This window comes from Streptomyces sp. NPDC020983, assembly GCF_044333485.1.
In the GTDB taxonomy this organism is placed as follows: Bacteria; Actinomycetota; Actinomycetes; order Streptomycetales; family Streptomycetaceae; genus Actinacidiphila.
This window is the reverse complement of sequence record NZ_JBIRRA010000025.1, coordinates 1-42818: the sequence shown is the minus strand read 5'-3', so window position 1 is coordinate 42818 and position 42818 is coordinate 1. Positions and strand designations below refer to the sequence as shown.

The 42818-nt window shown below is 69.7% G+C and carries 38 protein-coding genes and 7 pseudogenes; 21 read left to right on the top strand and 24 right to left on the bottom strand.

Features of this window, described 5'->3' with window-relative positions:
• Positions 1–470: 470 nt before the first annotated feature.
• Positions 471–911: a hypothetical protein gene (locus ACH4SE_RS35105; protein WP_398547625.1), complete on the bottom strand. Its 441-nt coding sequence runs from the start codon at positions 909–911 to the stop codon at positions 471–473.
• A 151-nt stretch (positions 912–1062) separates the two neighbouring features.
• On the opposite strand from ACH4SE_RS35105, the gene ACH4SE_RS35100 reads away from it, so the two are divergent.
• The 6 genes and pseudogenes from ACH4SE_RS35100 (at position 1063) to ACH4SE_RS35075 (ending at position 5728) form a co-directional block, all read left to right on the top strand.
• On the top strand, positions 1063–2322 hold the full coding sequence (locus ACH4SE_RS35100; protein ID WP_398547624.1) for a sensor histidine kinase: 1260 nt from the start codon (positions 1063–1065) through the stop codon (positions 2320–2322).
• Positions 2307–2954 (top strand): response regulator, encoded by a 648-nt coding sequence (locus ACH4SE_RS35095; RefSeq protein ID WP_398547623.1) that lies wholly within the window; start codon positions 2307–2309, stop codon positions 2952–2954. Before ACH4SE_RS35100 ends, ACH4SE_RS35095 begins: the two co-directional genes overlap by 16 nt.
• Before the next feature lie 458 nt (positions 2955–3412).
• Positions 3413–4093 (top strand): hypothetical protein, encoded by a 681-nt coding sequence (locus ACH4SE_RS35090; protein WP_398547622.1) that lies wholly within the window; start codon positions 3413–3415, stop codon positions 4091–4093.
• A 69-nt stretch (positions 4094–4162) separates the two neighbouring features.
• A pseudogene (locus ACH4SE_RS35085) lies at positions 4163–4323 on the top strand (IS1380 family transposase); the annotation flags it as partial.
• A gap of 116 nt (positions 4324–4439) precedes the next feature.
• Positions 4440–5099 carry a formylglycine-generating enzyme family protein gene (locus tag ACH4SE_RS35080; protein WP_398547640.1) on the top strand — a complete coding sequence of 220 codons (660 nt, stop codon included), beginning with the start codon at positions 4440–4442 and terminating at the stop codon, positions 5097–5099.
• A 236-nt stretch (positions 5100–5335) separates the two neighbouring features.
• Positions 5336–5728 (top strand): hypothetical protein, encoded by a 393-nt coding sequence (locus tag ACH4SE_RS35075; RefSeq protein ID WP_398547643.1) that lies wholly within the window; start codon positions 5336–5338, stop codon positions 5726–5728.
• Between the two features lie 322 nt (positions 5729–6050).
• Here the strand turns inward: ACH4SE_RS35075 and ACH4SE_RS35070 are convergent.
• Both ACH4SE_RS35070 and ACH4SE_RS35065 read right to left on the bottom strand, forming a co-directional pair.
• Positions 6051–6259 (bottom strand): annotated as a pseudogene (locus ACH4SE_RS35070) (transposase); the annotation flags it as partial.
• 357 nt (positions 6260–6616) lie between these two features.
• Entirely contained in the window at positions 6617–9292 is a 2676-nt protein-coding gene (locus ACH4SE_RS35065) for a tetratricopeptide repeat protein (protein WP_398547621.1), read from the bottom strand.
• A gap of 938 nt (positions 9293–10230) precedes the next feature.
• Between ACH4SE_RS35065 and ACH4SE_RS35060 the strand changes: the two are divergent.
• Together ACH4SE_RS35060 and ACH4SE_RS35055 are read left to right on the top strand one after the other, a co-directional pair.
• Positions 10231–10446, top strand: a pseudogene (locus ACH4SE_RS35060) (IS256 family transposase); the annotation flags it as partial.
• Between the two features lie 51 nt (positions 10447–10497).
• The gene (locus tag ACH4SE_RS35055) at positions 10498–11277 is read left to right on the top strand and encodes an alpha/beta fold hydrolase (RefSeq protein ID WP_398547639.1); all 780 of its coding nucleotides are present in this window, start codon (positions 10498–10500) and stop codon (positions 11275–11277) included.
• A 14-nt stretch (positions 11278–11291) separates the two neighbouring features.
• Here the strand turns inward: ACH4SE_RS35055 and ACH4SE_RS35050 are convergent, their stop codons facing one another.
• Together ACH4SE_RS35050 and ACH4SE_RS35045 are read right to left on the bottom strand one after the other, a co-directional pair.
• Positions 11292–11603 carry a hypothetical protein gene (locus ACH4SE_RS35050; protein ID WP_398547620.1) on the bottom strand — a complete coding sequence of 104 codons (312 nt, stop codon included), beginning with the start codon at positions 11601–11603 and terminating at the stop codon, positions 11292–11294.
• A gap of 73 nt (positions 11604–11676) precedes the next feature.
• Positions 11677–12234, bottom strand: coding sequence for a hypothetical protein (locus ACH4SE_RS35045; RefSeq protein WP_398547619.1), 558 nt, complete (start codon positions 12232–12234; stop codon positions 11677–11679).
• 281 nt (positions 12235–12515) lie between these two features.
• On the opposite strand from ACH4SE_RS35045, the gene ACH4SE_RS35040 reads away from it, so the two are divergent.
• Positions 12516–13175, top strand: a complete 660-nt coding sequence (locus tag ACH4SE_RS35040; RefSeq protein ID WP_398547618.1) for a GNAT family N-acetyltransferase — start codon at positions 12516–12518, stop codon at positions 13173–13175.
• A gap of 163 nt (positions 13176–13338) precedes the next feature.
• On the opposite strand, the gene ACH4SE_RS35035 is transcribed toward ACH4SE_RS35040, so the two are convergent.
• Positions 13339–13986 (bottom strand): Type 1 glutamine amidotransferase-like domain-containing protein, encoded by a 648-nt coding sequence (locus ACH4SE_RS35035; protein WP_398547617.1) that lies wholly within the window; start codon positions 13984–13986, stop codon positions 13339–13341.
• 38 nt (positions 13987–14024) lie between these two features.
• On the opposite strand from ACH4SE_RS35035, the pseudogene ACH4SE_RS35030 reads away from it, so the two are divergent.
• Positions 14025–14452 (top strand): annotated as a pseudogene (locus ACH4SE_RS35030) (transposase family protein); the annotation flags it as partial.
• A 97-nt stretch (positions 14453–14549) separates the two neighbouring features.
• Here ACH4SE_RS35030 and ACH4SE_RS35025 read toward each other — a convergent pair.
• The 5 genes and pseudogenes from ACH4SE_RS35025 to ACH4SE_RS35005 all read right to left on the bottom strand — a co-directional run bounded on the left by ACH4SE_RS35025 (position 14550) and on the right by ACH4SE_RS35005 (position 16974).
• A complete protein-coding gene (locus ACH4SE_RS35025; protein WP_398547642.1) occupies positions 14550–14798 on the bottom strand; it encodes a hypothetical protein in 249 nt (82 codons plus the stop codon).
• Between the two features lie 67 nt (positions 14799–14865).
• Positions 14866–15018: pseudogene (locus ACH4SE_RS35020) on the bottom strand (serine hydrolase); the annotation flags it as partial.
• 150 nt (positions 15019–15168) lie between these two features.
• Entirely contained in the window at positions 15169–15642 is a 474-nt protein-coding gene (locus ACH4SE_RS35015) for a Dps family protein (protein ID WP_398547616.1), read from the bottom strand.
• Between the two features lie 34 nt (positions 15643–15676).
• On the bottom strand, positions 15677–16510 hold the full coding sequence (locus ACH4SE_RS35010) for an alpha/beta fold hydrolase (RefSeq protein WP_398547615.1): 834 nt from the start codon (positions 16508–16510) through the stop codon (positions 15677–15679).
• Between the two features lie 104 nt (positions 16511–16614).
• Positions 16615–16974, bottom strand: a complete 360-nt coding sequence (locus tag ACH4SE_RS35005) for a helix-turn-helix transcriptional regulator (RefSeq protein WP_398547614.1) — start codon at positions 16972–16974, stop codon at positions 16615–16617.
• 115 nt (positions 16975–17089) lie between these two features.
• Between ACH4SE_RS35005 and ACH4SE_RS35000 the strand changes: the two are divergent.
• A pseudogene (locus tag ACH4SE_RS35000) lies at positions 17090–17680 on the top strand (transposase family protein); the annotation flags it as partial.
• A gap of 139 nt (positions 17681–17819) precedes the next feature.
• Here ACH4SE_RS35000 and ACH4SE_RS34995 read toward each other — a convergent pair.
• Positions 17820–20504 (bottom strand): RICIN domain-containing protein, encoded by a 2685-nt coding sequence (locus tag ACH4SE_RS34995; RefSeq protein WP_398547613.1) that lies wholly within the window; start codon positions 20502–20504, stop codon positions 17820–17822.
• Between the two features lie 615 nt (positions 20505–21119).
• Here ACH4SE_RS34995 and ACH4SE_RS34990 point away from each other — a divergent pair.
• From ACH4SE_RS34990 to ACH4SE_RS34980, 3 genes are all read left to right on the top strand, one after another.
• Positions 21120–21872 carry a transposase gene (locus ACH4SE_RS34990; RefSeq protein ID WP_398547638.1) on the top strand — a complete coding sequence of 251 codons (753 nt, stop codon included), beginning with the start codon at positions 21120–21122 and terminating at the stop codon, positions 21870–21872.
• A 313-nt stretch (positions 21873–22185) separates the two neighbouring features.
• Complete coding sequence (locus ACH4SE_RS34985; protein ID WP_398547612.1) at positions 22186–22665, top strand: HIT family protein; 480 nt, start codon at positions 22186–22188, stop codon at positions 22663–22665.
• A 582-nt stretch (positions 22666–23247) separates the two neighbouring features.
• Positions 23248–24129, top strand: coding sequence for a helix-turn-helix domain-containing protein (locus ACH4SE_RS34980; protein ID WP_398547611.1), 882 nt, complete (start codon positions 23248–23250; stop codon positions 24127–24129).
• Between the two features lie 116 nt (positions 24130–24245).
• Here ACH4SE_RS34980 and ACH4SE_RS34975 read toward each other — a convergent pair whose 3' ends face one another.
• Positions 24246–25703, bottom strand: a complete 1458-nt coding sequence (locus tag ACH4SE_RS34975) for a vanadium-dependent haloperoxidase (RefSeq protein ID WP_398547610.1) — start codon at positions 25701–25703, stop codon at positions 24246–24248.
• A gap of 245 nt (positions 25704–25948) precedes the next feature.
• Here ACH4SE_RS34975 and ACH4SE_RS34970 point away from each other — a divergent pair, with 245 nt between their 5' ends.
• On the top strand, positions 25949–26752 hold the full coding sequence (locus ACH4SE_RS34970) for a hypothetical protein (protein ID WP_398547609.1): 804 nt from the start codon (positions 25949–25951) through the stop codon (positions 26750–26752).
• A 579-nt stretch (positions 26753–27331) separates the two neighbouring features.
• On the opposite strand, the gene ACH4SE_RS34965 is transcribed toward ACH4SE_RS34970, so the two are convergent.
• The 4 genes and pseudogenes from ACH4SE_RS34965 to ACH4SE_RS34950 all read right to left on the bottom strand — a co-directional run bounded on the left by ACH4SE_RS34965 (position 27332) and on the right by ACH4SE_RS34950 (position 29577).
• Entirely contained in the window at positions 27332–27985 is a 654-nt protein-coding gene (locus ACH4SE_RS34965; protein WP_398547608.1) for a hypothetical protein, read from the bottom strand.
• Between the two features lie 212 nt (positions 27986–28197).
• Positions 28198–28365, bottom strand: a pseudogene (locus tag ACH4SE_RS34960) (transposase); the annotation flags it as partial.
• A gap of 9 nt (positions 28366–28374) precedes the next feature.
• Positions 28375–28629 carry a hypothetical protein gene (locus ACH4SE_RS34955; RefSeq protein ID WP_398547607.1) on the bottom strand — a complete coding sequence of 85 codons (255 nt, stop codon included), beginning with the start codon at positions 28627–28629 and terminating at the stop codon, positions 28375–28377.
• Between the two features lie 189 nt (positions 28630–28818).
• Complete coding sequence (locus ACH4SE_RS34950; RefSeq protein ID WP_398547606.1) at positions 28819–29577, bottom strand: alpha/beta hydrolase; 759 nt, start codon at positions 29575–29577, stop codon at positions 28819–28821.
• Between the two features lie 246 nt (positions 29578–29823).
• On the opposite strand from ACH4SE_RS34950, the gene ACH4SE_RS34945 reads away from it, so the two are divergent.
• A protein-coding gene (locus tag ACH4SE_RS34945) for an IS5 family transposase (RefSeq protein ID WP_398547605.1) occupies positions 29824–30698 on the top strand; the annotation gives its coding sequence in 2 pieces (ribosomal slippage) (positions 29824–30217 and positions 30217–30698; 876 coding nt in all).
• 146 nt (positions 30699–30844) lie between these two features.
• Here ACH4SE_RS34945 and ACH4SE_RS34940 read toward each other — a convergent pair.
• On the bottom strand, positions 30845–31510 hold the full coding sequence (locus ACH4SE_RS34940) for a hypothetical protein (protein ID WP_398547604.1): 666 nt from the start codon (positions 31508–31510) through the stop codon (positions 30845–30847).
• A 278-nt stretch (positions 31511–31788) separates the two neighbouring features.
• On the opposite strand from ACH4SE_RS34940, the gene ACH4SE_RS34935 reads away from it, so the two are divergent.
• Together ACH4SE_RS34935 and ACH4SE_RS34930 are read left to right on the top strand one after the other, a co-directional pair.
• Positions 31789–32175, top strand: a complete 387-nt coding sequence (locus tag ACH4SE_RS34935; RefSeq protein WP_398547603.1) for a DUF6262 family protein — start codon at positions 31789–31791, stop codon at positions 32173–32175.
• A 98-nt stretch (positions 32176–32273) separates the two neighbouring features.
• Complete coding sequence (locus ACH4SE_RS34930; protein ID WP_398547602.1) at positions 32274–33008, top strand: hypothetical protein; 735 nt, start codon at positions 32274–32276, stop codon at positions 33006–33008.
• Between the two features lie 149 nt (positions 33009–33157).
• Here ACH4SE_RS34930 and ACH4SE_RS34925 read toward each other — a convergent pair whose 3' ends face one another.
• Positions 33158–33613 carry a sigma factor gene (locus ACH4SE_RS34925; protein ID WP_398547601.1) on the bottom strand — a complete coding sequence of 152 codons (456 nt, stop codon included), beginning with the start codon at positions 33611–33613 and terminating at the stop codon, positions 33158–33160.
• Positions 33610–33837 (bottom strand): hypothetical protein, encoded by a 228-nt coding sequence (locus ACH4SE_RS34920; RefSeq protein ID WP_398547600.1) that lies wholly within the window; start codon positions 33835–33837, stop codon positions 33610–33612. Before ACH4SE_RS34920 ends, ACH4SE_RS34925 begins: the two co-directional genes overlap by 4 nt.
• 76 nt (positions 33838–33913) lie before the next feature.
• Here ACH4SE_RS34920 and ACH4SE_RS34915 point away from each other — a divergent pair, with 76 nt between their 5' ends.
• Positions 33914–34078 (top strand): hypothetical protein, encoded by a 165-nt coding sequence (locus ACH4SE_RS34915; protein ID WP_398547599.1) that lies wholly within the window; start codon positions 33914–33916, stop codon positions 34076–34078.
• Positions 34079–34185: 107 nt separating this feature from the next.
• Here ACH4SE_RS34915 and ACH4SE_RS34910 read toward each other — a convergent pair whose 3' ends face one another.
• Positions 34186–34941 (bottom strand): FadR/GntR family transcriptional regulator, encoded by a 756-nt coding sequence (locus ACH4SE_RS34910; protein WP_398547598.1) that lies wholly within the window; start codon positions 34939–34941, stop codon positions 34186–34188.
• Between the two features lie 201 nt (positions 34942–35142).
• Here ACH4SE_RS34910 and ACH4SE_RS34905 point away from each other — a divergent pair, with 201 nt between their 5' ends.
• Together ACH4SE_RS34905 and ACH4SE_RS34900 are read left to right on the top strand one after the other, a co-directional pair.
• Positions 35143–35655, top strand: coding sequence for a gluconokinase (locus ACH4SE_RS34905; RefSeq protein WP_398547597.1), 513 nt, complete (start codon positions 35143–35145; stop codon positions 35653–35655).
• A 117-nt stretch (positions 35656–35772) separates the two neighbouring features.
• Positions 35773–37170, top strand: coding sequence for a GntP family permease (locus ACH4SE_RS34900; RefSeq protein WP_398547596.1), 1398 nt, complete (start codon positions 35773–35775; stop codon positions 37168–37170).
• A 428-nt stretch (positions 37171–37598) separates the two neighbouring features.
• Here ACH4SE_RS34900 and ACH4SE_RS34895 read toward each other — a convergent pair whose 3' ends face one another.
• From ACH4SE_RS34895 to ACH4SE_RS34885, 3 genes are all read right to left on the bottom strand, one after another.
• On the bottom strand, positions 37599–38231 hold the full coding sequence (locus ACH4SE_RS34895; RefSeq protein WP_398547595.1) for a hypothetical protein: 633 nt from the start codon (positions 38229–38231) through the stop codon (positions 37599–37601).
• Between the two features lie 1117 nt (positions 38232–39348).
• Positions 39349–39609: a helicase associated domain-containing protein gene (locus tag ACH4SE_RS34890; RefSeq protein WP_398547594.1), complete on the bottom strand. Its 261-nt coding sequence runs from the start codon at positions 39607–39609 to the stop codon at positions 39349–39351.
• Between the two features lie 608 nt (positions 39610–40217).
• Positions 40218–42491, bottom strand: a complete 2274-nt coding sequence (locus tag ACH4SE_RS34885; RefSeq protein WP_398547593.1) for a tetratricopeptide repeat protein — start codon at positions 42489–42491, stop codon at positions 40218–40220.
• Positions 42492–42818 lie beyond the last annotated feature (327 nt).

Sequence of the window (42818 nt, the reverse complement as noted above, 5' to 3'; positions counted from 1 at the left end):
CCCGTGGCGGCTCCCCCCCGTGTTCAACCCCCCCCGTTGCCCCCCGGGGGCACGTGGGGGGGGTGGGGGCGGTTTGCGGGGGGCGGCGGCCCGGCCCCCCCCCCCGCGCATCCCCTCCAAGGGCCGACCACGCACGCCCAGCCAAAGATCGCCCGACGAGGTAGTCGCACTCGAAGCGATGCTCACCATGATCGATAGAGCCACGACTTCTCAGAACTGCCCACCGCTCAAAGCCTCCGTTCGCGCCATCCCCCGAACGGCTCAGCCTGTGCGGTCCCGGCTGCCACCGTAACTCGGCGCATTGCCGGGGACGCCGTTCCTGTCCTGCCGGCGCCCCCGTCAGCCCGGTCCAGTCACAGCGCAGCGCGGGTGCCGATTCGTCGGTGAAGCCCGACGCGTGAGCGGCCGCCGGCGGCCACGGCCTGCGGGTCCCCTGGGCGAGGCCGCACGGAGCGGCGCCCGACGCCTGATCAGCTCCCGTTGGGGAAGGCGGCGCGCAGTACGGAGCCGCGGGTGATGAACGCGACTCGAATGATGGGCAGCACGCAGATGGCCTGCATCACGGCGTACCACGGCGGACAGACACCCGGGATCAGCTCGATACCGATGATCGCGATCGGCATGATGACGGCGAGAGCCCGTACGCGCTCGAAGGCCCGTCGAGATCCCCGGGAGGCGGATCCGGTCATCCGGTAGATCAGCACGGCGACTACAGGCAGCAGGACTGCCCGGACCCACATGAACGTGTTCACCGTGTGACCGCTGATCGACACTGCGATGACCGCCAGGAGGGCGACGGCGCTCAGTGCGCCGTAAACCTTGATGCTGTTCTTCGCTGTGTCGAAGGCCCCGTGGGAGCGGGGGTTGTCGAGGAGCGACGCGTCGGCCGTGGAGTGTGCGTTGGTTTCCATGCTCACCGACGCTATAAAGCCCTTGACTGACACGGTATCCGCCTGGGCCCACAGGCAGGTGGGGCTAGCCCCACTCGCTGGTTGACCGGGGGAGTGGCGGGCTTGGCGCGGTGCACAGTGGGAGCACCGAACAGCAAGCGAGGGAAGAGTCATGAGACAGCTGGGTTCGTGGGTGGCGCGCGTTGGCGTGGGGTTCGTGCGGGCGTGTGTCGTGGCGGTTGTCAGCATGCTGGTCCCGGCCGTGTGGGCCGCCGCCGTGGCGATGGGGATCTGGTGGGGGGCAGGAAACCCGTGGTCGTGGGTAGCGCCGTTCGTGCTGGTGTGCGGGGGCACGCTCGCGTTGTCCCGTCCGGTCTGCCGGATGGTCCGCTTCCTCGTCGCACGGTGGACCGCCACCGTCGTCGCCGCCGGATACCGGCAGGCCGGGCCAGTGACGCGGATGTCCACCGGGTACTGGTGGAACGGCTTCTCCTACGAGCGCACCCGTCGGGACGCCCTCCTGGATCAGAAGTGGCGGCTCCGGTGGAAAGACCCCGCCAACTGGCGCGACCTGCGGTTCACGGCGATCGTGCCGCTCACTGCGGGCGTGGCCGCCGCCCTCCCGCCGGCCGGGGTGGCCGCAGCGGTCCTCGAGCTCAGCCGGCCGGAGCTCGCCGGGCATTTCGTCGGGGCACTCGGCCTGGTCATAGCCGTCGCCTCCGCCCCGTACGCCTGGCGGCTCGTCGAGCCGGTGGCCGTCCGCTTCCTGCGTCCGTCGCCTGCGATGGTGCTGGCGGACCGGGTGGATGAGCTGACCGCCCAGCGCGCGGACTCGACGGTCACGCAGGCTGCCGAGATCCGCCGGATCGAAAGGGACCTGCACGACGGGGCACAGGCCCGCCTGGTTGCGCTCGGGCTCTCTCTGGCGACCGCGGAGAAGCTGATGGAGACCGACCCGGAGCGGGCCAAGTCACTGATGCAGGACGCGCGGGCCGGCGCCACCGCCTCGCTGGCCGAGCTCCGCGAGCTGATCCGTGGGATCAGTCCACCCGTGCTGAACGAGCGGGGGCTCGTCGACGCAGTGCGCGCCCTCGCCCTGGACATCCCGCTCGACGTGGCCGTCAATGCTGACGCCCGGCTGACCCTGGACCCGCCGATCGAGTCGGCCGTCTACTTCGGCGTCGCCGAGTTGCTGACCAACGCGGTCCGGCATGCCCACGCGTCGCGGGCCCGCGTCTACCTCGCCCGCGACAAGGCCCACCTCGTTGTCGAGGTCGAGGACGACGGCCGGGGCGGGGCCGACGAGCGAGTCGGCAGCGGGCTCTCAGGCCTGCGCCGCCGCCTCGCGGTCTTCGACGGCACCCTGGAGATCACCAGCCCACCGGGCGGCCCGACCTGTGCCAGGATGGCGCTGCCATGCGAATCCTTGTAGCCGAAGACCTCTACCTCCTGCGCGACGGGATGGTCCGCCTGATCGAGGCGTACGGGCACCAGGTGGTGGCGACAGCGACCACCGGACCTGAAACGCTCGACGCGCTGCGGACATGGCGCCCGGATGTGTCCGTCATCGACGTCCGCATGCCCCCGGACCAGTCGGACGAGGGCCTGCGAGCGGCCCTCGCCGCCCGCAGCGAGATGCCCGGACTGCCGGTCCTCATCCTCTCCCAGCACGTCGAGCAGCTGTACGCCCGCGAGCTCCTGGCCGACTCCGCCGGCGGCGTCGGCTACCTCCTCAAGGAGAGCGTGTTCGACGCCGACCAGTTCATCAACGCCCTGGAGCGCGTCGCGGGCGGCGGGACCGCCATGGACCCGGCCGTCATCGCGAAACTGCTGTCCAGCAGTTCCCCGAACCGGGGACTCGAACGGCTCGCCGAACGCGAGTACTCCGTGCTGGCCCTCATGGCGGAGGGACTGTCCAACCAGGCCATCGGCCGCCGCCTCTTTCTCAGCGAGAGCGCCATCAGCAAGTACACCACCTCCATGTTCGGCAAGCTCGGCATCTCCGACGATGACGACACCAACCGCCGTGTCCGCGCTGTCCTCACCTACCTGAACAAGCCTTAGCTTGGTCCGGCCGCCGGCGCGTTCGTCGCACGCACTCGTACTCGCCGTCCGCGTCGACGGTGCGCCAGTACTCCGTGCGGATACTGCCGGCGGGCGGGGCGGGTTGCACAGGCCCACCCGTTCCTGCATCCCGCAGCTCAGGTCCCGGCCACGGAGCAGCCAGAAGCGTGAACGGATACTGCGGGTCGTCTTGACCGGCTGGCGGTCGATGTCGGCGGCCGGCGATGCGGCCATGGCGTGGTGCGCCGCCCCTGGTGAAGCTCCGCGAGGGGGACGGTCGAGCGGGTCGGGGCGATCCCGGTGCCCGATTGTCGGCGGAGGAGCTGACGGTGGACGCCGTACAAGCAGTTGCCGACGCGTTGTGAGAGCTGTCGAGCCACCACGCGTGACGGGTCGTTGATCAGTAGGCTGTTCAACCGACCATCAGGTCATGTTGCTGTGGCGAGGGCGGGGGCTCCGTGTCGGATGCAGTGCTGAATGTCGTGATCGGGCTGATCACGAGCGTCGTCAGCGGCGGGTCCGTCTGGGCCTGGAAGCGTGTCAGCGCCGCTCGCGTCATGCACCAGAAGCAGGCACTGCTTGGTCTGCGGTCCGGTGTCCCGTGCGTCATCATCCTGAACAGCCACTGGCAGATGGCCGACGTCACCGAGCACGGTGACGTCTACGCGATCATCGAACTAGCGATGCTCGCGGAGGAGTCAGGGTGTGCGTTCTCTCTCGTTGCGGCCGACGCACCGGAGCTGAACGGGGACCGTACCGAACTCAGCATTGGTGGCCTGGGATCCAACCGACGCAACGTCGAGTACTTGGCCAGGCACCTGCCCGGGGTGAAGGTCAACCAACGTGGTGACTTCAGCGTCGGTGGTGAGCGTTTCCCCCACAAGTACGGTCGAACGGACCATGCGCTGGTCGCGAAGTTCACCCCACCACGGTCCGCACAGCCGGTCCTCATGATCATGGGGCAGTCGGCGATCGCCAACCGTGCGGCGGTGCACCTGCTCAAACACGACTACAAGCGCCTCGTCCGGGAGATCGAGTCCCTCGACCGATTCTGTCTCATGCTGCGCGTCGACGCGGCTGACACCTACGGCTACCAGGCTGTCGAGGTCGCCGCCGACCTGTCGGCCGTTGCGTTCTGACCCAGCCACGCTCCCGCAGCGACCGGCTTCGGTCACCGATCGCCCACCGGGGGGCCGACCGCCTCGACTTCACGGGACTGGGAGCCCCGCCGCCTGCGGCTGCGCCTGTTCACCACTGCGGGACAACTCGCCACCACCGGCCGCCGGAGGATTCTCCGCCTCGCCCGTACCGGCCCTGGAACAGCCACATCACCGCCGCCCTCGACCGGCTCGCCCAACTCCCGAACCCGAAGTGGCTCCACGGTGTACGAAGTGACCTGGCTCCACCGCCGATCGGAAAGTTCGGTAGAGCGGTGGGCAGACGTCGGTAAGGTGGCCTGTTGTGGACGCGGTGGCAGGAAGCGAGATGGTTGCGGTCCCGTCGGGACAGGTGACGCTGTCGGACCGGCGGACGCAGAGCAGTTGGCCGGTCGAGGTTGCGCCGTTTCAGATGTCGGCGTTCCCGGTCACCCAGTCCTGGTACGCACGAGTCACGGGCCGACGGCCGAGTAGCGCCCAGGGTGAGCGGCTGCCGGTTGAGGGCGTTTCGTGGTGGGACGCGGTCCAGTTCTGTAACGCCTTGTCCCGGCATGACGGGCTGACGCCGGCGTATCGCTTGTGCGTCGACGCCGAGAGGGCCGAGTGGGACATCTCCGCAGACGGGTACCGGTTGCCGACCGAGGCCGAATGGGAGCACGCGTGCCGTGCGGGCACTACTGGCCCGCGGTACGGACAGCTCAACGAGGTCGCCTGGTACCAGGGCAACTCCGATGGGCGGATTCACTCTGTCGGCGGCAAGCAACCTAATGCGTTGGGCCTGTACGACATGCTGGGCAATGTGTGGGACTGGTGCTGGGACGTCTACGACGCTGAGGTGTATGGGGCCTACCGAGTGCTCCGAGGCGGAGGATGGGCCGACGAGCACTGGAGCTGCCGGGCGTCAGTGCGGCGGCGCAGCCACCCGACGTTTCGGATCGACGACGTGGGATTTCGCATCGTGCGCTCCACACCTCCGCCTCAGACGTAACAGCTTTCTCGTCCAGCCGCCGCGGCCGCCGGGGGGTCCACGGCTTGAACCGAGCCCGGTCGGCAACCCTTCACGCACCTGTCGGGGAAGCGCTGACGGAGGTCCACCAAGGCTCCAGAACTACCGCTACTCAGGTTGCACGCATGATGTCGGGGGCGGCCTGCCAAGCCACGGATCTGCCCAGTTGGTCAATTCCGTCATCGGCCGGGCCAGGAGGTTGCGGCATGATGCCCGCTGTGAATTCGTTCGAGCGACTTCTCCACGACCTGGAGAGGGCCGGCCTGTGGCGGGGCGTCTCACACGCTCAGGCGTTAGCTCTCCGAACCAGGCTCCAGTCCGGTCAGGATGCGACATGGTCGTTCGGTGGCGCATGGCGGGTTGACGGTGAAGACCTCGCCGAGGGTGACGTCGAGGAATGGCTTCGCGGCATGACGGAGCCGCTCAGCGGCTGCGGGGTCCAATTGGTGGTGACGACTTGCTCAAGCCCGCACGATGATCGCCTTGGCAGCTACGCGGTGAAGGTGAACGGCGAAACGCTCGGTCTTTACTCCGTTGACCCGTCCGATCTGAGACAGCCGCTCGCTGCGACCCGTGGCTGGAGTGCACCATCAGGCCTGCTGCTGAAGTGAACCGTCTCCTGCTTGCGGCCGGAAGTGACTGCCGGATTGCGGTGTTCTGGCCAGGTAGTAATGACGGTTTCTCCGTGCTCGGCCCCGAAAGCGTTCTCCGCGAGGCTGCTGTCCCAATCCAGACAGTCGACGGTGTGTCCGCCTTCGTAGTCCCACGACCGACACGCTGAGGCTGGTCAGGTTGTAAAGCCAAGCCGGTGCCGGCGCCGGTGAGGCAGCCGTCGATGAGGTCGTTGCGGTATTGGACTTCGCGTAGGCCTCGGCGGAGGGCGCGCATGAGGTGTTCGGGGTCGGTGAACGCGGCGTTGGCCTGGCAGCGGCGGCGGAGCAAGGAGGCGTCGATCCGACCCCGGTTGATCCCGGCATACAGGGCCCCGTGACCGCGCCGGTGTTCCGGGGCGAGCGCCAGGTCCACGAGGGTGCGAACCGGACCCTCGTCGCACACCAAAGCGTCGCACAGCTCGAAGACGCGTCGCCACGAGAAGCCAGGCACCCGTACGGCTCTGACCGGAACTCCGCCACCACTGTCAGCGCGTCTCGTTGAGCCCCGTGCTGAACCAGTCCCACGATCCAGGCCTCCGTACTGCGCTGTCGCTGAGCACAGGATCGGGCCGCGTCCCCTCACCCGTCCGATGAACTGGGGAAACGCCGACCAAGGAGTCTCGTTCGACGTCCAGTGTTAAACGTCAAGGCCAGCACCGTATGTGCTTCTCGCGCTGTTGGGCGGCAGGCGTAACGCTCTGAGCGGTGGGGCAGCATGTCGGCGGCCTGTTCCTTCCGGTAAGCCCACACCCACGTGAAACCGGCAATGCACGCGGGCGGCAACCACTAGGATCCGTCGCCGAGCAGCCCCTCAAGCCGGTTCATCGCCCCGGTACGCCAGTGGGGTCAGCCGGACGTACCCCGGGCCTCACCGCTCAGTTCCCGCCAGTGGGCGAGGTCGCTGCGGGTGGCCAGGGTGCCGGGGTGATCGGGGCCGAGCACCCGCACGTAGTCCTCCAGCAGTTCCGCGAAGGCTGCCGCGGCCCCGGGCGCTTGCCCTGCCTCTCCTCGCCAGTGCGCGAGGTTGCCGCGCGTGGTGAGGGTGTCCAGGTGGTCGGGTCCAAGGACGCGCACCACGTCGTCCAGCAGTGCGGTGAGTGCGGTGGCGGCGCCCGCCGCGTCTCCCGCCTTTCCCCGCCACCAGGCGGCGTTGTGTCGGGTGGCCAGGGTGCCGGGATTGTCGGGCCCGAGGACGCGTGCCATGTCCTCCTGCAGTGCGGTGAGTGCTGTGGCGGCACGGCCCGCGTCCCCGGCCTGCCCCCACCATCGGGCGGCGTTGTGGCGGGTGATGAGGGTGTCGCGGTGATCGGGCCCGAGGACGCGTGCCATGTCCTCCAGAACGCCGGTGAGTGCGGTGGCGGCGCCGGCCGCATCCCCCGAGTGACCCCGCCAGCCGGCGACCTCACAGCGCACGCTGAGTGTTTTGGGGTGGTTGGGTCTAAGGACCCGTGCCATGTCCTCCAGCAGGCTGGTGAGTGCGGTGGCGGCGCCGGCGGGGTCTCCTGCGTGCCCTTGCCAGTAGGCCAGGGTGTGGCGGGTGGTGAGGATGTCGGGGTGGTCGGGTCCGAGGACGCGTGCCATGTCGTCCAGGAGTGCGGTGAGTGCGGTGGCGGCGCCGGCTGCATCGCCTGCCTGTCCTCGCCAGTGGGCGAGGTCGCGGCGGGTGGCCAGGGTGTCGGGATGGTGCGGGCCCAGTACCCGGATCCGGTCTTGGAGCAGGTCGGCAAGGGCGGTGGTGGCATCGTGCCGGTCTCCTGCCAGCCTTCGTGACTGAGCCAGGGCGTGGCGGGTGATGAGGGTTGCCGGGTGGTCCGGGCCGAGGACGCGTACGTCGTCGTCCAGCACGCTGGTCAGCGCGGTGACGGCGGCGGCCGGATCTGCTGACCTGCGCCAGGTGGCGAGGTTGGCCCGGGTCGCCAGGGCGTACACAGTGTCGGCGCCCAGCACCCGTATCTGGTCGTGGAGCAGGTCGGTGAAGGCCGCTGCGGCACCGGCCGGGTCGCCTGCTTGTCCCCGCCATCGGGCGAGGTCGGCGCGGATGGCCAGCGTGTCGAGGTGGTCCGGGCCGAGGCGGCGGGTGACGGTGTCGGCCAGGTGCTGGAAGTGGTCGCGGGCGGCGGCGCTCTGGCTGGCTTCGCCGAGACTGTTGCCGGCACGCAGCAGCACATCGTGGGTGTCGGGCTGGTAAAGGCACCCGGCGGGCTCGTCATGGTCGGCCAGGGCGGTGGTGTTGGCGCGCAGGGCTTGGGCGAGGTCGGTGTCGCGCTCGATCTCAGGCCACGCGGCGATCAGGGCGTCGGCGGCTGTCCGGGTGCAGGCACTGTGCTGGCGGGGGGTGAGGGTGCCGCGCGTGGTGCGCTGGACCATGGCGTGGACCCGGACGGCCCGGTGCGCGGTGGCGGGGGTGTGGTCGATCAGGCTCAGACCGTCAAGGACCCGCAGCGCCTGGTACACCTGCTCGGCTGTCACCGCGCGGCGCAGCCACCTCCAGGGGACTGATCCGCTCTTGCTGCCGGCGGCGCACCACATGCGGGCCGGATGGGAGGTGAGGACCGGGGTGGGGATGCCGTTGGGGTCCAGGAGCGCGGTGAGTTCGAGCAGGCGGCGGGCAAGCCGGGGCGGGCCCTGGGCGTCGGCGAGGTCGACCGACAGCGACCAGGCCGCGGTCACCCGGTGGTGCTGGCCGTCGGGCAAGCCGCCCGGCGTCGGCAGGGCACGGTCCAGGGTGCGGGTGCGGTCGGCCAGCAGTGCGCGGTACTCGGCGAGGGGCATGGCCTGGTCGACCAGGTAGGCGGCTGCCTGGGATAGCGCCAGCGGCAGGCATCCCAGGTTCTCGGCGAGGGCGGTGAGCTGCCCGGCGGGTTCGGTGTGGCCGTGCGCGGTCAGCACACCGGTCAGGTAGGCGGCGGCTTCGGCGGGGGAGAAGACGCCGACGTCGATGCGGTGCCGGCCCTGGCCGGTGAGGGCGGCGTCCCTACGCCGGGTGGTGGCAAGGGTGCGGCCTGTCGGGCTGTCCGGCGGCCACAGGCTGGTCACGTCGGCGGGGTCGGCGATGTCGTCGAGAACCACCAGCCACCGGTGCTGCTTGGCCCGCAGCCAGGCCAGGAACACCGCCGCGGCGTGCTCGGGGTCGGCCGGGTCCGCCCCGCACAGCTCCTCACCCGCCTGCGCGTACGCGGCGATGATCGCGGCGCGGGATGCCGCGGTCACCCACACCAGCACCTCCACTTGGCGGCTGTCCCAGGAGCGGTGCGCGAGGTCCGCGGCGAGTTGGGTCTTGCCGACCCCGCCCATCCCGGTCAGCACCTGGCACAGCACCGCGGTGCCGCCACCGTCGACCGCCGCGGCCAATCGGGCCGCCTCTGCACGGACCTGGAAGGACAGCGCGCGGGAGGGCACCACCCCTACCTGGTGCGGCAACTGCGCCGGTTGCCGCCCGGCGGCATGGAGGTGGACATCCCCCTCGATCCAGCCGGCCGCCACCGCACTACCGGCCGCGCGGATGTCCATGCCTGTGCCCACGGCCAACCCGTGGTCACCGGCCTGCGGCGGTAACCGCCCATCACGTCGACGTCGCCCACCCACCCCGTTCCCCTTCCACGCACGCACCATCCGGTGCCCCACCTGCCGGGCCCCGGGTTACCAGCCCAGCACACACCGGGCATCCCGTCACCCGAACACCCGGATTCGGTTGGTGTCCCGCCCCTGGCGAGGGTGCGCCTGCGGTGCCAGGCGCACCGCGGCTGGGCCAGCGTGCGGTGGTGACGGTGCTGGGGGAGTTGAGGCAGTTGGCGAGGTCTTGTTCGAGACTCGCGGCGGCTGTACGCGCACGTGGTGGCGGTCCGCGGCTCTACAACCAGCGGATCACGGAAGAGGTCAGCGACCGGCTCGGGCTGGCGACCGAGCCGCGCACCCCGACGCCGGGCCTGCAGCCGGTCATCGAGATCGCCGGGTTGCCGCCGGAGCTGATCGCCTGGACAACCACCCGGCACCGCGACACCGCCGTGCTGCTGAAGCAGGCGGTGTCGCAGTACACCGCCGACCACGGGTACTCGCCCACGGAGCGGGTGCGCAGCCGGCTGATGAAGCGCTCCGAGGACGACAGCCGCCCGGCGATGAAGACACCACTGCCGCTTGCCGAGCTTCGCCGCCGCTGGCGGGCAGACGCGCTCGCCCGCTTCGGTGCGGCCGTGGTCGACGGGCTGTTCGAGCTGTGCCGCCGCGCCGCGGCCGCCATCCGCGCCGCCTGGACCGCCGCCCCACCGGCCGGTGACGGCGCGGCCGCGGCCGGGGCGGTCGTCGACGTGCACCTGGCGGCCGTCGACGCCGCGACCGTCTACATCCACCACGGGCAGTTTCGCCACCGGCACCTGCTCGCCGAAGCCCGCCGCCACCTCGCCCGCGAGCTCCGGGGCCGCCGAGCTGCTCCCGGCCTGGAGAGCCGGATCGCGAACGCGGCGATCGGCGCGCACTTCTCCACCGTCCGCCTGCGGACCAAGGCCACCCGCGCGGCCGGCTCCCGCACCGCTGCCCTGGCCATGGTCTTCAAACTCGTCGAGTCCGCCCAGCAGCGGTGGCGGGCGGTGAACGCACCCCACCTCGTCGCTCTCGTCCGCGCCGGAGCCCACTTCGAACGCGGCCAGCTCGTCGAACGCGCCGAGGGAGTTGCGGCATGATCAAGGCCAGCCGATTCCTTGGGGGCCAATGTGGCATGGTCTGAACATGTGCTGGTGCGGGACGGGGTCCAGCTTGCCTGCCGGGACTGGGGCGGGCCCGGTCAGCCGATCGTGTTGCTGCACGGCCTGGCCGGTCACGCAGGTGAATGGGACGTGCTCGCATCGAGCTTGAGCTCCAGCTATCGGGTCGTTGCGGTCGACCAGCGCGGGCACGGCGCCAGCGAGCGCCACCCGCAGGACGTCTCCCGCGCCGCCTACGTCGCCGACGTCACCGCCGTTGTTGACCAGCTGGCCCTGCAGCGGCCCGTCCTGGTCGGCCAGTCCCTGGGCGGGCACACAGCCATGCTCACCGCCGCCGCGCACCCCGGACTCATCCGCGCGCTCGTGCTCGTCGAGGCCGGCCCAGGCGGTCCGAACCCGAACGTCCCCGCGGACATCGGCGCATGGCTCGACTCGTGGCCGACACCGTTCCCCTCACGCGAAGCGGCAGCCGCGTTCCTCGGCGGCGGACCGGTCGGCGCAGGCTGGGCGGCCGGCCTGGAAGAACGCGACGGCGGATGGTGGCCTCGCTTCGACCGGGACGTGATGGTCCGCTCGCTGGCCGAGAACGCCCGGCGTTCCTTCTGGCACGAGTGGGGCCAGGTCACGTGCCCCACGCTGGTCGTTCTGGCCCAATCCAGCTTCATCCCTGCACAGGAAGCCGACGAAATGCTCCGCCAGCGGCCCGCCACCATGGCCATGAGCATCCCCGGCACCGGCCACGATCTGCACCTGGAACAGCCTGAAGCCCTGCAGACCGCGCTCTCGCACTTCCTCGATGGCCTCGCCTGAGAAACCCAGCGCAGTCACAGCGACACCAAGGTCAAACCCCGCGGATAGCCATCGATCCCCAGGTCTTGACGATTACTCAGCTCGATGCGCTCCGAGCCGCTGTAGGTCAAAGGAGCGGGAAAGTACGCCTCGCAGTGCCGCTGGACGGCCTCGAGGTCGGACAGGTACAGCAGGAGACGCTCGACCGCCTCCAGATCCTCTTGGCTACTGCTGGCTGGCAGGGTCCCGGACCCGGCGCTTGCACCCTCGACGGTCAGCCGGAAGTGGCCGCCGCGCCGCAACCGCTGGTGCAGCCGTAGGACGGTTATGGCTTCCGCCGGGTTCAAGCCGTCCAGGTCGAAGGTGTACTCACGGCTATCGGGCTGGCCTCATGTGCTCGGGGGTGCTTGCCCCGCAGGGCTACGGCGACCCTGTCGCCCTCGCGCTGGAAATCCAATTTCCAGTGCGGATCGACACCGTCGCTGCGTGCGCCCAGGGCACGAACGCGCTCCACAAGATCGTCGCCACCCAGCAGTAGGGCTTTCTCCACATTGAAGTCCCGAGCCGCCTCGCGCAGTTGGTCGCGCGTGAAACTGTCTTCCAGATCCTTGTAAGAGGCGAAACCGTTGTCCAGGGCTGGGCCGGTCCATCGTGGACACCGTCACCGACCTGTCGTCGGCGAGCCTTTTCGATGAAGGCACGCTCAGATGGGCTGAGCGTGCACGGCACCACCAGCGTCCACTCCACCGGGTCATGCTTCAGGGCCCGCGTAAACGACTTCTTGATCGCGGTGCGGCGCCCCTTGAGCGAGCCGGGAAAACCGTCGGGGTAGTACTTCAACTGGAAGAGCCCAGCCTCGGCGGTGACCTTCACGTCGATGCCGTCGTCCGGAGTTGGGCGAGGCCGAGGCACGAGATGGTCGTTCGTCGTGGGGGACCCACCAGCCGGGGCGGGGCGTGTGGTCGGAGTGTTGATCATGCCGGTCAAGGTGGTCAGGGCCGCGTGCAGCCCCGGCTCGGCGGCCGTGGCGTGTCCGGTGGCGGTGGCAGCGAGCAGGATCCGCCCGATGCCGGCCGGCGCCCGCAATGGTGTCGTAGACGGCCCACAGTGTTCCCTGCCGTCCCTGCCGCAGGCGCTCGCCTTGGTGGCGGGCTGGTCAGCTCGGTTCCGGACCAGTCGACGGCTCCGCGCCGTCGACGGCTCCGGGTAAACGGAGAAAACCGGGTGACCTCCTTCGTGACCGGACCAGACAATGGCTCATGCTGATGGATCACTGGCCCCTCCTGGGGCTGCGTGTGAACACTCCCCGTCTGGAGTTGCGGCTGCCTTCTGAGGAGGAACTGGCTCAACTGGCCGACCTGGCGGCCGAGGGCGTACATGAAGCGGACCGGATGCCGTTCATCGTGCCGTGGACGGACCTGCCGCCTGCCGAGAGGGCGCGTTCGGTGGTGCAACACCATTGGCTGCGGCGGGGAAACTGGGCGCCGGACGACTGGGCGCTGAACCTCTGTGTCTTCAAGGATGGCCGTGTTGTCGGCTTGCAGACGATTACCGCTCGTGACTTCGCCGTGTTGCGGCAAGTCAGTACGGCCTCGTGGCTCGGCGTGCGGCATCAGCGACAGGGAATCGGAACCGAGATGCGTGCTGCGTTCCTGCACCTGGCCTTCGCCGGGCTGGGCGCGGTCGACGCGCTATCGGGCGCCTTCGAGGACAACCCTTCGTCCTTCGCCGTGTCCGAGAAGCTGGGTTACGAACTCGACGGTGTCGATCAGTGGAACGTCCGTGGCCGACGCGCGACGATGCGGCGCTTGCGGTTGGCTCGGGCCAGTTGGGAGACACACCATCGCGTGCCCGCCACGATCAGCGGTCTGACGCCATGCTTGCCGCTCTTCGGTCTCCCGGGCGTGGCGGCGCACTGAGCTACCGGCACAAGCACTGCCGGTCAAAGTTCAGTGGCAAACGGTCAAGGTGCGCGCCTGGCGGGATGCGGGCATGAAGCGGGCGTTCACGATGCCGACGATGCGGGGCAGAAACGCCCCGCCGAGGGTGTGTTCGGCGGGGCGTTCGTCGGCGAGGTGCCGGTCAGATGATTCCCGCCTCGTCACCGTCGATCACGAGGACCTGTCCGTCGCTCAGGGTGCGGTGCGGGGTCCCGTTCGCCCGGTAGTGCTCCGCGACCCGCCCGCAGGCCTCGGTCTCGTGGTGTCCAGGGGAATCGACATGTGGGACGAAGGCGTGGTCGAGTATGCCCAGCCCGTCCCAGACCGGCTTGTCGCCCCAGGTCTTCGTGACGTCCTGGGGGGAGTCGCAGAGTTCCAGGCCCTGGAGGCTGGGAGCCAGCACGCAGGGGCCGGCGCTGTAGCCCGCATAGACGATCGTGTCCTCGCGAAGCCTCGAGGACAGCGCGGTGTCCGCTCCGCTGCGGGCCATCGCGTAACGAAGCATGAACGCGTTGCCGCCGCGGACCCAGACGGCAGGGAAGCCTTCGAGCGCGACCTCGACCTCGCCGCTGGGGCGGTCGAAGAACTCCCGCAGATCAACCTCCCTGGGGTCGAAACCGAGCTCGGCCAGAGCATCGGTCTCGCGTTCGACTCCGGCTCGGCGGACATCGTCCGGAGCGGAGTCCATGGCATTGGCGACGACAGCGATCCGGCCGGGTTGCGACCTGAGGAGCTTGAGCAGCCGGTCGGGGTGATCGCCGATGCGGAAGGACGACAGGTAGAGGCGCATCCACGGACCCTAGCGTGGTCCTGGGGTTCTGAACTCGGATTATCCCCGCGGAGCCGTCCTGGACAGCCCCGTTCGCCGGGCTGAGCCCGCGACAGTTCGGGAAGCTGGTGACAGTTCTGCGGCGCGAGGGTGCGGACGCGATCCCCAGGGGCCGGCCATGGAGCCTGCCGCTGGAGGACCGGGCACTGCTGGTCGCTGCTTACTGGCGAACGAACTTGACTATGCGCCAGCTCGCTCCGCTGTTCGGGGTGTCGAAGTCGGCGGCGGACCGCATCATCGACAACCTCGGGCCCATGCTCGCACTGCGGCCCCGCAAGCGGTTCGCCAAGGACACGGTGCTCATCGTGGACGGCACCCTGGTCCCCGCCCGCGACCGCACCATCGCCGCTCAGTCGAAGAACTACCGCTACCCCACACCAACCAGGTCGTCATCGACGCCGAGACCTCACCGCGCATCGTCGTCGGCTGCGGCTCACTGCCGAAGGGAAACGCCGTCGTGCAGGAGCAGTACTGGCAGCGCGTTTCGGACTCGTACAGCGTCGGACCCGGGGAGCAGAAGACGGTCAGCAGTACCGTGACGTCGGGCATGCAGCAGACCACGTCGCCTTGTCCTTCGGCACGTCTGCGGCGAACTGGCTGCGGAACTTCTCCGGCTTGATGTATACGTCCGTGCCCTGATCACCGTCAGGCAGGACGTAGTGGACGGACTCGACGGCTTGGCCGAGGGTGCTGCCGGGGAACTGGTCCGTCAGTCCGATCGAGCTCTCGCCCTCGTCCGGCAGGAACGCCGCGATGTAGACCAGTGCCTTCACCTTTGTGCTCCTTTCCCTGGGCGGCGAACTCGGGCCAGTAGTGCGCGACCGGGCGGTGCAGATCCAGCGCGCTCCGGTCCATGAGGATCAGAGCCGCGAGATTGGTGAGGGTTTTCGTGGTCGACCGCATGCTCACCAACGTGTCCCGGTGCCACGGAACGGTCCGTGCTTCGTCCGCGTGGCCACCCCGCAGGTCGATTTTCCATAACCCCGTCCACATCGACGGCGATCGACGCCCCCAACTCCTCGCCGGCTTCGAGGTGCGCCCCAGCACCGCCCGTACCGGTTCGAATCGGTCTGTGCTCGTTCCCTCGACACACCCGTGCTCTTCTCCACTTCGGACGACAGCTGTGAGGCTCCGGCCCCCTGATCAGGCCCGGTTCGCCGCCTGGAACATCCAGTTCTGCTTCTCGAGGTCGGCCGTCAGCCCGACGAGGAGATCCTCGGTGACGACATCCGCCGGGCCCATCGCGACGATGCGCTCACGCAGCCTTTCGGTCACGGCGGAGAGCGCGTGCACCAAGGCCTCGACGGCGTCACCGTCCTTGGTCCAGCCCGGGGGAAGGGCGGGCACGCCACTGGCTCCCGCAATGGTCCCGGCCCGTCCGTCCGGACTGACCCCCAGGGCGGCCGCGCGTTCGGCCACCGTGTCGGCGTGGTTCCGGGCGACGGTGGCGACCTCGTCGAGCTGGACGTGGACCGAGCGGAAGCGCGGGCCGTACACATTCCAGTGGGCCTGCTTGGCCACCAGGGACAGGCCGAGAAGGTCGGCCAGGGTCGCCTGCAGCGCTGCACCCGCAGTCTCGCGGTCGCGCTCGGGCAGAGAATGGTTGACAACCGGCACAGGAGTGCGGTCCTTTCGTGACAGGCGCCGGTTCTCAGGCGCTGAGGAAGTCGATCAGGGCGGCGTTGACCTCGGCTGCGTGGGTGAGCAGCAGCCCGTGCGGGGCGCCGTCGATCTCGACGTATCGCGCGTCGGGCAGGCGGCGGCGGAATTCGCGGGCCGTGGCGTCGATCGGCAGGATGCGGTCGGCGGTCCCGTGCAGGATCAGCGACGGCACGTCGATGCGCTCCACGTCGGCCCTGAAGTCCGTCAGCCATGCCGGGACGCACGCGTACGCGGCCACGGGCGCCGAGCCGGCGGCGGTGATCCAGTTCGCCCGCACCGCGGCCTCGCTGAGCCGCGACCCGAGCGTCTCGTCGGTGTTGAAGAAGTCGACGAAGAAGCTCTCGTACCAGGCGTGGCGGTCGGCCTGCGCCTGCTCGGCTATCTTGTCGAAGACGCTCTGCGGCACACCGGCGGGGTTGTCCGGCGTCTGCAGCAGGAACGGCTGGAGCGAACCGAGGAACGCCGCCTTCGCCACCCGCTGCGAGCCGTAGACGCCGAGGTAGCGGGCGACCTCGCCCGAACCCATCGAGAACCCGACCAGAACCACGTCACGCAGGTCCAGCTGCGTCAGTACGGCGTCCAGGTCGGCGGCGAAGGTGTCGTAGTCGTAGCCCGTCATGGTCCTGCTCGACCGGCCGAAGCCACGGCGGTCGTAGGTGATGACACGGTAGCCGGCCCTGACCAGCGCATCGGTCTGCTTCTCCCACGACTGCCCGTCCAGCGGATAGCCGTGGATCAGGACGACCGGCTGCCCACAGCCGTGGTCCTCGTAGTACAGCTCGATACCGGTCGAGCCCTCGGCGCCGACGGTGACGGTTCCCATGGTGTGCCTTCCCGCCCCGTCCGCCGTGTGCGCACCGGGCATGGCACAAACCTAGGAATCAAACGGGCTGCACCGCGTCCGTCGGCCTACGTCTCCGCCGTACGTCACGACACCGCGCCTTCGGGGTACGTCACCGTGCCCCCCAGCACCCCGGCGAGCTCCCCACGGGACGCCACGCCCAGTTTGGGGAACATCCGCTGGAGATGAGTGCTCACCGTCCTGGGCGAGACGTACAGCCGCTCGCCGATCTCCCGGTTCGTCAGACCCTGCGCGGCAAGCTGGGCGACGTGCAGCTCGGTCGAGGTCAACCGGTCCACCGCAGCCGGATCCTGGCGCGGCGACGACGCGCCCGCGGCACGCAACTCCTGCCGCGCCCGCTCCGCCCACGCCGACGCGCCGAGCGTCGCGTTGTACGACGTGGCACGCACCCCCGTGCTGTGCACGAACACGATCGAACGCCCCATTGGGCTTCTTCGATGTGGCCACCAAACGGGTGATGGCCGTGAGCCGCAACGGGTGAGGCCCCCGGGCTGTTGATCGAGATGTCTAGCGTCTCAATCACGCTCCTCGGGGGCCTCGTTGGTCGTCTGTCCCGCCGCACTCGAACTGCCTCGCGCGCTCGTGGAGTGGGTGACGATGCTGATCGTCACCCGCGAGGGCGACCGGCGCTGCAAGCTCCGCCCGTCCCATCGCGCGATGGTGGCGCTGATCTATCTGCGCGAGCACATCACTCTGGCGAAGATCGCTGCCGGGTTCGGGATCAGCGAGTCCACCGTCCGCGCCTACAGCAGCACGGTCATCGCTCTGCTCGCCGAACGGGCGCCGGGCCTGCTGAAGGTCCTGCGCGAGACAGATCCCGAGTTCGTCCTGCTCGACGGCACCCTCGCGGAGTGCGACCGGGTCGGCGACGGACGGGCCGACTATTCGGCCAAGCACCGCCGACACGGGGTGAACGTCCAGGTCGTCACCGATCCGGAAGGCCGGCTGCTGTGGCTCTCACCCGCGCTGCCGCGCCGAGCCCACGACCTGACCGCGGCCCGCACCCACCGGATCATCCGTATCTGCGAACGCCAAGGGGTGTCCATCCTGGCCGACCTCGCTTACCAGGGCGCCCGGCCCTGGCTGACCACCGGCGTCAAACGCAGGCCAGGGCTGATTCACACACCCACTCGACCTGCTCGGACTCACCTGACCTGCACCAACACCTGATCACCAGGAATTCGAATCAGCCCTGCGCCCCCGGGACGTCCGCATGCCCCGGATGTGCCGCCACGGGGAGGTGGCGGCACATCCGGGGCGTGGCGCCGGCTCAGGCCGGTGTCAGCTGCCATTGCTGGTTGGCGCCGTTGTTGGCGGTCCACTGCACGACGGCGGCTCCGTCGCTGGTCGACTGGCCGCTCACGTCGGCAACCAGGCCGCTGTCATGGCTGACGATGGTGTAGTACCCGTCGCCGGTGGGCCGTAGGTACCACTGCTGGTTGGTGCCGCCGTTGGCGGTCCACTGCTGGAGCTGGAGGCCGGCGGCGGTGGAACCGCCGTTGACGTCGAGCACCTTGCCGGTGGGGTTGTAGCGCAGGGTGAAGGCGCTGCCCGAGGCGCTGAGGGTCCAGTTCCCGCCGCCGGTCTGCTGGACGGCCTTGGCGCCGTCGGCGGTGGAGTTGCCGGCGATGGCCAGCGGCTTGCCGCTGTTGCGGTTGACGACCCGGTAGGTGCCCGGCGCGGGACTGGTGGAGCTGCCCAGGGTGAGGTACTCGACCGCGTCGCTGAACACGGTCGTCCCGGCTTTGCTGGTGGACAGGACGAGGTAGACCCGAGAGCCGCTGGACGGCGCGGTGAACGACACGGTCTGCGTCGCCTTCGAGCCGAGCGGGACGGTGAGGGTGGTGTTCCCGGAGGCGATCACCGGGCCGGTGGCGCTGTCGAGGTGGGCGCTCCAGGCGAAGCCCACGTCGGTGCCGGTGAAGTCGTCGTTGAACACCGAGATCGTGCGGTTCACGGTGCTGTTGGCGGCGTATCCGGGTACCGCCTGCGGGAGCGGGAAGGTGCCGTTGGAGTCCGACACGCCGGAGGCGGACCAATAGGGCAGGTCGATCGCGGCGACCGGGTTGAACGCGGCCTGGATGCGCTGGATCTGCGGATTGCTCCACGGGTCGGAGAGGTTGTCGGCGCCGTAGACGGGATGGCCGCCCTCTTCGGGGGTGAAGTCGGTGGTGCGGACGCCGGGTATGACGCCCGCCCAGGCGGACAGCAGGGTGTAGGGGCGCAAGTCGCTGGCGTCCTTGGCGCGCTTGGCCACCATCGTGGTGGCGAACCACTCGAAGCCCTGCTTGGTGTTGCACTTCGGCCAGATGTACTCGCCCTCGCCGTCGGGCCGGCCGGCCACCGACACGACCTTCTCGCCGTAGGTGCCGAAACCGTCCAAGTAGTGCCCGAAGACATCGAAGTTGGAGTACGTCATGGTGGGGTAGGGGTTGGCCGGGGCGCCGACCCACGCGTCGACGCTGACCGGCCGGGTGCCGTCGTTGCCGTTCATCGCCGCGTACAGGTCCTTCTCGAACTGCTCCGAGTCGTCACCGCTGCTGCCGGGCTCGTTGCTCTGGCTCCAGCGGATCACGGCCGGGTGGTTGCGGTCGCGCAGGGTCAGCGCGCGGGCGTGGTCGACCATGTTGTCGTGCCCGGCGACGAAGTCCTGAAGGCTGTTGGAGCCGCGGATGCCGGTCTCGTCGATGATCATCAGGCCCATCTCGTCGGCCACGTCGAGCATGTAGGGGCTGGCCGGCTCCTGATGAATGCGGACCACGTTGTAGTTCAGACGCTCGTAGTTGTCGACCGCCTGCGGCCAGCCGCCGTTGCCCGAGGAGGGCGCGAGGAAGCCGGGCAGGGTGTCGTAGGCGTCGCCCTTGCCGCCGTTGTTGATGCGGTCGAAGTCCGCGCCCTGGAGGTTGTCGCCGCGGAAGTTCACCCGCACGCCGTTGAGGTAGTAGTACTCGCCGTTCTGGCTGCTCTCCCGGAATCCGAAGCGGTAGGTCGCGTCGCCGATGTGTCCGTCGTCGGTCGCCGCGTGGACGGTCAGGCGGTGCAGCTGGGCGCGATACCCCTGCCGGTAGGGGACGTTGGGCCACCAGTACGAGGAGGAGCCCAGGTTCCACGCCACCGGCCCCACCGTCACCTTGACGGTCGAGTGGGCGGCCACGGTCACCGTGCTGCTCGGCAGCGCCGGGTAGGTGAACGACGTGCCGTTGTCCGAGGAGAGCGAGCCGGTCAGGGTCACCGACCGGGCGCTGGCGGAGGTGTTGGTCACCGACGCGTCGTAGGTGAGGGTCTGATTGGCCACGGACGTGCGGATGAACGTGTCGCTGACGTACACCGCCGGATACACGCGCAGGAACGCCGAACGGAAGATCCCCTGCGGCACGGCCTCAGCCCAGTCGGCCGCGTCGGGCACCAGATACCTGCCGTTCGCGGGGTTCTTCAGGGCGCCCCTGCCCTTCACATCGACCGAGATGGTGTGCGTGGTACCCGGTGCCGCGTACGCGCTGATGTCGAATTTCGACGGCGTGAAGGCGGTGGTCCTGGTCGCCACCGTCCGCCCGTCGACCGACAGGGTCGCCTGGTGGTTCACCGCGCCGAACTCGATCCACGCCGACTGCGGCTGCCCGGAGTCCGGCACGGTGATCGTGCGGGAGTACACCGCCTCGTTCACATCGGTGAAGCCCTGCTTGTACCAGCCGCCGCCCGGCACGGTGATCGACGTCGCCGACCGGCCCACCGGGGTGAACCCCCACGTGCCGGCCAGGTCGACCGAGGCGATCGCGGCGTTGCCGGCGGTGACGCCGTCGGTGCCGGAGGCCGGCGAGGCAACGGCCGGCGTGGCCCGAGGGGCGGTCGCCGTGGCTGGCTGTGTCCCCACAGCCCCGGTCAGCAGCGCCACGACGGCCACGAACCAAAGACCCAGGCGTCGACGGCGCAGCGGCTGTATATGTTGTCGCTTCACACGATCCTCCTTGTAAACGGACCAGGCACGGGCAGGTGGTGAACCGGTCGGGGCGGCGCTGAAACCGTAAGGCGGTGAGCGACCCGCCGGGTCGGCCCTGTCCCACCACAACTCGCCGACAACCAGGGGGAAGGAGGCCGCCCGGACCGCCCGACCCTTCGGCTCGTCTGACAGCACCCATTGTGTTAGCGCTCACACATACCGGTCGGACGGAGATATGGCGTCACTGGAGGGACAGATGTTTCGGATACAAAAACCTGCCCTGCGCCCCTCGTGGTGTCAAGCCTCACGACACGAACCGTTTCACCCGGTCATCGGTGAGAACTCCGGTCGCAACCCTTGCCCTGGGCGACCCTGTGCTCGCATCGGCGCCTGAAGCGGAGGCTCCGCGCGGACGACTGGCACGCGGGGCAGGCGCCGGAACAGGTCAGTACCGCACACCCCTTGAGATGGCACCGACAGATGTGTCAGTCTCATTTCGACCCTTCAACCGGGGCAGTGCCCCCGCTGGCCGACTGCGCACACCTGGACTCCTCACACTGAATGTGAGCGCTCACCCATCCCGGGCGACGCGCGCTCTCAAGTTGCAGACCCGCGCAGGCCTTCCCACCAGGCATCCCCGCAGCATCTCGGACAACTCGCCCGCGACCACTGGGGCATCGAGTCGATCCACCATGTGAGGGGCACGACCTTCGCCGAGGACGCCTCCCAGATCCGCACCGGGCACGGCCCGGCGAACACGGCCACACTGCGCAACCTCGCAGTCAACACACTCCGCGACCGTGGTGGCGAACCACTCGAAGCCCTGCTTGGTGTTGCACTTCGGCCAGATGTACTCGCCCTCGCCGTCGGGCCGGCCGGCCACCGACACGACCTTCCGCGAGAGGTCTCGATCGCGACCGCGCGCTACCGCCGGGCAAGTGTCAGGCTGAAAGCCTGGCTGACCGGCGTCGCTGTGGAGTTGGGTGGACGTGCCGGGAGAGGCTGTGCCGGCGTCTGGGTCTCCCCGCCGGCCGGACCCGCCTGCTTCGGCTGCTGCAAGCTCCAGCGGTCCCAGCGCCGTCGCCCCGGGTCCTGGGCGTCGATGAGTTCGCCTTCCGCAAGGGCCGCACCTACGGCACCGTACTGGTCGACGTCGAGGCTGCGCGCGTCATCGACGTACTGCCCGACCGGACCTCGCAGACGTTCGCCGCCTGGCTGCGCGAGCATCCAGGGGTGGAGGTCATCTGCCGCGGCCGGGCCAGCACCTACAGCCGCGCCGTCAAGGAAGCCGCCCCTAACGCCACCGAGGTTGCCGATCGGTGGCACCTACTGCAGAACCTCTCCCCGCGCAGTCGAGTAGATCTGCCACCAGCACCGCGCCTGTGACCCGCTCGCCGCTCTCGCAACCGCCGAGGAAGTATCCGGAGCAGTACGCGGAAGGTGGGTCAACGCTGGACTGGTCCAGGACGAGTATCACGACTGCGTGCCGGCCGGACGACCGGGAAGCAGCTCGCCAGATGGGCATCCCTGGTCTCCGCCGGAGTTCAGACCTTGACGATCAAGCCCGATCACGGAATCGCGGCCAGAGCCTTGTAAACGGCCGGGGCCGGTCCTCACCCCACTTGCTTGGTCTTTGAACTGAGTGGGGAGGATGGGGATCGTAGAGCGGTCCTTGATCACCAGAATGTAGGTTTTGGCCATGACTGGTGACTGGCGGATGGACCGGATCGGGACTGCGCTGAGGGGCGAGAACCCGACCGTCCTGCGGCGGCTTGAGTCGGGGTTCGCGGTGATCGGGGACGTTCAGTTCCTGCCGGGCTACTCGGTTCTGCTGGTGGACGAGCCGGACGTGCAGCGGCTGTCGGACCTGCCGAGGGCGAAGCGGCTGTTGTTCCTGTCTGACATGGACCGGCTCGGCGAAGCGGTCGAGCGTGCCTGTCGGCGGCTGGACCCGGCTTTCCGCCGGGTCAATCTGGAGATCTTGGGGAACACGGACCCGTTCTTGCATGCGCATGTCTGGCCGCGGTTCGAGTGGGAGCCGGCCGATGTGGTGGGCAGGCCAGTGTGGCTCTATCCACGTGAACGGTGGATTGACGCGCAGTTCAGGCTCGGTCCACAGCACGACGTGCTGCGGGACGCGATCAGCAGTGAACTGGACCAACTGCGCTCGGTGACCTGAGTGTTGCGGGCCGGTGGGTCTCCCCGCTCCACTGTCAGCAAGTTTCCTCGGCTTGGTGTCACAGCCCACGTTATGAGCAGCGACGGTCTGACCTGCGGATTCGACTCAATGGTAGGACTGTGCAGCTGACACCGGCGTGACGATTTCCTCTGACGTCGGGCGAGGAATCCCAGGACATGGGAACGAGGAATCCAATGGGGGGGTGCGGGCTGACCTGCTTGTTTACTCTAGCGCGAGGCGTTGTGCGGGTGGAGTACGCGGCACCGCCGGCCTGACGTCAAGCTTGACGAGTCACCCTTACACGTGTGGGGTGGACCGCCTCCAGGCTCAGTCAGAACGCGACGCGGCCGAGTCAGCCCCACGCCTGGGGGGGGACACTTGCTCGCCTGCGATGTCAGCAGGGCTTTGCATCGCCTTTTCCTGGAGGCGGGTTCGGTTCTTCATTGCTGTCGGTTGCCGACGCCGTCGCTTTCGGGTCATTCCGTCACGCCGGGATGACCCGAAGCCTTGGGGAATCGCGCGCACGGGTAGGTGCTCGCTGGAACGGTCCGTGCTCGACGGCCTGCTCACGGGGGGATTCTCATGCGACGCTGGGCCGATCCGGGTGAACGGTGGGAGATGGTCACCCGGCACCCCCATTCTGCGCTGCGGCCGGGGGTCCACAGCTACCGGGGCTTTCGGCTGGACTTCGACCGTCCGCGGCTGCGGCTGGAGATCCCCGCGGGTTCGGTGAGCGTGGTGATCGGTTTCGGCGAGCCGCTGCGGATCGCCGGTGGCCGGGAAGCGGCTGCGGGCGGCGTCACGTGCACCTCGCTCGTCTCCGGGCTGCACACGCGACCCTCGTTCGGCGGACATGACGGCAGGGCGTACGGCATCGAGGTCGTGTCGGACCCGTGGACCGCGTTCCGCCTCCTTGGCACGCCGATGTACGAGCTGGCCGACACGGTGGTCGACCTCGACCAGGTGCTCGGCAGTTCGCTGCGGTACCTCACCGAGGCGCTCGCGGAGACCGTGGGCTGGGCCGGGCGTTTCACGCTGCTCGACTCGTACCTCGTGACCCGGCTGCAGACCGGTCCCGCGGTGTCGGCCGGCGTGCCGCAGGCCTGGCAGCGGCTCGCAGCCCGGCAGGGCCGGTCCGGTCCTGCGGCCCTGGCCGCGCAGGTCGGCTGGAGCGAACGGACCCTGGAACGACGGTTCCGCGAGCAGATCGGGCTGCCGCCGAAGTCGGTTGGCCGGGTCCTGCGTTTCCGGCACTCGCTCCGGCTGCTGGAGGCCCAGCGGCGCCCGAGCGAGATCGCCGCCCTGTGCGGCTACTACGACCAGGCGCACTTCAACCGGGAGTTCCGTGAGATGACCACCCGGTCGCCCTCGCGTTTCCTGGCCGAGCGGGCGCTCGGTGCCCGGCTGCAGGCCCAGCTGGACCGGGCCGAGAACCAGATCACCAGCGTGGTGCTGACCACATGAGGCCGGGTGCCTGCGCCTGCGGGCCGTCCGGCGGGCGGCCCGGGAGGACGGTGGCGGCCGGACCCGTTTGCAGCCCGACCGCCTCCCCCGACCGCCTCCCCCGTGCGGACCCTCGGCTACGAGCCGACCGGTCCGAGCCTGGGCAGGACCGAGTTGACCGCCACGTCGTCCCCGAGCTTCAGACCGTCGCTCGCGTCCCACGGGTAGTGGACACCCAGGTACACCCGGCTGTTCGCGTCTTCCTGGGCGGCCTGGTGGAAGCTGGTGTAACTGCGGGTCTTCTGCGGTGAGTGCGGGTCGTCGGTGCTGACGGTGAAGTTCATGGAGTCGTTGCCGCCGAAGTACCCCTTCATCACCGCGGCCCAGGCACCCGCGAAAGCGGAGTGCCCCGACGCCCATGCCGGGAAGCAGGGAGTCAGCGGTGAGCCGTCGCGGCCTGCCGACAGCGGCTGCCAGGAGGCGTCCCCGGCGTAGTGGACCGCCGTCACCGGGCGCCACAGGTCGATCGGCGTCTGGTACTTGACGTCCCACTCAGCGATCGCGGCGTCCGCCATCGCCAGCGAGACGAGGGCGAACAGCCGGGCGTTCTCGTATTTGCTCTGCAAGCGCGCCTTGGCGATCCCGATGGTCGCGTCGAGAAGCTGCCCGGGCGGCTTGAACGTGCCCTCATGCGAGGCGTCGGGACCCAGGTCGTTGGCCCAGAACGTGGCGATCGCCGTCTGGTCGTCCGTCCGCTCCGTCGAGTCGCGGCCGCCGAGGCGGCGTACCTGGTCGAGCTGGGCGGCGTAGGCGGGACTTGCCAGCAGCGCCGGGTAGCTCGCGTAGATGCTCGGGGTGGAAGGGCGGTATGCGGAGCCGGAGCTCATGGTGAACGGCTTGACCAGACCCCAGTTCGGCGTCACCGCGTTGTCCGCGCCGGTGCAGCCGGCCTCCCCTGTCGGGCTCCACGAACCGGGGACGTTGTCGAGTTGGTACGTGGCGGGGTTGTCCCAGCCGTCCGCGCTGCGGGCCTGCCGCATGTTCGCGACGATCGTGCCGACGATCTCGGTGTCGATGATGTCGTACTGGGTGGACGGGGTGCCGAACCGCTCCAGGAACCTCTGGTCCAGGTACGCGGTCTGGTCCGGATACAGGTCGTGCAGGATGTTGTAGGCGGTCCGCCCGATTATGCGCTCCTCCTCGTCCGCACCCTGGCCGAGATTCCAGTACTTGGGGGCGGACAGGTACGGCTTGTACTTCAGGGTCCCGAAGGTGTTCTGGTACGCGCTCTCGCCGTCGTAGATCGCGGCGTTCATCATGGCGGCGGCTCGGGACAGCCGGCCGGGCGAGCCGGCCTCCCCCTTGCTGACGCGGAACAGCTGCACCAGAACGCCGTTCCAGTACTGTGTCGGGTCGCCGACGTAGTTGGGCGCCGCCGCCCGGGCCGGGGCCTGGGGCAGCGCGAGGGTACTGCCTGCTGCCAGCAGGGACAGTCCGGCGCCCAGAACGGCCGCCTTCCGTAACCCCCGCGCGGTGCGCGCGGGTCTCTTGCGGATGGTGGAGGTGCCGTGCGGTGTGCCGAGGAGCGCTCGCATGGAAGGTCTCCGACGTATGAGGAGGGCAGCGGTCCGGGCACCGGAGCCGCGAGCGAACGCGCGCGTCCTGCCGTCCCGCTCGTGGCTGACGGCGCCATCTTCCGGCCCGCCCTCATCTCCCGTCTTGGATATTTCCGCCACTGCGCCGTGGAAGCAGCCGGCCGACCCGAGCGCGCGCCCCCGGCCCAGGCTCGGTTCGGTCCGCCCGGCGAAGCACGCGGATCGCCTGGCACCGGAGCAAGTCCGTGACCGGTCAGGAACGCGTGACGGCCGGCTCCAGGAGGCCCTGGAGGACCTACTGCTGCCCGGCGGTGCGCCGCCGCGCCACCGGCATGACCGCCGACGCCGTCGCGGCCGCCCTTGAGGAAGCGCGCTTCTTCGCCCGGCAGGACTCCCGGCACGAGGACCTGGCCGACGACCCGCGCGGCCGCGCGGAACTCGCGGAGTGGGAACGCATCGACCAGCTGCTCGCCGCAGCGGGGCCGGGCGGCGGTCCACGACCCGCAGAGCGACGACGTCGCGCGGGCGGAGCTGGCGGCCGACGCCGCGGCGCCACCGCACGGGAAGCCGATCTGCGCGAAGCGGCGCGGATCGAGGCCCGCGCCGATGAGCTCCAGGCGCTGCGCGAGCTCGGCGCCCTGGCGCAGGCCGAACCCGAGCAGGGTGACGAAGCGGTGCGGGACCTGCTCACCCGCCGCGCCGGCCACTACGTCCAGGCCGCCGTCGACGCCTGGTTCGCGCACGCCCTGGCCATAGGCCGCGGCCCCTACGCCGACCCGCCCGCCCGCCAGGCCGCCGTCGACCTCCTGCCGCGCCCGATCCCCACCCACGCCGCCCTGCTGGCCGCGCTCGCCCCCCTCCAGCCCAGCAGCGACGTCGACGTCGACCAGCTGGCGTTCGCCGGCCGCCTCGCGAACGCCGACGCCGACCTCGCCGCCTTCCCCACCAGCCGAGCGAGCGGACGTCACGCTGACGGAGAGTCAGCGTTACACCGCCCGGGGAGCGTGACACCCCGCGTTACACCACCTTTCAGCCGCGCGGATGACTGAAATCGCAGGTCAACGGACACCATGGCCCCGCCCGGAGGGCAAGAGCCGGCGGTCTGGCCGAGGTGTCATGCTCCCCGGGATCGCCCCCCAGAAGGGCCGATCCGGGGCACTTCAGGGGTGAGCGTGACAGCGTTACACCCACCCGGATCTCACCGGCCGTGAGCACCGCGCCCGGTCCGGACCGACCGGCCGCACGTCACCTCAGCCCGAAGCCTGCCGCCCCGTAACCATCCCGGGCCGGGCTCGTTGAGCACGGCAGACCCCCCACGATGAGGCCCCGGCGCCGTACGCCCCCACGGCGGCCCCGGGGCTTCGTGCTGACCGCGCCCGCCCGGTGGGCTGCCCGTTGCGGCAAGGGCGCCCGGGGAGCCGGTCGGCGCCGCTACCGTGGCAGCAGGCCCGCGACGCCCCTCTCCGGAGGCCTCGATGAGCGCGACTCCCGACCACGTCCTGCCCCCGGCCACGCCCCCGGCTCCGGCGGCTGCCGCGCAGCTGCTGGAGGCGCTGCGCGCCGACCGCCGCGCGGGCCGGTGGGTGCCGGCGTTCGAGGCCGACTGGGCACGCGTGGCCGCGGCGTGCTCAGGGGCAGGTCTCGTCGGTCTTCACCGCGGTGAACGTGACGGGCTGCCCGGTGTACGGGGCGCCCGCCTTGGGGTCCTGGGTGCAGATCTTCCAGTTGGACTCCAGCAGGATCATCCGGTCGCCGGTGGCGTCCGTTGTGGTGATCGACGCGCTGCTGGGGAGGCTGGACCGGGCGGCGGCCAGCCCCTTGCCGACGTAGTTCGGCATGGTCGATCCGGCCTTCGCGGGCGGCTTCTGGTCCCCGCCGGCGGGGCACTTCTCGGTGAGTTTCACGGCGCCGAAGTCGAGCTTGGTGTCGACCGGCGCGGTGGTGCCGGCGGCGGGGGTCTGGGTGCAGACCTGCCAGTCGCGGTCGAGGACCTGCATGCGGTCCCGCCCGAGGGAGTCGTGGGACGTGAGGTTGTAGAACCCGGCTGCCTGGGCGGTGTCCTGGGCGGTCTGGAGCCCCTTCCCGACGAGGTCGGGCACGGTGGCGGTCTTGGGCTTCGCGGGTGGTGCTGCCGCGGAGGTGCCTGTGGCGCCGACGGTGCTGGAGGGGTTGGTTTTGGTGCCGGTGGCGGTGTGGCTGGTGCTCGGGTCGCAGGCGGTCAGGCAGAGCAGGCCTGCTGCGGCCGTTATGCCGATGATGATCGTGGTTGTGCGGGTGCGCACGCTCTTCCCCCTTGGTGGTGGTCTGTGGCGGGGTTGAGGGTGGCAGATGTGGTGGCGCTGTGTGGGCGCTGTGACCGGGCTGTGACGAAATGGCGCGGCGGTCTTGCCTTACCTGGCGCGTTTCCTGCTGCGGCGCCAGGGCCTCCGCGTGGCGCGCGCCCCGGGTAACTCGTCCTGCCCCGCCTCGAACCGCCCGGGTCGGTGCCACCACCAGGCTGCCACCGAGGACGCATCTCACGCCACTGGGCACCCGAGCGGAACTTCCAGATCGCGCCCTCGAGCTGCTCCCGAAGATGCTCCGGATACGGGCCGGACCTGCCTATCGGCAGGAACGGGCCGATCAACTCCCACTCCGGGTCCGTGAGTTCTCTACGCGCCATCCCAGACGTCTACCAGCCCATGTCCTTGGCCACCTCTTCCTGGGCCGCGGCGATCTCTGGCGCGGTGGAATCCGTGATGTCTACATCGCATGCCCACTCGAACCGCGACAGCAGGTCCGCGAGCGCCTGCTTCTGAGCCGGGTGCGTGATCGGTACAGCGTTCAGGTCGGTGCTCATCAGCCAGTCGAACAGCACGATGGCATCGGCGCGCCACAGCCTCACGGTGACAGTTGGCACGGATTCCCGCGATTCATCGGCATTCATGAGGGCATCGTGCCAGGTGGCATCTCACCTGTTGATCACGACTTCAGGCAGGCCCTAGTGCCGTATCAGGCAACGTTTGCCTTGAAGTCGGCGGTGCGTCGGCCGGAATTGCTGCGCCATAGGCGTGACCGCGGTGGGAGCGGCACGGCGCTGGGCGGCAGACCGCACGTCGGCGTCGCGCCGGTGGTGTCAGGAGCTGCTCGCGGTGCCAGGGCTGCCCAGGTGCCGGGCGAAGAACCGGATCGAGCTGTCGATTTCGAAGGACGGGATTTGAAAGTGGCCGCCGGGGTTGGCGTGCAGGGTCTTCTCGGCGGAGCCGAGTGCGTCGAACAGCTTCATGACGGAGTCCCGCGGATGCCCTTCATCGTCCCACTGCAGAACGTACTCGACCGGGACGGTGATCCGTGCCGCGGTGTCGGTGAGCCAGTCGCTTGCGATGAGGCCGAGGACCGCAGCCTTGATCCGAGGTTCGGCCGCGACGAGGCGGATGCCCGTCTCACCGGCAGCGGACAGGCCGTAATACCCGACGGGCTGGCTGTCGCCGACGGAGTCCAGTTTCTGGAGTGCATCGAGGGTGGTTTGCCAGTCGGGTATGAGCTGCGACGCTACGACTTCGCAGAGGGCGGGCCATTCTGGGCCGGCGGGCTCGCCTGCCGCCTTTCGTTCGTCGATGACCGCGACGAGCCGCCGGATCTCTGGGTGCTCCGGCCTGTCGCCGGTACCGGGCGCGTCGATGGCGGCGACCGCGAAGCCGCAGGAGGTGACGTAGGGGAAGGCTCGGGAGACGACCTCCCATCCCTTCTTGTGCTGGCCGCCGCCGTGCCCGATCAAGACCAGCGGACGGGGACCGGAGCCCTCGGCAGGCGTCCAGAGCACCCCGGGGATGTCCCCGATAGCGAAGAGCTGTTCACGGATGCCGTCAACGACGGTCTCTGAGGTCATGCGCATGGTGGGATTAAATCGGTATTCCCGCTGACGCGGCGAGTTGATTATCCGGGCGGCCAGGCCGGAGACGATGACGCCCGGCGACCGGTCGCCCGGGCACGATCGGCCACGCCCGCGCAGGCTGCCATGGTCACGCCAGCGGCGCAGCGAATCCGACCGACGCGCCACCGACTACAGGGGCAAACGTTGACTGATACGGCACTAGGGCCTGTTGTGAAAGTGGATTTTGTTCGTTCATGATCATGTCTTGTGGGGCGTGGTGATCTGACGAATGGCCAGTGGGCCCGGCTTGAGCCGTTGCTGCCGCAGGGCATCAAGGTGGGCCGTCCGCCGGTGTGGACGCGGCGGCAGCTGATAGACGGCATACGGTGGCGGACCCGGACGGGTGCTCTCTGGCGTGACGTGCCGGAGCGTTGCGGACCCTGGGACCGTGTCTACGATTTGTTTCGGCGGTGGCAGCGCGACGGCACCTGGGCGAAGATCCTCACCCGGCTCCAGGCTGACGCTGACGCCAAGGGCCTGATCACCTGGGACGTGAGCGTCGACTCCACAGTTTGCCGGGCCCACCAGCACGCCGCAGGCGCGGCGAAAAGGGGGATCTCCAGAAGGAACCGCCCGGCGGCGTCTTCGTCGAGCCAGCCGACCACGCCCTCGGGCGCTCCCGTGGCGGACTGACCAGCAAGATCCACCTCGCAGTCGAGCACGGACAAAAGCCCTTGTCCATCGTGATCACGGCCGGCCAGTGCGGCGACTCCCCGCAGTTCGAAGCGGTCCTGGAAGCCATCCGGGTGCCGAGGCTGGGGCTGGGCAGGCCGCGAAAGCGGCCGGATCGGGTGCGGGCCGACAAGGCGTACGACTCCCGCGACAACCGCTCCTACCTGCGCAGACGTGGGATCAAGGCCACGATCCCGATCCCGGAGGACCGGGTCCGCAACCGCCTCAAACGCGGATCGCGTGGTGGACGGCCGCCGAAGTTCGACAAAGAGGACTACAAGCAGCGACACGCGGTCGAGTGCGGGATCAACCGCATCAAGCGACACCGGGCCGTCGCCACGAGGTACGACAAACTCGCCGTCCGCTATGAAGCGACACTGCTGGTCGCGGCCATCAACGAATGGCTGTGAACAGCGATTTCACAGCTCGGCCTAATGAAGATCGACGTGAAAAGGGTGACAGTGATCCGTCTGACAGGCGAAGATCCTCAACTCGCCCCACCGTCCGACTACCACCGCGGACTCGTCATCGCTCGCGATGGTGAACACAAGCGGCATCACCACTCCGCACGCCTCGCAGGTGATCGCCGTCGGCTGTGACAAGTGCCAGGTGGGCCAGCCTCCCAGCTCCAGCCCGAGAGACGGGTGATGGTGTCCTTGCCCTCGTCGTCGGTCTCCTCGATCAACCGCCGCAAGCGCGGCTGGAGGTCGACGGGGAGTTCCTCACGGTATGGGAAGTCAATCAGCCGCTTGGTTGTGAACATGCACGGCTCCGGGAGGTAGCCGAACTCGTAGTGGCGTACCGGGTGGGGAGGGCCCACAAGGTGCTCATCCACATCGGCCACCTGTCGCCAGCGCAATTCCACGATCGGGCTGACGTCGGCCTGGTTCGCCGGCGCGTCCCAATGCTCGTTGGGGCACCACAGCACCTGCAGGAGATCCATCCCGGCCGGCCACCACGGACCCGGTACGTCCCGAGCGTAGATCTGCGCGACCGGCACCATCGCGACCGCCGGAACGCCTGACGGCTCCTCCTCGTCAGGTTCGGAGCAGACCGGCCACGGCTCATCGGCAGGCCAAAGCAGCGGGCCGCCGATGGAGCTGTCTCTCACCCCCGGGTGGCCACGTGCAGGATTGAGTAGGACAGCCTCCCGGCCGAAAGACGCGAGCTCGGGCAGCGCGGCCAGTATTTCCGCGTCTGATGGCCGCTCAACGAATGTCATGACACCTTGACTCTCCAACGGGCAGGGCGACTGCAGAGTACCGCCCGCCCACGGCGCCATCTCCAGCTGGCTGGGCAATACAGGCTGCACTCACAACCACCGCACGAGCAACCAGACAGTGACCAGCACTTCCGCAACAGGCCCTAGGCCTGGTCTCGGAGTGTGCCGAGGGCAGAAACGGCTCGTGGAGATGAACCGACAGGTCGCCGATAACCTGGGGAAGATCATTACGTCACTCGAAGACGACGGCCAGGCGGATACCGGTGAGGCGGCGGCCGATGCCTCCTGAGCCCAACATCGGACCACTCGTTGCTGCTGCCCGAAAGCGGCACGAGTTGACGCGCGCCAAGGCCATCCAGGCCCTGCGAGAACTCGACCGCACCGGAGCCCCGGTGTCCTTCGATGGCGTCGCCCGGCGCGCTGGCATCTCACGTTCCTGGCTCTATGGCCAACCTGACATCCGAGCCGAGATCGAACGGTTCCGCGACGCGACTCGGCGTTCCCCGTCGCCGCCGATTCCCGCAGCTGAGCGCTCCTCCGATGCGTCACTGCACGCACGCCTGGAGGCGGCCCTGGAACGGAACCGACAACTCACAGAAGAGAACCAGCGTCTGCGTCGGCAGCTCGCTCACGCGCTCGGTGACCAGCGGGCATCCGCACGCTGATGGCGCTCTTTGAATTGGTTCTGACTGCAGTTCCGTGAAGGACTCCGGATTGGTTGACCTGGTGCAGTCCATCCGGAGCCACCTGGTTGGATGAACGCATGACGGATTGGTCGACGCTCACCGACGCGTGCGGTTCCGCGGAACACGTGCCTGGTCTCCTGGACCGTTTCGAGGCCGATCCGAGTGGTGTGTGGTCCGAGATGATGGACCATCTATGTCCGCAGCTGGAAACAGCCTTCCCTGCCAGCTACGCGGCTCTTCCACGGCTGGCCGAGATTGCGGGCGCCTGCGGGCCGGAGGATCTGGTCTGGGTGCTGCTGGCAGCCGGGGCGATAGCTGCTTGTTCGCCCGGGCTGTGGGAGCCCGACAGCCCTCTGGCGGTCTACTCGGCCCCGATCGGGGTTCTGCACCGTCTCACCGATCGCCGGCTGAGCCGGGCGGTCGAGGCCGAGGAGTACGTGAACCTGCTGCAGGCCCTGCTCTCTTTCGAGGGCGTCGAGACCTGGGATCGCTGCCTGGACGGTCTGCAGACCGGGGAGTACGAGGTCGACTGCCCGCACTGCGGCGTCAACATGTTCGTCGTGCTCGGACAGGACGGCTACTTCTGCTGCAGCGATGACTACGCGTTGCAAGAGATGGAGAAGTCGCCCCTCCAACCGGTGCGAACCCAAGACTTGGACGGGCTGCCGCAGAGGTTGTTCACGCGAGCGATGGAGGACGGGCAGGAGAGCCTGGCTCACGGCATTCCGTACCTATTCGGACGAGCCGCCTGCCCAGACTGCGCGACGGACTTCTCGGTGGCGGAGCGGGTGGTTGCCGGTTGGATTCCGTGACCGACCCGGCTATGCACCGGCGACCTGGGTTTTCACGGAACTGCGGCCAGAACCGTTTTCGAAGAGCGCCGTCAACGCACAGGCCCTGAAGTCAGTCACCGCGTCGCACTTCGTAACGATCGGCCCGTGCTGACCAGGCTTCCAGGGCGTCACGCGGCCAGGTCGAAGACAGTGTCCTTGACCTGACAGCCCAGGTCACAGCCCTGCTTGATCGGCGAGCTTGAGATAACCGCCAGCGCGGCGAGCACGGCGCGTTGCTTGGGCCCCAGCCGGGCCAGCGCTGCACGCACCACCAGTCCCGTGTCGGCGTCCTCGCCAGTGAGGGGCTGCACGCCCTCGGGCAGCTCGCCGTACGCGTGCTCGCGCCACCAGAAGCGGCGGCGGGAGGCGATGAAGGTGTTCACGAGAGTTCTGCGGGCGTACGCCTCGAGGTTGTCGATGTACTCCAGACGCCGCCCGCCGAGGACGACCTTGACCAGTGTCGACTGCACCAGGTCCTCGGCCTCGTCGCGGTTGCCGCACAGCAGCCATGCGCTGCGGAGCAACGCGGTGCGCCTGCCCTCGACGAAGGCGCGCACGGCGGCGTCCGCGTCGGCCTGCCTCATGCCCACCCCTGTCCCGGCCCACCCGTGTGGACCCTCTCGACCTTCCAGTGCGCCGGACCGGCCACAAGGTTGCGGCCTGCCGGAAATCGGTCGCGGGCCCGCATCCGCAGCACGGGCGCCGCCGCGGACGGATCGGGGCGCTCGTCGGACTGCTCCAGGATGTGCTCGGTGACCTCGTCTTCACACAGGTGGGCTGCCGTCTCGGGTAACTGCGCGGCGAACACCTCGGCCTCCTCGACACGTTGTGACCGACCCGGCGCGCCGGGCGCTGCTCGGCGGCGGAGCCGAGGGGCGTTCGCGGTGGGGCTGGCCGTGCTGGTCCTCCTGGCCTTCCTGTGGCCGGCGCACCGCAGGATCGGGCAGTTCGGCGCGGCGCGGCCGGTGCTGCTGCGCCGAGGTTCCGCCCTGGCGGTGGCGGCCTGCGTGGTGGGGCTCGTGCTGTTCGGTGCCGCGGTGGTGTGGTGAGGCGCGCGGCCGGACGGTGAATCCCACGGCCGGACGGTGGGGCGCGCGGCCGGTGACGCGTCACGGTGTGCGCCGGACCCGGGCCGGCACGGGGGTCGGCACGGGGTTCAGGGGGCCAGGACGTCCAGCTCGTGCAGGGCCCCGACGCAGATCTCGCGCATCAGCGTCTCGGCGGCGCCCGCGTCTCTGGCGCGTACGGCTTCCGCGACCCGGACGTGCAAGGTGACGGCGGCCGGATCGGGGGCAGTGAACATCACATGGTGTTCGGTGCGCCCGGTCAGGACCTCCGCGACGACGTCGCCGAGGCGGGCGAACATCTCGTTGCCGGACGCGGTGAGCACCACGCGGTGGAAGGCGATGTCGTGGACCAGGTACGCGTCCAGGTCGGCGGCGCGGCCCGCGGCGGCCATTTCGGCGGCCAGCACGGTCAGTTCGCGGCACTGCCCGGGGGTCGCGGCGCCCGCGGCCAGGCCCGCGGCGACCGGTTCGACGGCGGTGCGCAGCATGGTCAGCGAGCGCAGCTGGCGGGAGCGGTCGGGGCCGGCGAGGCGCCAGCGGATGACGGCGGGGTCGAAGACGTTCCACTCCGCGGCGCCGCGGACCGTCACGCCGACCCTGCGCCGGGTCTCGACCAGGTGCATCGCCTCCAGTACCCGCACCGCCTCGCGCACCACCGTGCGGGAGACGCCGTAGCGGGCTTCGAGCTCGTCGATGCGCAGCACGGTGCCCGGCGGGTGCTCGCCGGACGCGATGGCCGGGCCGAGTTCGTCCAGCACGCGCGAGTGCAGGCCGCCCCCCTCCTCCGACCGGCGGGGCGGGACCGGGCGCTCCTCGCGCTGCGGGCGCGGTTCCTGCTGTCGCATGACGACAGCGTAAGGGCTGGCACAGATGTATGACGTTTAGATCACGTTGACTTGAATAAGTAGTACCTAAGGTGTTCAGTGTTGGTCAATGCCGGTCGGTCGGTGTCCGGCAGTAGCCGATTCAGGGGGACGGCACACCGCCGTACGGCCCGCGCCGGGCTGCTGCGCCGGCGCGCATCCGTACAAAGGAAGGCACGAGCTATGACGGCTGGACCCGCACCGCGGCCGGTGATCGTGGTCATGGGAGTCTCCGGCTCCGGCAAGTCGACGGTCGGCGGCCTGCTCGCCGAGCGGCTGGGGGTGGAGTACGCCGAGGCCGACGACTTCCACCCGGCGGCCAACATCGCCAAGATGGCGGCCGGTCACCCGCTGGACGACGCGGACCGTGCGCCGTGGCTCGACGCCATAGCCGGGTGGGTCGCCGACCGCGGCGACCGCGGCGGCGTCGTCAGCTGCTCGGCGTTGCGCCGCCGCTACCGCGAGCGGCTGCGCGCCGCCGCACCCGGGGTCTTCTTCCTGCACCTGGACGGCCCCCAGGAGCTGATCGCCGCCCGGCTGGCCGCGCGCATGCAGCACTTCATGCCGCCGGGCCTTCTCGACTCGCAGTTCGAGGCGCTGGAGCCGCTGGCGTCCGACGAAGCGGGCGCCGTCGTCCAGATCGACGGCGGCTCGCAGCAGGTCGCCGAGCGCGCGCTGGCCGCCGTGCCGCACTGACCGCGGCCCCGCGCCTGCGCGCCGCCGCGTCCGCGGGGCCTCTCCCGTCACCGTCCCCCTCGGCACCTCCGTCCCGTCACCGCCCCCTCGTCACCCCCGTCCCGTTTGGAGCACCCCGTGTCCGCACTCAGCGTCGAGCTGCTGGCCGCCGCCGCACCCCCGCCGATCGCCGACGCCGGCAACGCCCGCCTCGCCGTCGCGGCACTGGCCGGCATCGCCGCCATCGTCCTGCTCATCACGCGCTGGAAGGTGCACGCCTTCCTCGCCCTGACCATCGGCGCGGGCGTGCTCGGCACGGTCGCGGGCGCTCCGCTGGCCAAGACCGTCACGAGCTACTCCACCGGCCTGGGCTCGACGGTGGCGAGCGTCGGCACGCTGATCGCCCTGGGCGCGATACTCGGCAAGCTGCTGGCCGACTCCGGCGGCGCCGACCAGATCGTGGACACCATCCTCGCCAGGACGAGCGAGAAGCGGCTGCCGTGGGCGATGGCGCTGATCGCGGGCCTGGTCGGGCTGCCGCTCTTCTTCGAGATCGGCATCGTCATCCTGATCCCGGTGGTGCTGCTCGTCGCCCGGCGCAGCGGGCAGTCCCTGATCCGGCTGGGCATACCGGCGCTCGCCGGCCTGTCGGTGATGCACGGCCTGGTGCCGCCGCACCCCGGACCGCTGGCCGCGATCAGCACGATCCACGCGGACATGGGCATCACGCTCGCGCTCGGCGTGCTCGTCGCGCTGCCGACCCTGGCCATCGCGGGCCCGCTCTTCGGCCGGGTGGCCGCGACGTGGGTGGACGTGGCGCCGCCGGAGCGCATGACGCCCTCGCGCGCCTCCGACGACCTGGAGCGGCGGCCCAGCTTCGCCGCGACGGTGTCCACGATGCTGCTGCCCGTGGTGCTGATGCTGGCCAAGGCGCTGGCCGACGTGGCGATCGACGACCAGGGCAGCCTGGCCTACCGGATCCTCGACGTCATCGGCACCCCGCTGATCGCGCTGCTGGCCGCGGTGATGGTCGCGATGTTCACGCTCGGCCGCGCCGCGGGCTTCAGCAAGGAGCGCATCTCCACCACCGTCGACCGGTCGCTCGGGCCGATCGCCGGCATCCTGCTGATCGTCGGCGCGGGCGGCGGCTTCAAGCAGACGCTGATCGACTGCGGCGTCGGCCAGATGATCCTGGACTGGTCCAAGGACTGGCACATCAGCGCGCTGCTGCTCGCCTGGCTGATCGCGGTGCTGATCCGGGTCGCGACCGGTTCCGCGACGGTGGCCATCATCTCGGCCGCGGGGCTGGCGGCGCCGCTGGCCGAGGGCATGTCCTCGACGCACACCGCGCTGCTGGTGCTGTCGGTCGGCGCCGGGTCGCTGTTCTTCTCGCACGTCAACGACGCCGGCTTCTGGCTGGTGAAGGAATACTTCGGGATGGACGTGCCGCAGACGCTCAAGACCTGGTCGGTGATGGAGACGGTGATCTCGGTCGTCGCGATGGCCTTCGTGATGCTGCTGTCACTGGTGGTGTGACCCTGCGGCCGCCGGCCCTGTGACGCGGCGGCCGGTGTCGCGGCGCCGCTGCGGTGTCACCGGCTCCTGCCTCGTGCCGCTCTCCGGCCCTTCTGCGGCAGGCTGGAGCAGGTCCGTCCGGCGACAGCAGGCCGCCCGGACCGTCCGGGCCACCGGTCCATTCCCTCGGCCATCCGGATGCTCGCCGACGGCGCCGGGTACACGTACACGTACCTGTGTGAGCCGGATCCGGTGGTCGCAGGTCGTCGAGCAGGCCCGCGCCATCGTCGTGGAACACGACGGCGGAGTCACCCTCCGGCAGGTCCACTACCGGGCGGTTGATGGTCTGCACGAGAGTGTCAGTTGTTGCTCGTCATACAGCTCCACCACGCCGGAGGTCTTCGCCATGATCAAGACCCGCGTGTCAACAACGCTCGTGATCGATACACCTAGTGGAACGGAGTGGCAAGCACGGTCCTGGCCTCCTGGCTGAAGTCGTGCTGCGCCTGTTCCAGCGCCGTGCTGTGTTCTGCGAACATGCGGACGCGCTGCGCAAGGTCCGTGGCAGGAAGACGCATCGCGTTCGCTTTCGCCAGTACCTCTTCGTGGATGGCAGAGGCCAAGTCGGCCATGAGGTCCGGGCCGGTGATAGCCACCGCTGTCACAGCTCGCTGAAGTGTGTGCAAGGCGGCGTTGGTGGGAGCCCAAAGCTCCTGATGGTCAGCGTCGTCATCCCACTCCGGCTGGGCACGAGCAACGACGATCGGGCCGAAGGTGGCCTCGACCTCGCTGCACCGATCGAGGACAGCCGCGAATGCGGCCTGCCGCTCCTCCCGCAACCGGTGCCTGACGTCGACGGCTTCCTGGTCCCGTACCTGTCGCCGGGTTACCCGGCCTTGGACGAGCGCGCCTCCGAGTGCCCCCGCGAGCGTTCCTGTGATCCCCAGTGCAGCAGCCCACACAGCTGCATCCCCCTGATCCATGCCACGCATCATGCCGCCCACCGGCCAACGAAAATGCAGGATCACATTGACCAGCTGTGCAGCCCACCGCGCAGGTCGATCCTCCACCGCGCCGGTCATCGCACCGGACAGTGCAGCCTTCGTCCAGATCGGACATGTGGCACAGAGGACGACCCGAGGGGACCAGCCGGGACCGCCCTGGCAGGGCTGCTGTACGCCCGCGTGGCGGCTTCGTGGCAGCAGGCGGGCCTGGTTGGTCATCTTGTGTCAGCGGGGCAGCCACGGCGGCGCACAAGGGCCGGGTCCGGGTCCCCAACGGGATGCCCGGGCCCGGCTTCGATGAGGCCCCGGCACAGCTTGTAGCAGCGCTGCCAGGCTGTGAGCGGGCGTCAGCGGCTGGAAGTGCTGATTGCCTGGTGGCAGGCAGTCGTGTGGGCCGGTCTGCTGTCATGAGGTGATCAGGTGGCTACCGTGGTCCGGCCAGGGCTGGTTCGGCTGGCTGTCACGGAGGTGCCTACTCACAGCGCACAAGGGCCGGCCGCCGCCAGCACGCTCCGGGTCGGATCCCGACCGTGCGGATCGGCTGTGGCTGTGGCCCGTGAGTGGGAACCGGGGTAGCGGTCGGAGAAGTCTGTTCCTATGGCAGACGTTCTCCTGGGGCACGTTCGTGTGGACGTAGGTCAGCCCCGGACGTGTCGGCGAATAAGGGGGTGGAGATGGACGCTGACACTGTTACGGCAGTGTGTGCGACGGGAATTGGTGCCCTTGCCCTTGCCGTCTCGGTGAGCGAAGGGCGCGCGGCCCGACGGCACAGTCGCATGTCGGTCCGGCCTGCCCTGACTATGAGAGCGACCCGGGACGGTACTACCGGAATCAGACTGCAGAACGTAGGCCTGGGCCCTGCTGTGATCACGGCAACCCGTCTGGTGCTTGATGGCCCGCCGTTGGCGGGCTGGACGGAGAACGCGGTCAACGTCATACGAACCTCGTTCCCGTACCGGACTCATGCCAGTACCTTTGAGGACGGTGCGATCCTACCGGCCGGCTACAACGCGTTCATCCTCTGGGTGACTGACTACGACAGCCGCACGCACGGGGATTTCTGGCACTTGGTCCGCACCGCGTCACCGTGGAGTTGCAGTACGAGTCGCTGTACGGGGGATAGAAGCTGCTGGCCGTCCACGGCCTCCGCCGGAGTGTGACCGGCCCGAGCGTCCAGCCGTAATAGTCCGCGGCTCTACCAGCGCATTCCCAGCTGGTTGAGTTCCTGGCGGCGCTCGTCGCTGAGCTTGTCGGCGCGGCGGCGGGCGTTGTCGACGAACAGCCCGAGCTTGTATTCGACCCCGTCCACGACCTCCACGGCCTTCCTGGACGGCTGGAGGTGGCCTTCGCGGGTGTGGAACTGGCGGGCGGCCCGGATGTTGGCCGCCCATTTGTCGGCTTGTGTGCGGGGCGCTGGGGGCCGTTCGTTGGGGCTGGCGGGGGTGAGGTGGAGCATGTGTTCGAGCATCCACTGTTGTGCGGGTAGCAGCTGGTCCCAGCCGTGCCGCTGTGCCTGGACCCACGCGCCGAGGTCTTCGCCTTGGAGCGTGGTCTGCCCGGGGGCGGTGGGGAGCGGGGCGCTGGCTTCGATGATGCCCGGCAGAGCTTGTAGCAGCGCTGCCAGGCCACCGGCCAGGCCGGGCACCAGGAGGGGGCGATCGCCTCGAGCGCGTCGCGGCGCTCCTGGGTGAGTGCCCCGGCGGTGGAGCCGACCGGCAGGCCGGCCTCGCGCCGCGCCTCGATCTCCGCCGCCCGCTGTGAGTAGGCAGCCTGGTGGCAGCGGGTGGGCGTCAGCGTTAGGAAGCGCTGATTGCCTGGTGGTAGGCGGTTGTGTGAACCGGTCTGCTGTCACGAGGTGACCAGGCGGCTGCCGTGGTCCGACCAGGGCCGGTCCTGCGGGCTGTCACAGAGGTGCGTACTCACAGCTGCTTTGTGACCAGCGTCGGGGCGACTGGCTGTCATGAGAGTGCTTACTCACGCGGGTCGAGAGGTTTCGCCTGTTCGTCGTTGTCGCGGTGTTTGTGGCTGGTTGGCTGTCATGGGGGTGGTTGCTCACCTGTGGGTTCAGGTGGTGGGACGTCCCGTGGCCTCTGCCCGGCACCGGTCGCGTGCCTCCCGGCTTGTCTGCGTGTCCGGGTGATCGGGTCCGAGGATGCGGGTGCGGTCGGCGAGGATCTGCTCGTGCAGGTCGGCGGCGTGTGTGTGGTTTCCGAGGAGGTGCAGGGCGGCGGCTATGGCAGTGCGGCTGGCGAGGGTGTTCGGGTGCTGGGGGCCCAGTGCCTGTGAGCGGTCTGTGAGGACGGCCTCGTGCAGGCTGAGGGCCCGAGGTACGTCGCCCGATGCGGCTACCGCGTTCGCGAATCCGAAGCGGCTGTCCAGAGTCCGCTGGTGGTCGGGTCCGAGGATGCGGGTGCGGTCGGCTGTGACCTGCGCATGGAGCGTTGCGGCCGTGGCGTGGTCACCCAGCCCTGCACGGCAGTCGGCGAGGTTCGCCCGGCTGGTCAGGGTCTGGGGGTGGTCGGGTCCGAGAGTGCGGGTGCGGTCGGCGAGCGTGCTCTCGTGCAGTGCCGCCGCGCGGGCGAATTCGCCGAGGTGCTGGAGCATGAAGCCGAGGTTGCTGCGGCTGATCAGCGTGTCCTGGTGGTCGGGTCCGAGGGTGCGGGTGCGGTCGGCGAGGTTCACACGGTGCAGGTCGGCGGCACGGGCGTAGTTCCCCAGACTGTAGAGGCTGTTCGCTTCGTGGTTGCGGGAGGTGAGGGTATCGGGGTGGTCCTCGCCGAGTTCGCCGCGGCGGCGGATGAGGACGATCTGGCGCAGGTCGAGCTGGAGCGCGTAGTCACCCGAGTCGCCGAGTACGTCGGCGAGCCGGTCGATCAGCACGCAGGCCTCGTCGGACGGGGAGAGGGCGGGCTCGGCGAGCAGCACCGGGGCGTGCGGGGCGAGCTGCCGGGCGGTCGACCAGCCGGCGGCTCCTGCGGTGCCGAACCGGACGATTGCCGCGGTCAGGGCCGCAGCAACTGCCCGCCGATGATCCGCGGTGCCTGGTGACGTGCCGGACCGGGCGGCGACCAGTGCCGTCACCTCCCTGATCAGCGGGTGCAGGACGACGGCGGGCGACGAACTGCCGTACGCGACCGGTTCGTCGTCCGGTGCCCGGTCGAGCAGTCCGTGCCGTTCCAGGCCGGCGAGTGCCCGGTCGACGGCGGACAGGGTGACCGCAGGCGCAGGGGAGGGCAGCACCCCGGTCAGCAACTCGGGGGTGACTACGTCGAGCGGGACCGGCGCCTCGGCGAAGTGCGCGAGAACGCGCAGCAGCGGGCGCGCCAGCGGCAGGCCCTCGCGGGCGAGCTGGTCGAGCGACAGCTCCCAGGTGTGACGCAGCACCTGCCGCACCGTGTCCGGGCCACGGCCCGCAGGTCCCTCTGCGCCGAGGAGGGCCGGCAGTTCGGTTTCCAGCGCCGCACGGTAGGCGGCGAAGGTACGCAGCCGTGCTGTCGGGGCGGCCAGGCTGGTACCCGCGGCGCGCAGGGCGAGCGGGAGGCCGCCCAGGCGTGCCGCCAGGGCCTCCGCTTCCGCCGCGGTTCCGGCAGCAGGTGCCGCGTCCCGCAGCACTTGCCCGCCCGCCGTGCCGTCCAACGGGGCCAGCCGCACGAGGTCGGCGGCCGAGCCCCAGGTGCGTTGGCTGCCGTCCCGGCTGGTCACGAGCAGCAGACCGCGGCCGTCCGGCCGTATCCAGCCCCGGTAATCCGCGACCGGTTCACCCTCGGGGCCGATGCACGCGGGCTCGTCTGCGTTGTCGATCACCAGCAGCCAGCGCCGCGCCGCGCCGAGCTGGCGCCACACGGCGTCCGGCAGGCTGTCGTGCCCGGCCTGGGCCGCCGCCAACGCGGTGTGCGGCAGACCGCATGCCAGAGCCGCCCGGACCATTTGGTCGGCGAGGGTCTCGGCGGAACGCCAGCGGATCCAGAAAACCGCGTATCCGTCGGCCGCGGCCTGCGCGGCGAGCGCAGCGGCGACGGTGGTCTTGCCCGTTCCGCCCGCGGCGCAGAGCACTACGAATCGGCGGTCCGGCCGACGTAACAGGGTCGTCAGCCGGGCGAGTTCGGCCTCCCGGCCGCGCACACGCGCGAGGTCCTGGTGCGGCGGGCGCAGCGAGGTCAGGACGGGAGGACGTGCGGGCGCGGAGGCGACATGTGGCGTCTCCGGACGCGATACGGAAGCAGCACCCAGCACCGTGGCCAGCGCCATGAGCACGGCGAACGACGGCCACACCAGCCACGGGCTGCTCGTCCAGTGCGGTAGCGCGGCGCCGGCCCGGTCGGTGACCGGTCCCAACACCACAGCCACCACAGCGGCCCCCGCGGCTGCTCCCGCGCCCGCTCCCTGTCTTCGCATACCCCCTCACTACCCCACCGCCCCATTGGGGTACGCGCGCGAGCTCTGCGAGCGCAGCCGCGCAGTCCGTTTGCGGCGGACGATGTTTCGGCCCTGGCCGACGAAGGACAGTCGCCGCTGGCGCCAGCTCCGCCCGTACAGGCGTCCCGCGCGCCCGTCACGCTCCCTTTCCTGCCCAGCGCATCCCTAGCGCGTCGAGTTCCGCGCGCCGCTGTTCGCTCAGCTTGTCGGCCCTGCGCCGGGCGTTGTCGACGAACAGGCCCAGCTTCA

Excerpts from the sequence above, each read along its gene's own strand:
- ACH4SE_RS35105 (WP_398547625.1), bottom strand. The coding sequence starts at position 911 with ATGGAAACCAACGCACACTCCACGGCCGACGCGTCGCTCCTCGACAAC.
- ACH4SE_RS35100 (WP_398547624.1), top strand. The coding sequence starts at position 1,063 with ATGAGACAGCTGGGTTCGTGGGTGGCGCGCGTTGGCGTGGGGTTCGTG.
- ACH4SE_RS35095 (WP_398547623.1), top strand. The coding sequence starts at position 2,307 with ATGCGAATCCTTGTAGCCGAAGACCTCTACCTCCTGCGCGACGGGATG.
- ACH4SE_RS35080 (WP_398547640.1), top strand. The coding sequence starts at position 4,440 with ATGGTTGCGGTCCCGTCGGGACAGGTGACGCTGTCGGACCGGCGGACG.
- ACH4SE_RS35045 (WP_398547619.1), bottom strand. The coding sequence starts at position 12,234 with ATGATCAACACTCCGACCACACGCCCCGCCCCGGCTGGTGGGTCCCCC.
- ACH4SE_RS35040 (WP_398547618.1), top strand. The coding sequence starts at position 12,516 with ATGCTGATGGATCACTGGCCCCTCCTGGGGCTGCGTGTGAACACTCCC.
- ACH4SE_RS35035 (WP_398547617.1), bottom strand. The coding sequence starts at position 13,986 with ATGCGCCTCTACCTGTCGTCCTTCCGCATCGGCGATCACCCCGACCGG.
- ACH4SE_RS35010 (WP_398547615.1), bottom strand. The coding sequence starts at position 16,510 with ATGGGAACCGTCACCGTCGGCGCCGAGGGCTCGACCGGTATCGAGCTG.
- ACH4SE_RS35005 (WP_398547614.1), bottom strand. The coding sequence starts at position 16,974 with ATGGGGCGTTCGATCGTGTTCGTGCACAGCACGGGGGTGCGTGCCACG.
- ACH4SE_RS34985 (WP_398547612.1), top strand. The coding sequence starts at position 22,186 with ATGACTGGTGACTGGCGGATGGACCGGATCGGGACTGCGCTGAGGGGC.
- ACH4SE_RS34980 (WP_398547611.1), top strand. The coding sequence starts at position 23,248 with ATGCGACGCTGGGCCGATCCGGGTGAACGGTGGGAGATGGTCACCCGG.
- ACH4SE_RS34975 (WP_398547610.1), bottom strand. The coding sequence starts at position 25,703 with ATGCGAGCGCTCCTCGGCACACCGCACGGCACCTCCACCATCCGCAAG.
- ACH4SE_RS34955 (WP_398547607.1), bottom strand. The coding sequence starts at position 28,629 with ATGAATGCCGATGAATCGCGGGAATCCGTGCCAACTGTCACCGTGAGG.
- ACH4SE_RS34950 (WP_398547606.1), bottom strand. The coding sequence starts at position 29,577 with ATGCGCATGACCTCAGAGACCGTCGTTGACGGCATCCGTGAACAGCTC.
- ACH4SE_RS34940 (WP_398547604.1), bottom strand. The coding sequence starts at position 31,510 with ATGACATTCGTTGAGCGGCCATCAGACGCGGAAATACTGGCCGCGCTG.
- ACH4SE_RS34935 (WP_398547603.1), top strand. The coding sequence starts at position 31,789 with ATGCCTCCTGAGCCCAACATCGGACCACTCGTTGCTGCTGCCCGAAAG.
- ACH4SE_RS34930 (WP_398547602.1), top strand. The coding sequence starts at position 32,274 with ATGACGGATTGGTCGACGCTCACCGACGCGTGCGGTTCCGCGGAACAC.
- ACH4SE_RS34925 (WP_398547601.1), bottom strand. The coding sequence starts at position 33,613 with ATGAGGCAGGCCGACGCGGACGCCGCCGTGCGCGCCTTCGTCGAGGGC.
- ACH4SE_RS34910 (WP_398547598.1), bottom strand. The coding sequence starts at position 34,941 with ATGCGACAGCAGGAACCGCGCCCGCAGCGCGAGGAGCGCCCGGTCCCG.
- ACH4SE_RS34905 (WP_398547597.1), top strand. The coding sequence starts at position 35,143 with ATGACGGCTGGACCCGCACCGCGGCCGGTGATCGTGGTCATGGGAGTC.
- ACH4SE_RS34895 (WP_398547595.1), bottom strand. The coding sequence starts at position 38,231 with ATGACCGGCGCGGTGGAGGATCGACCTGCGCGGTGGGCTGCACAGCTG.
- ACH4SE_RS34890 (WP_398547594.1), bottom strand. The coding sequence starts at position 39,609 with ATGCTCCACCTCACCCCCGCCAGCCCCAACGAACGGCCCCCAGCGCCC.